Consider the following 47660-nt stretch of genomic DNA (forward strand, 5'->3'; position numbering starts at 1 on the left):
CACGGTCTGAGTGAGGCGGAGGCCCTGGCGGGGGAGTACCGGCACGGCATGGTGCCCCTCACGGCGGGGGAGACGCAGGCCGGTGCGGACCGGTTCGGCGGCGGCGCCGGTCGGCACGGTTCCTTCGACGACTGAACGGCGGGCCGCATCACGCGACAGCGGGGAACCGCACGGGCGGCGAGCCGCGCACGGGGCCCGGTCCGGCGCGCGGCCCGACATTGCGGTGGCGACGGTCGCCGTCGGCGGACCGCGTCCGAGCGCGGCTGCCGGGCAGGTACGTGATTCCGGCAACCTTTGGTCCGACCATACGTGATGTGTGACATAGTTGAAGATCGGCGGCAGACGAGACGACACCGGACGATTCCGGCCGAGGCAGGGGGTGACGGGATGCCCGTCGAGTGGCAACCCGTACGGCAGTCCCGTACGCATGAACTCGTGCTCCGGAGCATCGAGGAGCGGGTGTTCGCCGGGGAGCTCAGGGCCGGTGACCGGCTGCCGCCCGAGCGGGAGCTCGCTCCGGTGCTCGGGGTGAGCCGGTCCGCACTGCGCGAGGCGCTGCGCGTGCTGGAGACCATCGGTGTGCTGGTCGCCCAGCCCGGCCGGGGGCCGGATGCCGGGGCGCGGATCGTGCGGAACCCAGACGACGCCCTCGGGCGGCTGCTTCGTCTGCACTTCGCTCTGGGAAGCTACAGCCTCCAGGACGTCCTGGAGGCGCGTGTGGTGCTGGAGAGGTCCAGCTTCGAGGCGGCCGCACGGTACGCCTCGGAGGAGGACCTCGACGAGGCGGAGACCCTGGTCGTGCGCATGGGGGAGCCGGATGTCGCGGTGTCCGAGTTCAATGACCTGGACACCCGTTTCCACGTGCATGTCGCGCGCGGTTCCGGCAACGCGCTGACCTCCACGCTCACCTCCGCCGTACGCGAGTCGGTGCGTCCCTTGATCCTGCGCGCCCTGGAGCGGGCCGAGGACTGGCCGGCCACGGCCGCCGCGCTCAACGCGGAACACGCCGAACTCCTGCGGCTGGTGCGCGCGGGCCAGGGCGAGAAGGCCGCCGACCTGGTCGAGCGGCACATCCGCAGCCTCCACGGCACGCTGGTCGACGAGAACGCGGAGCGTCTTTGAGAGTGGGGCGTGCGCATCATCAACGCCTCTTCGGCCCCGGATTTGTCATGTATATGACCGACATGGCGCGCCGCCCCGAGCGCCGCATCCTTCATGTTTCGGACCGAGGCTAGTATGGTCGGACCATATAAATGGAGAGAAGATCGGAGAGACCCATGCGCATCGGACTCTTCGCCACCTGTCTGGGAGACACGCTCTTCCCCGAGGCGGTGAAATCGACCGCGGTCCTGCTCGCCCGACTGGGCCATGACGTGGTGTTCCCGCCGGGGCAGACCTGCTGCGGCCAGATGCACGTCAACACCGGATACCAGCGCGAACCCGTCCCCCTGGTAAGGAACTTCGCCGAGCAGTTCGGTGACGCGGCGATCGACGCCGTCGTCATGCCGTCCGGATCGTGTGCGGGTTCGGTCCGGCACCAGCACGAGATCGTCGCCGCGCGGTACGGGGACGCGGCGCTGCGCGCGGGCGTCGCCACCGTCAAGGCCAAGACGTACGAGTTGTCGGAGCTGCTCGTCGACGTCCTGGACGTCACCGACGTCGGTGCCTACTTCCCGCACCGGGTGACCTACCACCCCACCTGCCACTCCCTGCGCATGCTCCGCGTCGGCGACAAGCCGCTGAAGCTGCTCCGCGCCGTCGACTCCATCGACCTCGTCGAGCTCCCCGAAGCCGACTCCTGCTGCGGATTCGGCGGCACCTTCGCCGTCAAGAACGCCGAGACGTCGACGGCCATGCTCCAGGACAAGATGCGCAACATCGCCACCACCGGGGCCGATGTCTGCACCGCGGGGGACTCCTCCTGCCTGATGCACATCGGCGGCGGGCTCTCCCGTATCGCCTCGGGCACCCGCACCCTGCACCTCGCGCAGATCCTCTCCGCCACCCGCACCTCGCCGTACGTCCCGACGGAGGCCGTCCGATGAGCAGCACCTTCCTCGGCATGCCCGCGACCCCGCCCCGTTCCCCGTACGGAACGGGCAATCTGCGCGGCGACCGGAAGTTCCCCGCCGCCGCCCACGACGAACTGCGCAACGAACAACTGCGCCGCAACCTCGGCCGGGCCACCCGTACGATCCGCGCCAAGCGCCTGAACGTCACCGGCGAACTGCCCGACTGGGAAGAACTGCGAGACGCCGGCTCGGCCATCAAGACCGACACCATGAACCGGCTCCCCGAACTCCTGGAACAACTGGAGCACAAGGTCACCGAGCGTGGCGGCACCGTCCACTGGGCGCGGGACGGAGTCGAGGCCAACGAGATCGTCGCCCGGCTGGTCCAGGCGACGGGCAGCCGCGACGTCATCAAGGTCAAGTCGATGGCCACCCAGGAGATCGGCCTCAACGAGCACCTCGAATCCGTCGGCATCACCCCGTACGAGACGGACCTCGCCGAACTGATCGTCCAGCTCGCGCACGACAAGCCGTCGCACATCCTGGTCCCCGCCATCCACCGCAACCGCGATGAGATCCGGCAGATCTTCCTCAAGGAGATCCCGGGCGTCGATCCGGGCCTCGACAACGTACCCGCGCATCTCGCCGCCGCGGCCCGCGCCTATCTGCGCGAGAAGTTCATGACGACCAAGGTGGCCGTCTCCGGGGCCAACTTCGGTATCGCCGAGACCGGAACCCTCTCCGTCGTGGAGTCCGAGGGCAACGGCCGTATGTGTCTGACCATGCCCGACACCCTGATCACCGTCATGGGCATCGAGAAGGTGCTGCCGCGCTACCAGGACCTCGAAGTGTTCCTGCAGTTGCTGCCACGCTCCTCGACCGGGGAGCGCATGAACCCGTACACATCGATGTGGACCGGGGTGACACCCGGCGACGGACCGCAGGACTTCCATCTGGTCCTGCTCGACAACGGACGCACCGCGGCGCTCGCCGACCGGATCGGGCGCGAGGCGCTCAACTGCATCCGCTGCTCGGCCTGTCTCAACGTCTGCCCGGTGTACGAACGGGCCGGCGGCCATGCGTACGGATCCACGTACCCCGGGCCGATCGGCGCCGTCCTCACCCCGCAGCTCGCCGGCATGCACGCCGCCAAGGACGACCCCAACAGCTCGCTGCCGTACGCCTCCAGCCTCTGCGGCGCCTGCTTCGACGCCTGCCCGGTCAAGATCGACATCCCGTCACTGCTGGTCGAGCTGCGCCACCAGCACACCGAGCAGGCCGGTACGACGGCGGAGAAACTGGCCATGAAGGCCGCGGCCGCCGTCATGAAGCAGCCGAAGCTGTTCACCGCCGCGCAGAAGGGGGCGGGCCTCGGCCGGGTCATCGCCGGGCGGGACGGGAAGATCTCCCGTCTCCCGCCGCCGTTCAACGGCTGGAGCGACAGCCGCGACACGGCCGCCCCGCCGAAGCAGACCTTCCGCTCCTGGCTGGCATCGGCCGAGGGCGCCTCGGCGATGCGGGCCGCCAGCGACGAGTACGGGAAGAACCGGAAGGACGGGGAGAAGTGACGACCGCTCGTGAAACGGTGCTGGGCAGGATCAAGGACGCCCTGGCCCTCGCCCCCACCCCGGACACCACCGTTCCCCGCGCCTACCGCACCGGCCGCACCCTCCCCGACGACGAGCGGCTGGCACTCTTCACCGACCGGCTCGCCGATTACAAGGCACACGTACGCACCTGTACCGCCGACCGCACGGCGGACGCCGTCGCCGAGGCACTGCGGGAGCGCGAGGCCCGACGGATCGGTGTGCCGGCCGGACTCGACCCGGCCTGGCTCGGCAGCTACGAGGGCGAGGTCGAGCAGGACTCCGCCGCCGTCCCGGCGCCCCGTCTCGACGCGCTGGACGGGGTCGTCACCGCCTCGGCCGTCAGCTGCGCCGAGACGGGCACGATCTTCCTGGACGGCTCGCCCGACCAGGGGCGGCGGGCGTTGTCCCTCGTCCCCGACCTGCATGTGTGCGTCGTCGATCTGTCGACCGTCGAGGTCGGCGTGCCGGAGGCGGTGGCCCGACTGGTGCCGGAACGGCCGACGACGCTGATCAGCGGCCCCTCGGCCACGTCCGACATCGAGCTGGAGCGGGTCGAGGGCGTGCACGGACCACGCACGCTGGTGGTGGTGATCCGGACCGACACGTAGGGGTGAAGGGGTCGCGCGACCACGCGCCGCGCGACCCCTCCGCTCAGCCGTGCGTGACGCTCAGCGGCTCGAAACCGATCCGGGTCGTCGTACCGTCCTCGGCCCAGCGGACCTCCACCGTGTCCCCGTTCACCCGGACCCCGTTCACCACCGTGTCCAGCGGTCCGGGGTCGGGCTCCGCGGTCAGCGAGGCGAGCGCGACCAGCACCGTCGTGCCCTCCGCGTCCGCGGACAGCCGGGGCACCACCGCCCAGCGCGTGTACGCCGTGCCCTGCGGGGCCCGTACCCCGTCCCGGGTCCCCCAGCCGTGCAGTCCGTGCAGCGTGGAGGTCAGTGTGTCGTCGGGGCCGGTCGCCCAGCCCGTCTGCTCCACCCGGGCCCCGGCGGGCGCGCCGAGCACCCGATGCACCCTCAGCTCGTAGCGGGCGCGTGCCACGGTGACACTCTCCACGCGCATCCCCGGCACCATCGGCGCGCCGGAGGAGAACACCGGTCGGTGCCACGAGGCGGCCCAGCCCCAGTCGTCACCGCCGCCGGCGCCCAGCGGGCGGATGGAGCGACGGCCGCTGCGCGTTCCGGCGACGACCACGGCCAGGTGGTTGTCCGCCTGGTTGCCCTTCGCCGTGGGGCCCGTCACCGTGGAGTACGACTGACGGCTGTACAGCGGGTCGTCCGCCACCCCCGACTCGCCTTCGTGCGGGCGGACATGGTCGCTGCCGTGATTGTGCAGCCGTACGATTCCGTCCGCCCGGGTGGACTGGACGAGCAGTCCGGGAGCGGGCAGCGCGAGCACCCGGTCGGGGCCCTCGCTCGGCGCGGGCTCCTCGGTCGCGGTCCACAGCGGATGGTTGTCCGGGGCGAGCAGGGAGACGAAGGCCTTGGACGCCCAGTACGGCGAGGCGGGTGCCGAGTAGTTCTGCAGTGACGCCTCGTGCGGGCCGTGCCAGCCCAGGCTCAGCAGCCCGTCCGTACCGGTGGCGCCGCGGTCCAGGAAGTAGCGCAGCGATCCGTTGATCACCCGCCGCGAGGCGCCGGGCGTGAGCGGTGTGTGCCCGGTGACGGCGCCGAGCGCGACCGACGAGGCAGCCGCGAACCGGTAGGTCAGCGACCGGCCGAAGTGGATCGGCGCACCGTCGCCGCCGAACAGCAGGGAGAAGCCCTCCAGGTGTTCGCGCAGCCGGGAACCGTAGTGCTCGGACAGCTCGGAGTCGCCCGACAGATGTGCGTCGAGTACGGGGTAGAGATGCAGGGCCCAGCCGTTGTAGTGGTCGAAGGCGCGGCCGTCGCCGTCCGCGTACCAGCCGTCGCCGCGGTACCAGCCCTCCAGCAGGCCGAGGGCGCGCTCCTTCGCGCGGGCCGTCTCCGCGTCCCCACGGCCCACGGATTCCAGGAACGCGGCCACGGAGTAGGGGAACAGGTACCAGTTGTTGGGCGCGGGGGTGTGGCGCAGCGCGCCGCGCAGCCACTCCTCGGCACGGTCCCGGACCCCGGACTCCAGCCGGTCCCAGAGCCATGGCCGGGTCAGCCGCAGACCGATGGCGACCGAGGCCGACTCGACCATGGGCTGGCCGAAGACGGTGTGGTCACGGATCAGCGGCCAGGACTCGGCGTCGTCGCGGCCGGGGGTGAGGGTTCCGGCCGCGAGTCCGTCGGCGTACCGGTCGAGCCAGCCGTGCGGGTCCTTGCCGTCCGCGCCCGCGACCCGGAAGGCGGCGGCGAGGAACGTACGCGCGTATCCCTCCAGCCCGTCGGAGCGCACCCCGGAGGCGGACGGCCGGCCCGGCAGGTCCAGCAGCGCGCCGCCGGGTGTGGCCCACTGCCAGGCCGCCTTGAGCAGTCCGTCCGCAGCGGCCTCCCAGTGCGCGCGGGTGTAGCCGGTGTGCGGGCTCGACGCCCGGTCCTCGGCGGGAAGTTCGAGGGGGGAATCCGGATGGGGTGCGGTCATGCGAGGAAGGCCAGCCTTTCGCGTCGTACGGGATGGGCGAATCCGTCGCCCGCGGCCCAGCGGCCGGCCTCACCGACCGCCAGATCGACCAGTCGCCGCCACTCGTTGCCCTGTGAGCCTGCGAGGTGCGGGGTGATGGTGACGTTGTCGCACTCCCAGAGGGGGTGTGCGGGGGGCAGCGAGTCGGGCACGGTGACGTCGAGGATCGCCCGGATCCGGTCCTGCCGGAGTACGTCGACGAGCGCGTCCTGGTCGATCACGGCGCCCCGTGCGGTGTTGATGAGCACGGCGTCCCTGCGCATCGAGGTGAGCAGCTCACGGCTCACGAGCCCGTGGGTGGCCGGCAGCAGGGGAGTGTGCACGCTCACCACGTCGCTGTGCGCGAACAGTTCACCGAGACCGACGGACCGGACGCCGAGCGCGGCGGCCTCCGCCTCGGAGACGAACGGGTCGTGGAGCAGGACCGGCAGGTCGTACGGTCGCAGCAGTTCGATGACGCGTCGGCCGATCATCGAGGCGGACAGGATGCCGACGGTACGGCCGTAGTTGCCCACCTCGGTCGCGGTGGCGAGCCAGTTGTCGCGGCGGCGTTCCGTCCGGTAGTCACGGGCCCGCTCCAGGGCCCGCTTGCCGGAGAGGAGGATCATCGCGACGGTGTACTCCGCCACCGGCAGCGCGTTGGCGGCGGCTGCCGACGACACCTCGATGCCGCGGTCCCAGCAGGCCTCGGTGATGTGCCCGCGGACACTGCCCGCGGTGTGGGCGACGGCGCGCAGCCGCGGTGCCGCAGCCAGGGCCGCCTCGTCGAGCGGCGGGCAGCCCCAGCCCGTGACCAGGATCTCCACATCCGCCAGAGTGGCGCGGGCCCGGTCGGTGGTGAAGTCGTCGAGGACGGGTGGCGGAGCGAGATCGCACACCTCGCCGAGCGCGGCCAGGGACCGGGCGTCGAGGAGGGCGGTCGCGGCGTCCGGCTTCATGGCGACGGCGGCGCGCGGTCGGTTCCGGCCGGTGGGTGGGGTGGCGTAGGTGCCGTGCATCTCTCTCCTGGTCGGCCTGGTCGGGGATGAGGACGGTGGCGCGGCTACTCGACCGCGCCCGCGGTGAGCCCCGACTTCCAGAACCACCCGCGGCGAGCACCGGACCGAAGAGCTTCTCCTCGTGCGCGAATCGGTACTTGTCGAAGGCGTACCCGCAGGCGATGCTCACCGGCGCGCCTGTCAGCGGCAGGGCGGCGATCGTGGCGAGCACGGATCGACGGCTCTGTCGACCGGGCATGTGCGCCTCCCGCGGCTCCTGATTCGGGTCACGGGGAATCCTGATCGGCTGATCGGTACTGGTCAAGAGATCGCTCAGAAGAAAATCAAAGCGGTCAAACGCTCATCTCGCGGAAGGGATCCTCTCCTGCGCGGATCCGCGCACCTTGAGCGTGGGCAGCAACTCCGTCCGGCGTACGGGTCCATTCGCGCCGACCGCCCCGGACAGCCTGTGGAGCAGCAGTTCGGCGGCGACGCGTCCGATCGCCGTCTTCGGCGGCGCCACCGCGGTCAGGGGCGTGCTGCCGAGGGCAGCGACCACATCGTCGTACGCCACCACGGAGCAGTCGCGCGGCACTTCGATACCGCTCTCCGCCAGCCGCTGCACCAGCATCAACGCGTCGACGTCGCCGTGCAGCACGGCCGCCGTGGTCCCCCGCTCCCGCAGCAACGCCGCGAGGTCGAGGCCGGCACGGCCATCGGCTCCGGGGCCCGGCGGCGCGACGGCTCCCGAGGCGGCGGAGTCGGGACCGGGGCCGGGCACCGCCGCCGGGGAACTCAGCACCACCGACCAGTCCTCCACCTCCGCACGGGCCGCTGCGATCTCGGCGAACGCCGCACGGATGCTGCGCGCCGTCGGGCTGTCGTCACGGGCGGCCAGCACGATGCGGCGATGCCCCAGCGACACCAGGTGCTCGACGGCGAGGTGCGTCCCGTACCAGTGGTCGGAACAGACGGAGTCGAGGGCGTGCAGCGCGCTGCCCGGCCGGGGCCGCCGCTCCATGAGCACGGTCGGCACCCCCACGTCCGCGAGCCATGCGTAGTCCAGTTCCTCCGAGCGCGCGTTGCGCCAGCGCGGCGCGATCAGCAGCCCGCGCGCCCCGTCCGCCAGCGCCCGCTCCACCAGTGGCCGTTCGGCTCCGGCCGCCTGGGGGGCGATGTGCAGGGCGATGCGCATGCCGGACTCCTCCAGAACGCTCCGGGCGCCGTGCAGGGTCTCGTACAGGTACGAATGCCGTTCGGGTACGACCAGGGCCACCGCCCCGCCCTCCCCGGCAGGTTCCTCGCCCCGCGACGCGGGCACCGCGGCGGGCGGCTGCGCCTCCCCGACCGGCCGGGCCACCCCGTGCCCGCGCCGCAGCCGCCCGGCCTGGGCGAGCTCCTCGACGTCCCGCCTGATCGTGACCACCGAGACATCCAGCTCGGCCGCGAGCACGCTGACCTTGACGGCGCCGCGCGACTCCACCACCGACAGGATTCGTTGTCGCCTGAGTTCGACCGGCTCCCGCATGCTGTTGGCCCCCTCGCCGTACCACCATGTGTTGTTCGTTTGAGCGCTTCAGGTGAGCGTTCGGGTCGCAGCATAGCGATCGCCCCGGCTCCGTCCACGCGCGTGGATCGTCCCGTGGGCCTCACCCGTCCCAGGTTGGTCCTGCGGCCTTGGTTCAACGGCATCTGGGGTCCTTCGTTCGAGTCGGGCCTGATCGGTGAGAGGGTTCGGCGTCGAGGATCGCGAGCCGGAGGAGGGGGCCGTGGCGGAGTCATGGCGACCGACGGGAACGCGGCGGGCGTGGCACCGGGGCACGTGAGATCGGTTCGAGCAGCTGGTCATCGGCGCGACCGTCCTCGGCGGACTCCAGCTGCTCCTGCGCTGAGCGCACCCGACGTTCTGAACCCGCCGCCGCACACACGCCTCAGCCCTCCCCGACAGCTGCTCGCTGCGATTGGGGAGGGCTGAGAAGAAGGCGTGGGCGGGGCCGGGTCAGACGATGCCTTCCTCGATCTCCGCCTGCTCGCGTGCGTTCCCGTACGCGGACGGCGTGCTGTACGAACGACGCGCGACGAACCACCAGATGGTGGCCAGAACCAGCACGGCGACCAGCGCGATCGACGCGTAGTTCATCGAGTCGACCGTCACCGGGGACGACTGGGGGAGCAGGAACAGCACGGTCACGATGGCGACCCACACCACGGCGATCCAGCCGATCGGCTTGCTCCAGCGGCCCAGGTGCCACGGCCCGCGCTCGAACCGGCCACCGGAGCGCAGCTTCAGGAAGATCGGGATCGCGTAGGCGGGCGTGATGCCGATGACGTTGATCGCGGTCACCGCACCGTACGCCGTGGCGGAGTACAGCGACGGCAGCGCCAGCACTCCGGCGACGACGACCGACAGCCACACCGCGTTGACGGGCGTCTGGGTGCTCGCGCTCACCTTGCGCCACAGGGCCGAGCCCGGCAGGGCGTTGTCCCGGCTGAACGCGAACACCATCCGGCTGGCGGCGGCGACCTCGGCGTTGCCGCAGAACAGCTGGGCCGCGATCACGATCAGCAGCAGGGCCGTGGCTCCGGAGGTGCCCAGCGCGTCGATCATGATCTGGGCCGGGGGCACCCCGGTCGCGCTGTTCTGGGTGCCCGCGTAGTCCTGGATCGCGAAGGTCAGCCCGGCGAGCAGCACGAAACCGGCGACCCAGGAGACCCAGATCGCGCGGACGATGCCCTTGGCGGCCGTCACCGAGGCGTTCGAGGTCTCCTCCGACAGATGGGCGGACGCGTCGTAGCCGCAGAAGGTGTACTGGGCGAGGAGCAGACCGATCGCCGCCACGTACAACGGATTGTGCCAGCCCGTGTCGTTGACGAACTCGGTGAAGACGAACGAGGGCGACTGGTGGTGCGAGGGCACGACCGCCAGCACCACGACGATCACCGCGACACCGGCGAGATGCCACCACACGCTGATGGAGTTGAGCACACTGACGAGGCGGACACCGAAGAGGTTCAGCACGGCGTGCAGCAGCAGGATGCAGAGGAAGATGATCATCGTCTTGCCCGGTGTGGGGGTGAATCCCCACTGCAGATTCATCAGCGCACCGGTGAACAGCGCGGCACCGTAGTCGATACCTGCGATCGCACCGAGCAGACCGAGCAGATTCAGCCAGCCGGTGTACCAGCCCCACTTGCGGCCACCGAGCCGGTCCGCCATGTAGTAGAGCGCTCCCGAGGTCGGGTAGGCGCTGGTGACCTCGGCGAGTGCCATGCCGACACAGAGCACGAAGAGCCCGACACCGGCCCAGCCCCAGAGCATCACCGCCGGACCACCGGTGGACATGCCGAAGCCGTACAGGGTCATGCAGCCGGACAGGATGGAGATGACGGAGAAGCTGATGGCGAAGTTACCGAAGCCGCCCATGCGCCGGGCGAGCACGGGCTGATAGCCGAGTTCACGCAGCCGCTCCTCCTCGTCCTTCGGCAAATTGGCCTCCGCACCCGACTGGGTCGGGGTGGATATGGACATGGGAAAACCTCCATGAGGAGTGATGGGGACGGGAAGGAAAGCGGTCGGTCCGGAACGGGGATGGGGCTCGGCGCGCGGCGCCATGGCTCAGCCGTGCGGCCCCCGTCCGGGGTCGCGGGACACCGCGAGGCAGCGGCTGCGGGCACGCAGGAAGACTTCCTCGGCGCCACCGGGGACCTTGGGGTCCCGTGTGCGATACACCCAGGGAACGGAGGTGAAATAGGGCCCGAGTTCCCGGAACACCGGTGCGGCGTCGGCGAACTGGAGGGCACCCCACAGGGCGTGGGCCAGATGGTTCAGGTCGAGCAGGGAGTGGGAAATCGGAGGCGTGCGACGGAACCAGAGCTCCAGCGCCCGAGCCGCGTCCCGTTCCGCGTCCTCGGTGACCCAGTGGAGATCCAGGGCCTTCTCGTGCCCGTGCTCGCGCCGGTAGCGCTCGACCCGCACATACAGGGGAAGCGCGTGCAGCGCGGATCCGTCGGGAGCGGAAGAGGCCGCCCACTGAACGAAGTTGACCGCCTCCGAGAGCGATCCGCCGGCCTTCCGCGCGTACACGAACTGAAGCATCCGGTGGTAGGCCTCGCGGTTGTACGGATCCCGTTTGTCGGCCTCCGCCAGCAGCCCCCACGGGCCGGGGAAGAGCATCGGCCCCGGTGGATGCAGCCGGTGCTCCTCCAGTCGCTGGTGCTCGTCCAGCTGCGACAGGGCCAGCAGGCACACCCAGGGCACAGGGTCGGCGGGCGAGGTGTGTGCGGCTGTCCGGCAGGCTCCCCAGGCTTCCTGCCACAGTTCCTGCGCACGGTGATGGCCCTCGCGATGGGCCCGCACGGCGCGCTCCACGACGACCCGTGCGTGCATCACCGAGGCGGCGACACTTCGCGGCTCCTCGGCCAGCCAGGCCTGTACCGCGTCCGAACCGGCGGCGATGGCTCCGAGCACCTGGGTGCGTTGCGTCCACAGGGTCCAGTCCGGCGTACGTTCCAGCAGGTCGCGCATGGAAAGCCAGCGCCCGGTGCGCAGATCCTGTAACGCGACACGCAATTCGTTGTCATGGCCGGCCGGGTGATAGACCGGCCGGAATTCACTGTTGGCCATGGACACGCCCTGCCCATGTGCGGCCGGACGGGGTGCGACGGTCGGGAGATTTCCTCAGCACGTCACGCAGCCCGGCGGTGGCACGGAACCCGTGCGGAAGCGGAAAGCCCGGGGTTCGAGGTCTCGGAGCTCGGAAGGGAATGTCGGTGTCATCAATCCTCAAGGGCGTGGGGGGTGCAGCAGCTGTTGAACGACGAACTGCTCGAAAGCGTCCGGTTGTTGCTCGGCGGTGAGTGTAAGGCCAGTTGCCCCGAACTCCGGACCGATTCGCGGATCTTACTCAAGTCGACTGACCCGTACGGACGTTGATCAGCAGCCGGTTGTTCCGGACGTGCACCCGGACGGCCCTTGACGTACGCGGTGGTCTGCACCACTCTGGGCGGCGGAGACCAATGATCACGATTCCGTTCAAGCCGTAGGGCTTTCGCACGACTGGAGTGTCGATGACAGGCCCGGTACTCGCCGTGGACCAGGGCACGTCGGGAACGAAGGCGCTGGTGGTCTGCCCGGAGCGTGGCGTGATCGGTTCCGGTTCGGCTCCCGTGCGGCCGCGTCACGGCGCCGGAGGGGCGGTCGAGGTCGACCCCGCCGAACTGCTCGGCTCGCTCGTCGAGGCCGGACGTCGGGCGCTGCGCGAAGCGGGCGAACCGGTGGCCGCCGTCGGCCTCGCCAACCAGGGCGAGACGGTGCTCGCCTGGGATCCGGACACCGGGCGCCCGCTCACCGAGGCGATCGTCTGGCAGGACCGGCGCTCCGCACCCGTCTGCGCGGAACTCGCGTCGCACGAGGAGGAGTTGACCCGCCTCACGGGGCTGCCGCTCGATCCGTACTTCGCCGCCCCCAAGATGGCCTGGATCCGGCGCGAGCTGACCCGCGAGGGCGTGGTCACCACCAGCGACTCCTGGCTCGTCCATCAGCTGACCGGTGCGTTCGTCACGGACGCGGCGACCGCGGGACGCACCCAGCTGCTCGACCTCGACCGGGTCCGCTGGTCACCCGAGGCCCTGGACGTCTTCGGCCTCGGCGACGAGCGCCTCCCGGCCGTCGTCGACTCCGACGGCGTCGTCGGTACCACGACCGCCTTCGGCGGCGAACTCCCGCTGACCGGACTCCTCGTCGACCAGCAGGCGGCCCTGCTCGCCCAGAACGCCCTCGACCCCGGCAACGCCAAGTGCACCTACGGAACCGGCGCCTTCCTGCTCGCCCAGACCGGTCCGGCGCCCCGCCGCGGGTCCACCGGACTGGTCAGCTGCGTCGCCTGGCGGCTCGGCGGCCGCACCAGCTACTGCCTCGACGGACAGGTCTACACCGCCGCGTCCGCCGTCGACTGGCTCACCGGCCTGGGAGTGATCTCGGGTGCGGCGGACCTCGACGCGGTCGGCGCCGGCGTCCCCGACTCCGGCGGTGTCACGTTCGTACCGGCGCTCGCCGGTCTCGCCGCCCCCTGGTGGCGCGGTGACCTGCGCGGATCGGTGACCGGCCTCGGTCTCGACACCACCGCGGGCCATCTGGTGCGTGCGCTGTGCGAAGGCATCGCCGCACAGGTCGTCGAACTCGCCGAGGCGGTCGCGACCGACCTGGGCTCCCCGCTGACCTCACTCCGGGTCGACGGAGGACTGACCCGCTCGGCACTGCTCATGCAGACCCAGGCCGACCTGCTGCAACGTCCCGTCGAGGTGTCCGCGCTGCCCGATGTCACCGCACTCGGCGTCGGAGCCGTCGCCCGCCTCGGCCTCGACCCCCGGCTCCCGCTCCGGCAGGCCGTACCCGAGTGGAAGCCCGCCGCCGTGTACGAACCCCGGATCGGCGCCGACGAGGCGGCCGAACGCCTGGCCGGATTCCGGGCCGCGGTGCAGACTCTGCTGGACCATGCCTGATGTGTGCGAGAGTCACGCGATGAACCGCGCGATCAGCACCGCCGGAGCACTGCGCGACGACCTGCCCGGGATCCCGTCGGCGGGCCCGGCCGATCCGCCCGCCGACGACGTGACCGTCGTCGGCGCGGGGCGGCAACGGCTGCTGCTGCCCGCCGTGCCGGGCCGCCCGCTCCATCTGCGCGCCGTCTGGCTCGACCGGTTCGGTCCGCACGGCTCGACCGTGCGGACCGCATGGTCCTGACCGCGCGTCAGGGAATGAGCAGCCAGTCCGAACCGATCGCCGCCAGCAGCCCGACGGCCAACAGCCAACTGCCCAGCCGGGTGCGGCCGTTCCTGCTGAGCTCGATCACGATCCCGCACAGGATCAGCGCGAGCCCGTAGACCCCGACCACCAGCACGGACGACCGGCTGGCGATCCGCAGTCCGAGCACGACCGCCATCGCCGCCATGCCGATCGACGAGAGGACGATGCGCAGCCGCCTCGCCTGACGCGGTGTCAACCGGCGCTCTCCCGTATCGGCAGCGGTCTCCGGATCGGCTGCGGGAGCCACCTCGGGGGCGGTCTCCGCAGCGGTCTTCGCCGAGGCCTCGGGAGCCGGGTGCGCCGACGTCCGCGAAGCAGATTCCGCAACGGTCTCGGGAGCCGTCGTGGGAACGGCCTCCGGAACAGTTGCGGGGGCCGTCTTCGACGCGGCCTCCGGAACAGTTGCGGGGGCCGTCTTCGACGCGGCCTCCGGATCGGCTATCGGGCTGTCCACGGCCTGGTCCTGGTCAGAAGTGCTCATGACGCCGGATCGTAGTGGCTGCGGGCAGCCCTGTTCGCCGCTCCGGGCGGCGGGCGGCCGAAGTGACGTAGGTTCGGTGCATGCCCGGCCACATTCTCATCCTCGGCGGTACGACCGAAGCCCGGCAGCTCGCCGCCGAGCTGACCGGGCACGGCGGCGAGGCGACCGCGCGCGTCACCACCTCGCTGGCCGGCCGGGTCGCCCGGCCCCGGATGCCCGCGGGGGACGTACGCATCGGCGGCTTCGGCGGCCCCCTGGGCCTCGCCGACTGGTTGCGAACCCACGCCGTGGACACCGTCGTCGACGCCACCCATCCGTTCGCCGACACCATCAGTGCCAACGCCGCCGAAGCCGCGAAGGCCACCGGCACCGCACTGTTCGCACTGCGCCGCCCCGGCTGGACGGCGGGCCCCGACGACCAATGGCATCAGGCCGACGACCTCGCCGACGCCGCTGCCCGACTGCCCGGCCTGGGCCGCCGGATCCTCCTCACCACCGGCCGTCTCGGCCTGGCCGCCTTCGCCACCGCCCCCGGCGCGGACCGGCTCCACTTCGTCGTACGGTCCGTGGATCCGCCCGAGCCGCCGCTGCCCCGCCACACCGCGGTGGTCCTCGACCGCGGTCCGTACACCGTCGACGGCGAGACGGCGCTGCTGCGCCACCACACCATCGACGTCCTCGTCACCAAGGACAGCGGCGGCCCCGCCACCGCGGCGAAGCTCACCGCTGCCAGGAACCTCGGGCTGCCCGTGGTCGTGGTCCGCCGACCGCCGCCGCCCGACGGCGTGCGCGTCGTGCACGATGTCGCCGAGGCGCTCCGGCTGCTGTGCCGGGAAGGCGGATTCAGTCGCGACGCAGCAGATAGGTATCCATGATCCAGCCCTTGCGGGCCCGCGCCTCGGCCCGCAGTTCCTCGATCCGGTCCGACACCTCGGCGAGACGTCCGGAGACCAGGATCTCGTCGGCGGTCCCCACGTACGCCCCCCAGTAGATGTGCAGATCCTGGTCCAGGTGGCGAGTGAACGCCTGCCGGGCATCGAGCATCACCACGACGTCGTCCACCCCCTCGGGCCAGCCCTCTGCCAGCCGTCGGCCCGTCGTGATCTGCACCGGACGCGCCACCCGGTTCAGCCCCGTCCGATGTCTGGCGAGCAGCGCGGAGACGCTGCTGATCCCGGGGACCACCTCGTGGTCGAAGGCGACCGCACCCCGGTCGAGGATCTCTTCGAGGATGCCGAGCGTGGAGTCGTACAGCGCGGGATCGCCCCACACCAGGAACGCCCCGCACTCGTCCTCGCCGAGTTCCTCCGCGATGAACCGTTCGTACAGATCCGCACGGCGCCTGCGCCAGTCGTCCACCGCGGGCGAGTAGTCCGATGTCCTGCGATCCCGCTCCGGATCCCGTGCCTCGATCAACCGGTACGCGTTCTTCACATGTACGTCGAGGATGTCCCGCCGCAGCCCGGTCAGATCGGACTTCTCCTCGCCCTTGTCGAGGATGAAGAAGGCGTCCGCCCTGTTCAGTGCCTTGATGGCCTGCAGGGTCAGATGGTCGGGGTCGCCCGCGCCGATACCGATGACATAGATCTTTCTCACCGCACCGAGTCTGCCCCATGCCCCACCGCCCGCGCCGTCCGGGCCGTCGGCCGTGCGCCACCGCCCCCGGTCTTCCGGGCCAAGGACTGTCCCACAACCCCTGGCGGGCGCACGAGGACAGCCACGACGCCTCGCCGCGTTGTCGGAACGTCCACATACATCCGGTACATGGACGCCCCACCGCCTTGCGATGCACCGCATCCGACGCCGCGCGCTGACCCACCAGGGATTACGGGACAACCCTCAGGGCTCCAGCCGCCGCAGACGGGGCGCCTCGACCGCCGCGTCCACGGGTTCGGCACGCGCCCCCCGCACGTCGGTCGCGTCGCCGCCCGGTTCCATCCGCCCCGCCAGCTCCCCGGCCCAGCCGATCAGTTCCTCGACCCCGATTCCGTGGGGCCGGGTGGTCCCGTACTCCGCGAGCGCCGCCGCGCCGCGCCGCAACAGCCGGGCCCCGCCGGTCGTGTTGCCCCGCGCCGCGTGGGTCAGCCCCACGGCCAGCTGCGCGAGCCCGCGCCACAACTCCCGCTCCGCCACCGGCCGCGACTTCCACGCGTCCTCGAACACCTCGTGCGCATGGAACGGCAGCCCCGCGTCCAGCAGCCGCTGTGCCTCGCGCAGGGTCTCCTCGGGCGTACGTACGATCCCCTCCGGCTGCCGCTCCACTCCCGGAGTCCCGTACGGCAGCGGGCGTCCCAGCCCGTCACGGGGGCGCGCATTGCGCGCCCGGCCTTCGGCATCGCGGTCGCGGTGAGTCTCATCCACCCCTCGATTGTGCCCCGCACCTGCGGCGAACTGTCCGAACCACTGTCCGTGGACCCCCGCGCACGACTAGTGTCGACAGTCATCCGCACCACTTTGGGGAGGGTAGGGATGAAGCAGTCCCGGCCGCTGTACGAGCGCGAACCGGAACTCGCCGCTGCCGCACAAGCCGTGGATGCCCTGTGCGGCGCCCAGGCGGCCGGCGGGCTGCTGATCTTCAGCGGTGAGGCAGGCATCGGCAAGACAGCACTGCTCGCCGAGATCCAGGCGATGGCCGCCGACCGCTGCACGGTCTGGTCCGCACGCGGCGGTGAAACCGTCACGTCCGTGCCGTTCCACGTCGTACGCCAACTGCTGCAACCCGCCCTCGACCAATTCCCGCCCGACGAGGTGCGGACCCTGTTCGGGGCCTGGTACGAGATCACCGCGCCCGCACTCGGGCTCGCTCAGCCGACCGGCCCGCAGGCGGATCCGCAAGGGGTACGGGACGGCCTCGACTTCGTCGTCTCCCGCCTCGCGTCCCGGCTCAGCCACCGTCCGCTGCTGCTCGTCATCGACGACGCGCACTGGGCGGACGGCGAATCCCTCGCCTGGCTGGCCTCGTTCACCGCCCGCCTCGGTGAACTGCCCGTCCTGGTCGTCCAGGCCCACCGGCCGGAGGAACTGGCGGCGCGGCAGAAGGAGAGCGGAGTGGGCAGCTCGCATCCTTCCCAGGTCCGGGTGGCGCTGCGCGCCCTCACCCCGGACGCCACCGCGGAACTGGCCCGTGCGGCCCTCGGGGAACACGCCGACGACCCCTTCTGCCGCGAGGTGTGGGCCGTCACCGGCGGCAACCCCTACGAGGCGGTCGAACTCGTCGCCAAGGTCCAGGACCGCGAGCTGGCGCCGCTGGAGGAATCGGCCGGGCTGCTGCGCGAACTCGGCGCGTCGGCCCGTGGCAGCGGCCTCGTCGCGCGGCTCGAACGGCTCGGCACCAACGCCACCCGGTTCGCCTGGGCCGCCGCGGTCCTCGGTACGGACATCTCGCAGGATCTCGCCGCCACCCTCGCCGGAATGAGTCCCGCCGAGGCGGCCGACTGCACGGCGCGGCTGCGCGAGGCCCGTATCGTCACGGGCTTCGACCCGCTGGAGTTCGTCCATCCGCTGATCGCCACCGCGGTGTACCGCTCGATCCCGCCGGCCACTCGTACCGCCATGCACGGCCGGGCGGCCTGGGCCATCACCCGGGCCGGCCTCGGCGCCGCGGCGGCTTCCCGGCACCTGCTCGAAGTGCACCCGGACGACGACCAGGAACTGGTCGAACAGCTCCGCGACGCGGCCAAACAGCATCTCGCGGTCGGTGCTCCGGAGGCGGCCCGCCGCTGCCTCGAACGCGCCCTGGAGGAACCGCCGCGTCAACGCGTGAAGGCAACCCTGCTGTACGAACTGGGCTGCGCCACGCTGCTCAGCTCCCCGGCCACCACCGTCCGGCATCTGCGGGCCGCGCTCGACATGCCCGGACTCGACGACGACCAGCGGGTCGACGCCACCTACCGGCTGGCGGCCGCGCATTCCCACAACAACCAGCTGAAGGAGGCGGCCACCGCCCTCGCCGCCGAGGCCGCCCGCACCGAGCCCGGCCCCGGACTGATGCGGCTTCAGGCCGCCCACTTCCTCTGGGAGGGCATGCAGTCCACCGAGGACGACGGACCCGCCCGCTCCAGCAGGCTCGCCCGGAACGCCGACCACCTCTCCGGCCGCGACAACGCCGAGCGCGCCCTGCTCACGCTCCGCGCCTTCGACGCCATGATGCGCGGCGAGAACTCCCAGCTCATCGTCGACCTCTGCGAACGTGCCCTGGTCGACGGCCACCCCGCCCGCGGGCTCGGCTGGACCGACACGGAATGGGGCTTCGAACTTCCGACCCTCGTCGGCATCACCTACGCCTTCACCGACCAGCTCGACCGTGCCGAGGGACTCTTCGGCGAGGCCGTCAGGGCCTTCGAGATCTCCGGCTGGAGCGGTGCCCACCTCGCGTTCGCGCACACCCTGCTCGGCCTGGTACACCGTCGCCGCGGACGACTCGCGGAGGCGGAGGGCTTCCTGCGTGAAGGGCTGCGCCTCGCCGACCGCGTCGGCAGCGGACTCCCCGTCCACTGGGACGCGGCCTGCCTTCTGATCGACACGCTGACCGCCCGCGGCCGTGTCGCGGAGGCCCGCGAGATCGCCGACCGCTACGACTTCGGTCCGCCCTATCCCAGCGCGATGGTGCTGCCCGACGCCCCGTGCCTGCGCGGTCGGCTGCTGCTGGCCGAAGGCCGTACGGAGGAGGCGGTCGCCGAACTGGAAACGGCCGGCCGCGCCCTCGAAGCACGAGGCAGGTTCAACGGCGTATGGGCTCCCTGGGCCGGCGATCTCGCCCGCGCCCTGGCCGAGGAGGACCCGGGCCGCGCCGCCCAGATCGCCGGCGCCGCCCGGGTGCACGCCGAGCGCTTCGGCACGGACACCGCGATCGGTGAGGCCCTGCGGTGTGTCGCGCTCTTCGCACGTCCGGAGGAAGCCGTCCATCTGCTGGCCGAGTCGGTCCGTCATCTGGAGGCCTCCCCGTCCGCGTACGAACACGCCCTGGCTCTCGTCGACTACGGCATCGCGATCCGCTCCCCGCGCGAACTCGCCAGGGCCCACAAACTGGCCACGGCGTGCGGCGCCGAATCCCTGGCCGACCGCGCCCACCAGGCACGGGCGTCGATCCAGCCCTCGGAGTGAGGTAATGTTTGTCCTGCGCAGCCGCCCGGGAAGACCGGGGGGAATCGCATCGGGACGTGGCGCAGCTTGGTAGCGCACTTGACTGGGGGTCAAGGGGTCGCAGGTTCAAATCCTGTCGTCCCGACAGTGATGTCGGAAATTTCCGTAAGTCAGGGGCTCTCTTCGGAGGGCCCCTGATGCGTTGGAGAGAGCGGGCTGGGAGCCCTCTTCTGCTCCCTGTGCTCCCCTCGCTCCCAGCCGTGGTCGCCGGCGTCAATTGGCGTTGACCGCCTGTCGCCCGATCCGGTCGAGTTGGCTGTGCTCCCATGGCGGTGGGCCTGCTGCTCCCGGCTTCTACTGGTCAAGGGGTCGGTTTGCCCCCAGTCCTTCAAAGGGGGGGCGTGTGTATGGGCGACCCCCGACCCCTTGTTTGATTTCGGCGTCCCCTTGACTGCGAAAGCTCCATGTCCGGGTGAGTAGTACATGAAGACCTTGAACACGACGGCCGGGGTTTGCACAGGTCAAAGGGGGCATGGCTGGGGTCGGCCCGGCGTTGTCGGTGAGGGGTTGGCAGTACGCGGCGGTAGCGGGCGGTAAGGAGCGACTGCTCGGCCGGACGCCTGTGCGTGCGCGGCGCGCACTCCACGTGGCCGTGCCGCGCCCTGCTCGGCGCCGGTCCCTTTGGGTCGCTGGTGATGACGACCGACCGTTTCATGCTGGTCAGCCAGGCTTCGTGCCTTCGCCGACCAGGCACGCGAGATCGTGCCCGGCGCGACGATCACCGTCGCCGCGACACCCCAGGAGGCCATGGCAGCGCATCGCCCGGTGTCCCTGGCCACGACCGCGTCCACCCCGCACCTCGACCTCGCCGCCGCGCGCCCCGGCACCACCGTGCTGCATGTGCCGCTTCGCGACCTGACCGTCGACGCCGTCCTGGGTGCGCAGAACATCGTGGACGACGCCGACCATGTGTGCCGCGAGCGCACCTCGCTTCACCTCGCCGAACAGAACACCGGCGGCCGGGACTTCACCGACAAGCCCATCGGTGCGCTGCTGTGCGACCCAGGCGCTTTGCGGCGCGACCCCGACCGCGTCCTTGTCTGCTCACTGCTCGGTCCCGGGGTGCTCGACCTGGCGTTGGCCACTGGGTGTGGCAGCGTGCCGAGGAGTCCGGCGCCGGGGCACGGACAGACGGGTTCCTTCCCGTCCCCGCAACCCGACCCGCGCCCGTGACCTCAGGTTCCCCCTGACCCCCTGCGTCGTCATTCCTCAGCGGCGGCCCCGCTTCGGCGGTGCCGCCGCGCCGTTGTTCGGTGCCGGGCGGCCCGGTCTTCTCAGCTCGGCTCCGGCGGATGAAATCGATCCAAAATCGCGCGCGCATAGCGTGCGGAGAAGGTGGGCGGCGTCCGTGTGGCCCCCCTTGGCCACAGCATCCCTGACGAAAGACAGAGGCGTATGAGCAACGACGCAGTCCGGCTCACGGCGGTGAGCAAGACCTATGGAACAGGCGACCATGCGGTCACAGCCCTCCAGGAGGTCTCGCTCGTTCTGCCCCGTGGCTCCTTCACCGCCATCATGGGCCCGTCAGGCTCCGGCAAATCCACCCTCCTCCAGTGCGCAGCGGGGCTGGACCGGGCTGACTCCGGCAGTGTGACGCTGGGCGACACCGAATTGACCGGGCTTTCCGAGCAGGCGCTGACCCTGCTGCGCCGGGACCGGATCGGCTTTGTATTTCAGGCATTCAACCTGCTGCCGACGCTCACCGCCGAACAGAACGTGATGCTGCCACTGCGGCTCGCGGGACGTCGGCCCGGCCGCGACGAGGTGCGCAAGGCGCTGGCCCAGGTCGGGCTCGGCGACCGCGCCCGGCACCGGCCGGCGGAGCTGTCCGGCGGCCAGCAGCAGCGGGTCGCGCTTGCCCGCGCACTGATCACCCGCCCCGAGGTGCTCTTCGGTGACGAGCCGACCGGTGCCCTGGACTCCGCCACCAGTCGCGATGTCCTCGCCCTGCTGCGAGAGCTGACCGACAGTGAGCAGCAGACCGTGGTCATGGTCACCCACGACCCGGTGGCCGCGTCGTACGCGGACCGCGTGGTGTTCCTCGCCGACGGCCGGCTCATCGGGGAACTGGTCTCCCCGACCGCCCAGGACGTCGCCGAGCGGATGACCAAGCTGGAGGAGGTGCCATGCTGACCATCAGCCTGAGCACGGTACGGACCAGATGGACGCACTTCGTCGGGGTCTTCCTCGCAGTCGCGCTCGGCGTCGGGCTGACCGCTTCCATGGGGCTCGCCCTCGCTGCGACTCTCGACGCCCCGCAGCGCCTCAAGGAACAGGACTCGGACGCGGTCTTCACGGTCAACGCCATGCTGGCCACGGCGGCCACCGTCACGACCTTCACCTCGGTGTTCATCGTCGCCTCCACCTTCGCCTTTGCGGTGGCGCAGCGACAGCGCGAGTTCGGGCTGTTGCGTACCGCCGGGGCCACACCACGTCAGATCCGTACTGATGTGGTCGTTGAAGCGCTGCTGGTCGGCGCAGTGGCGGCGCTGGCAGGCTGCCTGCTGGGACGGCTGGGCGGCCCGAAACTGGTGGCCTGGATGGTCGACGAGCACCTGGCGCCTTCGTGGTTGAGCGTCGACGACCAGTTGTGGCCGTACCAACTCGCTTTCTGGTCAGGACTGTTGGTGGCGCTCATCGGGGCACTCGCCGCCTCTCGCCGCGCCTCGCGTACCAGCGCCGTGGAGGTGCTGCGCGAATCCGACGTGGACCGGCGCATCATGACCGGCGGCCGTTGGGTGTTCGGTGGGCTGCTGCTCGCCGTCGGTGTGGTGCTGCTCGTCCAGAAAATGGCCGCTGACCCGGCCGACCTGCTGAAGCGCAAGACATACACCACCCAGCCGTTGCTGCTGATCGGTGCCTTTGCGCTGCTCGCGCCCGTCGCTGTGCGCCCGTTGGTACAGCTGGTTGCCTGGCTGCCTTCTCGGTTGCCTGGAGCCATCGGAATGCTGGTCCGGGAGAGCGCCTCCGCAGGACTGCGGCGTACGGCGGCCGTGGCTGCGCCGGTCCTCGTCTCCGTCGGCCTTGTCGGCTCGCTGCTCGGCGCCTCCGGCACGGTCGGCGCAGGCCGCGCCGACGAGATCCGCAACCGCACGACGGCCGACTGCGTCATCACCGCGAGCAGCGGGGGGCGGGGGCTGTCCGACGAAGTGGTGAAGGCGGTCCGCGCGGTTCCCGGCACCCGTTCTGCGATCTCCGCCTCGACCACGGTCGAGTACCTGATGGAAGGCGTCGTACGCGTCCCCGACTCGGGGCGCGTCGTCGACCCCGCTTCCTACGCAGAACTGGCAAGGCTGCCAGTGGTGGAGGGCTCCTTGGAGAAGCTGGACGACCGTTCCGTCATTGTCAACGAGGAGTGGCCTGCCACGGCCGTCGGACAGCGGGTCGACGTCTGGCGAAAGGACGGTTCCAAGGTCCGGCTGACCGTCGCCGGTGTTCTGCGCACCGGTACCGGCTCCAACGGCGTGTACGTCACGGCCGCCAATGCGCCCGGCGCCGTACCGGACCGCATCGAGGTGCGGCTCGAACCGGGCGCGGATCGCGCCGCCGTCGCCGCCGGCCTGCGAGAGGCCGTGCGCGGCTCCGGTGCCACCCTCGCCACCATCGAGCAGTGGATCGCCGCCTCGCAGCCGGACACGAAGCGGGAGAACCGGCTGGCTGTGACGGTGGTGATGGGTCTGGTGGTGCTGTACGCGCTGATCGCCCTGGCCGGAACGATGGTGATGGCCACCGCTGACCGGACGCGCGACCTGTCCGTTCTCCGCCTCACTGGTGCCACCGGTGGCCAGGTGCTCCAGGTTGTCGCGTGGGAGGCCCTGACCGTCGTCGTGACAGGTGCGGTGCTGGGAGCCGTTGTCAGCGGCGTCAACATGCTGGGCGTCTGGTCCGCCCTCTCCATCCTGGTGGGGGGCGCCGCGCCGCTGTCGGTGCCATGGGGTGCCATGGGTCTCGCCGCCGCCGCGTGCACGGTGGTCGCGGTGTCGGCGGCGGTGCTGTCCGCCACGGTGGTGGTACGGCGCGCAGCTCAGGCACCACGGGTGGTGTGACCGGGCACCCGCCTGCGTGGCGATCCACCGAGTAGCCCCAGGGGTGCTGTCCGTGGAGCGTGGCGATGGGGATCACCGCGTTGCGACCGTGAGATGAGCAAGGGCCTTACGGCACGGTGCGGATTGCGGCATCCGCACCGGTGACCGGTGAGGCCCGGAGGCCTCACCGCGAGCGCTGTAGTCGACGAGGGGTCAGATCGCACAGCGCCACGTCAACAGCGGTACGGCAGACCACGGGACACGGTGGGCGCCCTGAACGTTCTACGGGCCGGGCCGGGTCGGGCCGGCCCGTCGCGAAGCCGCATCGGCATGGCGAGAAACCCCCGGCTTCAACCGGGGGAGGAGTCGCCAGCAACACGAGGCCACCAGCGGGCTCCCTCAGCTTTCCATCAGCGCCACCAGGTCCCCGGGCGATGTCATCGGCCGGGGACCTGACGCGTTCGGGTCCCGATCTGCGTCCACAGCGTCCAGGATGCGAACCATCCGCCGCCGCCAGGTCTGCGCCTCCAGCTCCTCGAACGCCGCGAGCGCCGACCGCAGCAGTCCCACAGCAGTCGGCCGCGCCCCGCTCATCAGCCGTGCGCACCCGAGGTCAGCCTGGATTCGCGCCCGGAGAAAGCGGTCTGCGACCTCCTCGGCCACCTCCAGCGCCTGCTGGAGCACCGGGACCGCTGCCTCCGGATCGCCCTGCCTCCAGCACGCCTCCCCGATGCCCCGCAGCGCATGCCCCTGCCCCAGCCGGTCGCCCACCTCTCTGGTCAGCGCCAGCACCTCTACGCAGGCCTGCTGCGCAGCCGCCGGGTCGCCCTGCCGCATCAGAGCCTCGGCGAGCCGGTAGGTGTTCTGCGTCTCGCCCCGCATCGAACCGGCTTCGTGGCTCTTGGCCATGGCCTCCCGGCACAGTGAGATCCCGCCCGGTACATTGCCGAGCTCCAGCTCGATCTGGGCGAGCAGGCCCAGCACATGCGACTCGCCCGCGAGATCCTCGGCCTTCCGGAAGTCCTCCAGGGACTGCCCGGCTTCCCGCCGCGCGGCCTCCAGATCCCCGGCGAACCGGGAGCACAGCGCGAGATTGCGCAGCACCACCGCGCGACCGTGCACCTCCCCGCACTCCTCGAACAGCTGCAGCGCGGGCAATAGGGAGGACTGTGCCTCCCGGTACTTCCGCTGGTAGATGGCGAGGGTGCCGAGCGAGCGCAGCATGGTCGCCTCGCCGAGCCGGTCCCCGACCCGCCGCGCCGCCGCCAGGGCACTCGTGGCGCACGAGTGCCAGTCCTCCAGGTAGTTATGAGCTTCGAACAGGACGGTGCCGTTGAAGGTCAGCCCCCACGCGTACGCCGCGTGGTTGCTCTCGGCCGCCTGGTGGATGACATCAGCGATGGCGGTCCGCTCCGACTCAAGCCACGCCATCGGGTCTTCCAAAAGCTCGTCGACCAGCTCCTCGGGCAGCGGGAACCGCCGCACCGGCCCATACGCCACCGAGTGGCTTCCCCCATAGGCCCGTTGCCGGGCCGCGTCCGCCAGCATCAGCCAGCCGCTGTACGCGCGTTCTGTCGTGGCGGCACGCTCCTCCTCGCTCTCCTCCGCCTGCGCGCACTCCCAGGCGAAAAGCCGCAACAGATCCTGGAAGCGGTAGCGGGTGGCCGGCCCCGATCCCCAGGCCACCTCCAGCAGATGGGCGTCGACCAGCCGCTCGAGCAGGTTCTCCGCCTCCACCGGATCGGGGATGTCCAGCAAGGCCGCTCCCACCCAGGCCGCGAAATCGGGCACCGTCAGCAGGCCCAGCCGCCGGTAGAGCCGCTGGGCGGCAGGCAGCAGATCGCGGTAGCTGAGGCGGAAGCCCGCCCGTACCCCACCCTCCCCGAGGCTGAGCTCATCGAGCCTGCGCCGCTGGTTCTCCAGTCGGGACACCAGGCTCCGCACCGACCAGTGCGGCTTGGCGGCCAGTCGGGCACCGGCGATGCGCAAGGCCAGCGGAAGCCGGTCGCACAGCGTGCCCAGCCGGGCCGTGGCCGCCGGATCCGCGCCGATCCTGGCCTCGCCCGCGACCTCTGCCAGCAGCGCGGCCGCCTCGTTGGGAGCCAGGACGGTGAGCCCGATCTGGAGCACGGCGTAGTCACCGATCAGATCGTCCATCACATCCCGTCCGGTGATCAGCACACAGCAGCGTCCACTGCCCGGCAGCAATGGCCGGATCTGCTGGAAGGAGCGGGCGTTGTCCAGGACGATCAGCACGCGCTTGCCGCCGAGCACGCTGCGGTAGAGCGCGGCCCGGTCGCCCAAGTCGGCGGGGATCTGCGCCCCCGGCACTCCGAGGGCGCGTAGAAACCGGTCGAGGACGGCTGCGGGCGGAGCCGGGGCGTCCTTCTCGTCGTACCCGCGCAGATCCGTGAACAGCTGCCCATCCGGGAAGCGGCCGGCGACCTGGTTGGCCCAGTGGATGGCCAGCGCGGTCTTGCCGACCCCACCCACCCCGCTGATCGCCGCCACGGGCAGCGGCGACTGGCCCAGCCGCTCGTCCAGCATCCGGTCCAGCGCCCGCAGCTCGCCCGCCCGTCCGGTGAACGAGGCGGAGTCGACCGGCAGCTGCGCCGGAACGTTGGTGGCAGGGGCCGACACCGGGTCGGCGGGCGGTTGTGTCAGCTCGGGTGAGTCCTGCAGCACCAGGTCGTGCAGCCCCCGGAGGACCGGACCGGGTTCTATACCCAGTTCCTCCACAAGGAGATCACGCCCCTCCCGGAAGACTGCGAGCGCCTTGGCCCGCCGCCCCGAGCGGTAGTGCACCAGCATGAGATGCGCCCTGCTCTGTTCCCGCAGCGGATGCTCCTTCACCAGCGTCGACAACTCGGACAGCAGCGCATGGTGGCGCCCCAACCGGATCTGCAGGCCCGCGTGTTGCTCATACGCATCGAGCCGCACCTCCTCCAGCCGTGCGGCTTCCTCCTCGATCCGATCTCCGGTCACCCCGTCCAGGGCTCGGCCCCGCCACAGGCTGAGTGCCTGGGCGAACAGATCGCACGCCTCGGTGGTCCGGCCGCCGCGTGCCGCGTCCTGTGCCTGGGCCACCCGCTCCTCGAAGTCGACAACATCGATACCGTGTTCAAGTGAATTGAGGATGTAGCCCGGATGCGAGGTGACGATCAGATCGGCCGCCCCGACGGCCTCCTTGAAGACCTTGCGAAGACCGGCCACGCAGATGGCTATCTGGTTGCGCGCGGTGGTGGGAGGCCCCTGCGGCCAGACGGCCTCGATCAGGCTGTCGACAGAAACGACCCGGTTCGGCGCCAGCAGCAGCATGGTCAGAACGGTCCGCTGACGAGGGCCACCCAGCTTGAGCGCTTTCCCGTGCGCCCGTACCTCCAAGGGCCCCAAGAGCCGGAACGCGACCTGACTCATCGATGTTTCCCCCGATCCGGCTGGTCCCCGACTCCAGCTCTGTTCCTACATTGTGATCTATTTGTCGACCGTAGGTTCCATCGTCCGGCGGCCGGGCAGGCTGCTGCCTGCCGAGGATCAGCAGTACGGCGTCGGTGAGCGAACGTCGTGTGCCGACCCTTCCGGGCACCACACTGTTGGTGCTGCCAATTCCCCAAACCCGCGGCTTGGGCTTCTCGCGGGCCAGCGGCACCAATCAGTGCTATGCGTCGCGTCGGGTGAGGGTGAGCGCGGCCAGGCTCAGCGTGAGGGGAGGCATCCGGCAAGCGTCATGAAGCATCCTGCCGCGCCGAGCCGTTCATCGGTGCCCGCCGAGGCGACCGTCGTTCCCAGGCCTTCGAAGACGCTTTGCAGGCCGAACTTGGTTACGCCGTCGCCGAAGGGCGCGAGCAACATCGATGACAGGAAGGGCAGGTCGAACAGGGCTGCGACCGCACCGGCCGGGTCACCGCACTGGAGGCCCGGTTCATCGCTCCACCCCAATCGAGCACTTCGATATTGGCCGACCGGACAGATCCCACCGCGGCGCAGCTCGCGATGCTGGGCAGATGCGTCGACTGGAGGTGTCCGCCGTGACAGAACACCGCGCCGTGGTGAATCGAACCACTGAGCAGGAGGACGGTGTCCGGCCGGAGAGCCGGGGACGAGAGCGTGCGGCCGCGATGATCGCAGACGTCGAGCGGCTGGTGCGCTGCGAGTCCCCCTCGGACGACCTGGCCGCAGTCGCCCGCAGCGCCGAGCTGGTGGCCCGGATCGGCGCCGGTCACCTCGGGGCCGAGGCGGAGCGGATAGTCATCGACGGATGCACGCATGTGCGGTGGCGCTTCGGCCGGACCCCGCGCGTGCTGCTCATCGGGCATCACGACACGGTGTGGCCGGTCGGGTCGTTGAAGAGTCATCCGTTCGAGGTTCGCGACGGAGTGCTGCGCGGGCCCGGTTGCTTCGACATGAAGGCCGGCCTGGTGATGGCGTTCCACGCCTTGGCGGACCTGATCGGCACGGGGACACGGACGAGTGTGTCCGGACCCGGGGCCGCGCATCCGCTGGACGGTGTCACCCTCCTCATCACCGGTGACGAGGAGCCGGGTTCGCCCTCGTCCCGGGAGCTCATCGAGGGCGAGGCCCGCTCCTGCGATGCCGCCCTCGTACTGGAGGCCGCCGGACCGGGTGGGGCCCTGAAGACGGAACGCAAAGGGGTGTCGCGCTATGAGGTGCTGGTTCGAGGACGCGCCGCCCACTCCGGCCTTGAGCCGGATCGTGGCGTGAACGCGACGGTCGAGGCCGCCCACCAGATCCTGGCCGTGGCCGCACTGGGCGATGCGGCACACGGTACGACTGTCACGCCGACCCGCCTGGAGGCGGGCACCACGAGCAACACCGTCCCCGCCTCGGCGCGCTTCGACGTCGACGTCCGCATACGGGACGCGGCAGAGCAGCACCGTGTGGACCGAGCGATGCGCGACCTGCGGGCCCGGCTGGCCGGCGCAGTCGTGGAGGTCACAGGTGGTCCGAACCGGCCGCCTTTGCAGGCCACCGCATCGAAGGATCTTTTTGCGCGGGCGAGCCGGCTCGCGACGGACCTCGGGATCGGCCCGCTCACGCAGGTGGCCGTCGGCGGCGCCTCCGACGGAAATCTCGCCGCGGGAGTCGGCACCCCCACCCTCGACGGACTGGGAGCGGTGGGCGGCGGCGCGCATGCGAACGACGAACATCTGCTCGTCGCGGAGATGCCGCGGCGGACCCGACTGCTCACCGCGTTGGTGGCCGACCTCCTGGCCCCGCAGGACGACTGTCCGCCCGGACGAAGCGGGAGCACGCATCCTGTGCCCTCGAACCAGCTGCGCGGAGAACGGGGTTGAAACCATGACCTGCGTGACCGATCTCCTGCGCGACCGCACCGAATCCCCGCCCGTCGACGCGGCGTACGCCGCGGCTGAGACCGCCGCGCGCGTCGCGGGCATCGACATCCGTTCCCTGGACAGTGTCAGTGAGCTTGAGGCCGCTCGGCGCCTGTACGAGCAGATCTGGCGCACCGGCGAGAACAGTCCGGTGGTGACCGCCGACCTGCTGCGCGCACTGGCGAAGGCGGGAAGTTACGTCAGTGGCGCCTTCGTGGAGGACGAACTGGTCGGCTCCTGCTTCGGGTTCTTCTCCCCGCCGACGCGCGCGACCCTGCACAGCCACATCGCAGGAGTGCTGCCCCACGTGCGGCGGCGCAACGTCGGATTCGCCCTGAAACTGCATCAGCGGGCCTGGACGCTGGCGCGGGGTGTGGGCGAGATCTGCTGGACGTACGACCCCTTGGTGCGCCGCAACGCGTACTTCAACATCGCCAAGCTGGCCGCCGAGCCTGCCGAGTACCTGCCGGACTTCTACGGCCCCATCGACGACGGGATCAACCGCAGCGACGACAGCGACCGGATTCTGGTGCGGTGGCGTCTGGCGTCTTCGGACGCCGAGTCGGTCTGCGCTGGGCGGCCCAGACCGGCCGACGCGGAGGTCGCCCGGTCGCGCGGAGCGACCGTCGCCCTCGGGGTCTCCGCCACGGGTGCGCCGTCGGTGGGGCGTGCCGACGGCAACGCACGCACCGTGCTGGTGGCCGTACCCGAAGACATCGAGGCACTGCGCGAGAGCGACCCGGCGTGCGCCGTGAGCTGGCGCACGGCGGTACGGGACGTGCTGGGCGGACTGCTCGCCGACGGCGCGCGGGTGCGTGGCTTCGACCCGGCGGGCTGGTACGTCGTGGACCGCGGAAGCCCGACGCAGGTCGTCGACGGCACGCGCCGGCACGGAGCACGCCACAACGAAGCGCCACAGGAGACAGCGTGAAGGTCACCGGAGTCGAACTGCGCACCATCAAGGCACCCCTCATATCCCCGTTCCGTACCTCGTTCGGCACCGAGACCGTGCGGGAGGCCCTCCTGGTGCGCGTTGTCACCGACGAGGCCGAGGGCTGGGGCGAGTGCGGCGCGGGCACCGCTCCTCAGTACTCGTCGCAGTACACGCACGCCGCCGCGGACGTCCTCAGCCGCTTCCTGGTCCCGGCGCTCGCCAGGGTGGCGGATCTCGATGCCTACCAGGTCGCCCCGGCTCTGGCCGCGTTCAAGGGGCACCGCATGGCCAAGGCCGCCCTGGAGACGGCGGTGCTGGACGCGGACCTCCGAGCCCGGGGGGTACCCCTCGCACACGCCCTCGGCGCGGTCCGCGACAGAGTGCCGTGCGGGGTGTCGGTGGGGATCACGGAGTCGATCCCCACGCTCCTCGACGCCGTCGCCGGATATCTGGACGCCGGCTATCTGCGGATCAAGCTGAAGATCGAACCCGGCTGGGACATCGAGCCGGTGCGCGCCGTCCGCGAACGGTTCGGCGACATCCTGCTGCAGGTGGACGCCAACGCCGCCTATCGCCGCGGCGACGCCCGCCATCTGGCCCGGCTCGACCCGTTCGCCCTCCTGATGCTGGAGCAGCCTCTCGCGGAGGACGACCTCCTCGGCCACGCGGAACTCGCGAAGCGCATCACCACCCCGATCTGCCTCGACGAGTCGATCGTCTCCGCCCGCGCCGCCGCCGCCGCGCTCGCGCTCGGTGCCTGCCACGTGGTCAACATCAAGCCGGGCCGCGTCGGCGGCTACCTGGAGGCGCGGCGGATCCACGACGTCTGCGCGGCGCACGGCGTCCCCGTCTGGTGCGGCGGCATGCTGGAGACGGGACTGGGCCGCGCCGCCAACGTGGCGCTTGCCGCACTGCCCGGGTTCGTGCTGCCCGGCGACACCTCGGCCTCCGACCGCTACTACCGGACCGACATCACCGCACCGTTCCACCTCGTGGACGGACATCTCGCCGTGCCGACCGGGCCGGGCCTCGGCGTCACCCTCGTCCCGGAGATTCTGGACGAGGTGACGGATTCGACGACCTGGATGCCCGTCCCCTGAGGCCTCACCGTGCCGGCCCGTTCGTCCGTGTGGACGAACGGGCTGGCATCATTACGTCATGCGCGACCAACTCCGACGCCGGTGGGCCGGGCTAGTTTCGGCCCCGTGCTCATTCCCGTGACCAGCCTTCCGCGAGCGAGCCTCGCGCGCGTCCTGGAGGAACTCGGTTCCACCCTGCTCGACGTGGTCTGCGGTGACGTAGAACGCGCCGACGGCATCGGCGGCATCGTCATCCACGACCCACTCGACGAGCCGGAACTCCCCGACAACGCACTGGTACTGGGCGTAGCCCTGCACGACCTCTCCGACATCGCCCGAGTCGTCACCCGCCTCGGACAGCGCGGCGCCGCGGCCCTGGTGGTACGCGCGCCCCTCACCGCAGACAAGGCGCTGATCGATGCGGCCGAGGCATCGGGCGTGGCCGTGCTCTCCTTCGCCCGCGGCGCCTCCTGGACGCACCTGGCGGGGATGCTCCGGACGCTGACGACCGACAGCAACCGGCATGACATGGATGGTCACACGACCCGGATCGAGTCCGGCGACCTCTTCGCGGTCGCCAACGCGATTGCCGCGCTGCTGGACGCGCCCGTCACCATCGAGGACCGCAACTCGCGCCTGCTGGCTTTCTCCAGCCGGCAGGAGGACACCGACCCCTCGCGGGTCCAGACGATCCTGGGCCGGCAGGTCCCCGAGCACTACACGCGCATCCTTGAGGAACGCGGAGTGTTCCAGGCGATCTACCGCAGCGACCGCCCCGTCTTCGTCGCGTCTCTCCCCGAGTCGGGCGACACCACACAGCCGCCCGAACTGCCGCGCGCGGCGATCGCCGTGCGCGCCGGGGACGAGATCCTCGGCGCGATCTGGGTGGTCGTCGCCGAGCCACTGAGCGAGGACCGCAGCGAAGCGCTCTACGAGGCGTCCAAGCTGGTCGCGATGCACATGGTGTGGCAGCGGGCGGACGCGGACATGGAAAGGCGGCAGCGCGCGGAGCTGCTGGCCACCGCACTGGAGAGCGGCCCTGGATCACCCGAGGCGATCGGCCGCCTCGGCCTGAAGGACGAGCCCGCCGTCGTTCTCGCACTCACCGTCGTCGACAGGGCGAATGAACACCGACTGCCCGCCCGTACCGCCACCGAACGCAAACGCCTCGCAGACGCGTTCGCCATGCATCTGGCCGCGGTGCACCCGCGCGCCACCGCGGCGCTGATCGGCGACATCGCGTACGGCATCCTTCCCCTGCTTCCGCAGAACCGGCACGACGCCGAGGAACGGGCGGCCCGCATCGCCACCGAGTTCCTGGCCCGCGTGGGCTCCCGGCTGCGCCCCGTGATCGGCGTAGGGACGTACGCCGAGGACAGTGCGGCGCTGGCCCGGTCGCGTACCGGAGCCGAACGGGCGTTGCGCGTCCTGCGGTCGGGAACCGCCGGGCAGCCGGTCGCCCGCCTGGACGACGTCCACGTCGAGGCAATGCTGCTGGAGCTCGCCGACCTCGTCCCGCGCGGGGACCTGCCCAGCGGCGTCGTCGCACGCGTCATCGCCTACGACGAGATCCACGAGACCAACCTGGCCGAGACGCTGCGGAGTTGGCTCGACGCCTTCGGCGATGTCGCCACGGCCGCCGCCTCGATGTTCGTGCACCCCAACACGTTCCGCTACCGGCTTCGGCGCGCGGCGGAGGTCGGCCGGATCGACCTCAATGATCCGTCCGCACGTCTCGCGGCCATGCTGCAGCTGCACCTGATGTCGCTCAGGTCCACCCCGGACGGCGGATGAGCGGACAGGCCGTCCCGCCCGCTCATCCGGAAGCTTCCTGACGGCCCAGACCGAGTGTCCTGATCAGAAAGGCCAGCCACTCGGCGTCCTGCGCGGCCGCGACCTCGTACGACGTCGCCGCGCCGTGCCCGGCGTTGTCGAAGACGTGCAGGAGGATCGGCGCGTCCCCTTCCTGCGCCGCCTGCAGGCGGGCGGCGAACTTGCGCGCATGCCAGGGAGGACACCGCGGATCGGTCGCCCCGGCCTGAAGATAGATCGCCGGGAAGACGCCGGGTCCCACCAACTGGTAGGGCGAGAGCCGCAGCAGCCGCCGTACTTCCGCAGGATCGTCCGGATCCGCCCACGCCTTGCGGATGACGAAGTCCAGATAGGGATCGCGGGTGCCCCCGATGAGGTCGAGGAGCGGCGCCATCGGCAGCACGGCACACCACAGCTCGGGGCGCGTCGTGAGGGCGACCCCGCACATGAGACCGCCGTCGGAGCCACCGGTCAGCGCGAGCCGTTCGGGTGCGGTGAGCCCTGTGGCGACGAGGTGCTCGGCGACGGCGATGAGGTCGCGGTCGCGCACGTGCTTGCGCTCCCGGTGCGCGGCCAGGTACCAGTCGCGGCCGAACTCGCCGCCCCCGCGCAGATGCGCCCGTACGAGCACGCCGCCGGCCGCGACGAAGGCGGCCATCTCGGGCTGGTACTGCGGCAGCAGAGGCACGTTGGCCGCTCCGTACGCGGAGATCAGCGTGGGCGCGGGCTGTGTCGGATCGCTGCCCGCCGGTCGCACCACGTGGTAAGGGATCTCCACGCCGTCGAGTGCGACGGCCCGCTCGAACGTCACGTCGGCGTCGAGGGTGACCGCCGGGGCCGACAGCGTCTCGATGTCCGCCTCTCCCGGACGGTGCCGATAGACGCCCCAGGAGCTGGTCGGAGTGGAGAAGGCGAAGACGAAGTCGTCCGGGGGAGAGCCCACGGCCAGGCCGGTCAGGGCGAAGAACGGTGCGGAGAGCGCCCCCTGCCCGGGCAGCGGAACCTCCCCCGTGACCGCGCCGGAGTGGTCGAGGATCCGTACCCGGGCGCACGTCTGGTCGAACTCACTGAGGTACAGATGGTCACCGACCGGAGACAAGGACCGCAGCACCGTCTCGCCCTGTGGCACCAACTCCGTCCACGAGGCGGGGTCGTTGGGGTCGGCGGCGTCCAGCGGGAGCGCAACCACGCGCCCGCGTGGTGCCGCTACATCGGTCACCGCGATGTAGCGGTCGCCGACGATGTGTCCGGCGACGGTCCCGGCGCAGTCGGTGACGAAGGGACGCCAGGGGGTGGCGGGCCGGGACAGATCGCGTACGGCGACCGGAACAGGACTGCCCACCCGGTGACTTGCGACGGCCCAGCGGCCGTCGGCCGAGAACTGCACGAGTGTGTACTCCCGGGAGCCCTCACCGACCGGGATCGGTTCCACCACGGTGCTGCCCGCGCTGTCCCGCGTGGCGAGCCGGTGACGGTACACGGCCTGCCGGAACTGATGCGGCGAACCGGTCAGGGCGAGGAAGAAGAAGCCGCTGCTGTCGGGCAGCCACGACACGCCACCGGCCCACGCGCTGTGCAGGACCTGCCGCGGCGCGCCGTCCAGTACACGCCCCGAGTCCACCTCGATGAGCCGGACCGTGTTGTGCTCGCTGCCGTCGGTGCAGACGCCCAGGGCCAGGACGCGACCGTTCGGCGACGGCGCGAACCACGACAGGAACGCGGGGCTCTGCCCGTCGCCGAACGCGGTCAGGTCGACCACCGGTCGGCCCGCGCCGAACGGCCGGTCGGCGACGACCACGCTGGGCGCCGCCACACCGGGTGCGTTCACGGCGCGGAACCAGCGGCCCGCCGCGAACCTCGGCAGTGCCGGGCGGGACCCGGCGTCGTAGGTCTCGATCAGCTTCCGTACGTCCGCAGGGTCCTGCCCGTCGTAGGCGATCGAAGTGGCGAGTTCGGCCTGTCGGCGCTGCCACCGCTGTACCTCGTCGGTCTCCGGCTCCAGCCATCGGTACGGGTCCGGCACCCGGACGCCCGCGACGTCCTCGAAGGCGTCGACGGTCCGCGCGGGCGGATACGACGGAGGGCTGCTGTTCACTGTGACTCCGACTCCTCGGTGTCCGGGAGACCGTCAAGGTTCCCGGGACGCATGGACTGATCTGCTGGTGCATCTGCATCCGGGGCCGCCTCGAAGCCCGCTCGCGCAGCCGCGGCGAACTCGGCATGCAGCCGCTCGAACGCCCCCGGGATCCGGTTCACCTGCCGGACGTGGAGCAGTGCGTCGTAGGCGGCCGGGAAGTCGTCGACGGGGTCGAGCCCCCCACCGGCGAGCGTCCCCTCGACGCCGTCGAAGAACCCGGCGGGCGCGCGGCGCGGATCGAGGAGGGTCACCTCCGGGCCGAGACGGTCGAGCCGCGACTCGACGGACTCCGGCGTCAGGGTCCGCGCCCCGAGCGTGACGTCGCAGTCGAACGGACGCGACGACCGTTGGGTGAAGGTGACTTCGGGCCCGGAGCCGTACGTCATCCCGATGACGACGAGGTCCGCTCCCAGCTCGGAGGAGAGCAGGCCGCCCAGGGTCGGCCGACCGTGCAGCGGTGTCCGGCGGACGTGTGCGTTGTGGGCGCTCACCACGATGCGCCGCTCCCGGCGCAGGATCCACTCCACGCTGCGCGCCATGAATGCCTCCCGCGGATAGGGACCCTCCGAGGAGGTCCCGTCCTCGTCGGCCTCGGCGACGAAGGCTTCGAGCGAGGCCGCGCACCACAGGGCGATCTCGGCGTCCTCGTCGTCCGGGCCGCTGTGCCGGCGGGAGCGGAGTGCGCGCTCGGCCAGTCCACGAAGGCCGTCGAGCAGCCGGGCACGGTCCGAGGAGGACATCGCCGCGTAACGGACCGCCGCCTGCGACCGGTTGCCCAGATCGCTCAGCCGCAGCAACTCCTCGTCGCCCGGGCGTGCGGGCAGCCGGTCGAGGCAGGCACGGACCGCCGGGCCGGGGGAGGTGGACGAGCCCGGCAGGTCCATTCCGTAGAAGGCGACCTTCGCCGACCCGCCGGAGTTGCGCCGACGCATCCAGCGCAGTTGCCTCCACATGGGCTCGCACTCGCCGAAGCGGTAGGTGACGCCGTCCCGGGCGACGGTCTCGACCCGTCCCGGCCCGCCGTCGATCCACTCGTCGACGGCCAACCCCTCGGCGAAGCCGGACTCCAGGACCAGCCCGGTGAACCCGCACTCCCGGACCAGGAACCGGAACAGCAGGTCCCTGAACCCGTAGAACTCCGTGATGTTGTGCGCGCCCTCGCCGAGCGCCACCACCCTTGCTCCACCGATCAGTTGACGCAGCGCAGCCATGTCGGCAGACATGTCGTGGAACGTATCCATGACGGCTCACCACCTTCCCGCGCGCGGCATTCAGTTGTGGAAGTACCAGAATTCCGGCGTGTACAGGAAGCTGAGCAGCGAGCTGAACGACGACGGCGGCCCGGAGAGGCTGTTCTTCCACACGACGAGGGTGTGCGGAGTCGGGAAGTAGAGCACCGGCAGATCCTTGCCGAGGTGGGTCACCTCGGCCGACAGGGCCTTGGAATCCGCTCCGAACGTCGACGCGTCGATCAGCTTGTCCGCCTCGGCGTCGCGGTACCCGCCGAGATTGAAGCTGCCTCCCGTGTTGAACACGGTGTTGCTGCTCGGGTATCCGGCCGCCAGGTACAGCGGTCCGTAGTCCTGTGCCGCCCACTTGTTCTTGTTGGCCGGTGCGAAGGAGTTGCCGTAGTTGGTGTACAGGTAGTTGAGCGACTTGCTCACGAGTGTGACCTTGAGGCCCAGCTTCTTGGCCTCCGACGCGAAGGCGGTGTCCCGGGCGCCGACGTGCGCCGGGGTGTTCGCGGAGGCGAGGGAGAAGTCGACCGTCTGCCCGCGCGGGATGCCCGCCCCGCACTCGCCGGCCCCGGTGCCCGGGCGTCGGCAGGTGGTGGTGCCGCCCGGCTCGACCTTCCAGCCGTGGTCGGTGAGCAGGTTCTTGGCGGCGGCCGGGTCGTACGGGTAGGGCGCCTCGGCACCGAACGCGGGCGGGTATGGGGAGTCGTTGCCCGCGGTGGTGTAGTTGGGGGAGGCGGCACCGTTGTACACGCCCCGGCTTCCGATGTACCCCTGCTGGTCGATCAGGTGTTGCAGGGCCTGGCGGAAGTACGGCTGCGCGATCACCTTGTCGAAGTGGTGGGTGGTGTTTTCGAAGTTCAGGACCAGCGGGTCGAGCCGGGCGGGCGCCGGGGCGCCGTAGACGTGGTAGCCCTTCTTCTTCAGCGCGTCGATCTGCATGATGAAGCTGGAGTCCAGGGTTCCGACGGTCAGGTTGCCGGCCTTGAACTGGTTGAGGACCGCCGGGGCGGAGGTGAACGACTTGAAGTCGACGCGGTCGAGCCGTGAGCCGCCCGGGCCGCTGTAGGACGTGTTGGGGACCAGGGAGAACGAGCCGGTCGTGGGGTCGAAGCTCTTGAGACGGTACGGGCCGTTGACCACCTGCCAGAGCGGGTTGTCGGCGAATGTGGCCTGGGACTCCGACTGCTCGGTGAGGTAGGTGTAGATGGCCTTGGCGTTCTTCGGCTGCGTGTAGTCGAGGTGCGGCCCCGAGGTGCGGGCGATGTTCCACTCCTTGGCGGGCATCACGTACAGCAGGGTCAGCATCGACATCAGGTAGGACGGGTTGTACGCGGTCGTGGACCTGAGGGTGAGCTCGTCCGACGCGGTGGCCTTCGCGGTGACGCCGTCGGGGAACTGCCCCGGGGTGTAGAAGCTCCAGTTGGCCGGGCTTTCCTTGAGTGCGGCCTTCAGCAGGGCCAGGGAGAAGACGACGTCGTCGGCGGTGACCGGCCTGCCGTTGGACCATGAGTAGTGCTTCATCTTGATGCTCACGGTCTTGCGGTCGGTGCTGTAGCGGGGCGCCTCGGCCAGGCTCAGTGCGGCGTCCGCGATCTGGTCGCCCTCACCACTGGGGCGGTAGAGGGAGCGCCACATGAGTCCCCGGGCGATGACGGTGCCGTTGGCGGACGCCGGCGGATACGGATAGATGTAGTTGGGGCTGAGCCCCGGAGTCAGCGCGACCGTGGCCGTGCCGCCGTCCTTGGGCTTCCCGGATTCCTTCGGCAGGGTCTTGTAACGGCCCTGCAGATCCTTGACGGGGTCGACGCCGGTGCACGCCGTGGCCAGTACGGCGAGCACGGCGGCGAGCACCGCGAAGCGGCGGCCTCGCGCCTTGCCGGGCACATGTGTCATGGATGGCTCCCTGCGAGGTGTGGTGGAAGAGGGTGAAGAGGCGACGGTTGTGGCGAGCGGCCTCAGCCGGCGCGGTGACCGACCGCGTCGCGGAGCGCGTCCGCCAGCAGGTTGAGCCCCAGCACCGTGACGACGACGCAGATGCCGACGGGATACACCAGCCACCAGTAGTCGGCGGAGATGAACGTCGCGCCATTGGCGAGCTGGCTGCCCCAGTCCGCGGTCGGGTATGTCAGGCCGAAGCCCAGGAAGCCCAGAGCGGCGACGACGAGGATCGCGTCGGCCACCTGGAAGGTGATGACGACGATGATCACGCTGAGTGCGTTCGGAATCAGATGGGTGAGGATGAGCCGTGGGCGGGAGGCCCCCATCACCCGGGCCGCCAGCACGAACTCCCGTACCCGCAGGGTCAGGACCTCGCCGCGGACGAGCCGGGCGGAGACCAGCCAGGAGAACCCGCCGATGACCAGGCTCAGCGACACGGCGTTCGGGTGGAAGCGCACCGAGAGGATCAGGACGAAGAAGAGGAAGGGGACCGACAGCAGGGTGTCGACCACCCGCATCAGGAAGCCGTCGACGACCCCGCCGGCGAGTCCGGCGACGGCGCCGTAGACCGTACCGATCGTGGTGGCGAACAGCGCGGCGAGCAGCCCGATCTGCAAGGACACCCTGCCGCCCGCCATGAGGCGGCCGAGCACGTCGAACCCGTTGAGATCCGTTCCGAGCGGATGCTCGGTGCTGGGCGGCAGGGCCGCGTTCACCAGATCCACGTCGGTCTGGTTGGTCCGGTAGAGCAGGGGGCCGAGGAAGCAGAACCCGACGACGAGTATCAGAAGGAGCCCGCCGGCGAGGCCGAGCGGGTGGTGCCGCAGTTCGCGCAGCACCGGCTTCAGAGTGAACCGCTCACGCGTGTCGTTCAGTTCGGCCGGGTCGGCTGCTGACGGCGCCGTGGCGCCCGCCTCCAGGGCCCCCGCTGTGTCCGTGTGTCGTGAGGTCATTTGTTCAACTCGATTCGTCTGTCGGCGGCGGCGACCGCGATGTCGGCGGCGAAGTTGCCGGCCACGGTGAGGACGCCGCCGATCAGGGTGTAGGCGAGGAGCACCGGGTAGTCCTCGTGCTGCAGGCTGTTGAGGAACAGCAGGCCGAGGCCGGGGTAGTTGAAGAGCGACTCGACGATCAGGTTGCCCGCCAGGAGGCTGGGGATGAGCGTGCCGACCAGCGTGATCAACGGCAGACAGGCGTTGCGCAGCAAGTGGCGCGTCAGGATGCTCCGCTCCGGGAGCCCTTTGGCCCGGGCGACCCGGATGTAGTCCTGGCCGAGCTGGTCGAGAGCCGACGAGCGCTGATACTGGGAGAAGATCGCGACGCTGGTGACGGCGAGCGTGATGACGGGCAGGGCCATGGCGCGGGGATCGGTGAGGACCACCCACGAGGAGTGTGACTGGGACGCCTCGGCAGGGAAGAACGGCAGGGACTGGCTGAACACGGCGATCAGGATCAGGCCGAGCAGGAACGACGGAGTCGCGTAGAGGACATAGGAGGCCGCCGTGGTGGCGCGGTCGACGAGACTGTTGCGGCGCACCGCCTGGAGGATGCCGAGCGGGACGGCGATCAGCAGCGCGAGGACCAGGCCGGCGATCGACAGCATCGCGCTGCGGCCGGCGTTCTGCTGCAGTACCTCCCCCACGTTCTCGTTGAGCTTGTAGGACCTGCCCAGGTCACCGTGGGCGAGTTGGCCCAGATAGCTGAGGTACTGCACGACGAGCGGCCGGTCGAACCCGTGCTCCCGGTTGAAGTCGGCCACGGCCTGGGGGGACGCGCGCTGTCCCAGGACCACGCGGCCCGGGTCGTCCGAGACCACGTGCAGCAGGAAGAACACCACCGCGGAGATGCCCAGCACGACGACGAAGGAGATCGCCAGCCGTCGGACCACGTACCAGCTCATGCGTGACCATTTCCTCTCCGGGAGATCCGTGGGGTCCCTGACGTGCAGGGGAGTGGTGAGTGACGGTTCATCGTGCGGAGAGCTCCTCGGGCTGTGCGGCCGGCGAGCGCAGGGGGTGGTGGCAGGCGACCTTGTGCGTGCCGGAGAGGGTCGCGAAGGCGGGCTCCGTCGCCGCGCACACCTCGGTCGCCAGCGGACATCGGGTGCGGAACCGGCAGCCGCTGGGCGGATCGATGGGACTGGGCAGCTCGCCGCGCACACGCGTGCCCGACCGGGGGCGCGGCGCGGCCGGGTCCGCCTCGGGAACCGCCGCGAGCAACCCCGCGGTGTACGGGTGCGCGGTGGACCCGTACACCTCGTCGGTGGTGCCGGTCTCCATCAACTTGCCCAGGTACATGACTCCGACACGGTCGGCCAGGTACCGCACGACCGCGAGATCGTGGGAGATCACGACACTGCTCAGTCCACGTTCACGTTGGACGCGGTGCATCAGATTGAGGACCTGGGAACGGATGGAGACGTCCAGCGCGCTGACCGGCTCGTCGGCGACCAGCACCTTCGGGTCCAGGGCCAGCGCGCGGGCCAGCCCCACCCGTTGGCGCTGTCCCCCGGAGAGTTCGTGGGGGTAGCGCTCCAGGACGCCCGACGGCAGCCCCACGTCCCCAAGGAGCTCGCGGGCCCGGGCGGTCCGGGAGGCGCGCCTGCCGATGCCCTGGATCGCGAGGGGCTCGCGCAGGATCGCGCCGATGCGCATGCGGGGGTCGAGCGAGGAGTTCGAGTCCTGGAACATCATCTGCAACTGGGCCCGGCGCGGAGCGAGTTCACGGGCACTCATACCGGTCACCGACGCGCCGTCGAAGATCACCTCGCCCGACGTGGGCCGGTTCAGGGCCACGAGCATGCGGCCCAGCGAGGACTTGCCGCACCCTGACTCCCCGACCAGACCGAACGTCTCACCCGGCGCCACGTCGAAGCTCACTCCGGAGACCGCCTTGACAGTGCGGCGCCGCCCGAGGAGGCTCCGTCCGCCCACCGGGTACTCAAGTCCGAGATCGACGATCCGCAGCCGCGGCGTCGTCTCGCGTGCGGCAGCGGCCTCGGGGGAGACGACGGGCCGTGCGACGGCCGATGCCCTTGAGCCGGTACGGACTGCTGCCGTGGCGACCGGATGCCAGCACGCGTGGGTGTGCCCGTCATCCTCCATCGAGAGCGGCGGCCGTTCCTCGTGGCAGCGGTCCGTCGCGGCCGCGCAGCGCGGCGCGAAAGGACAGCCCGCGGAGGAGGCGGCCAGATCCGGCGGTGTGCCGGGAATGCTGAAGAGCTGTTCGCGCCGGTCCTGGGTGAGCGAGGGGATGGAGGAGAGCAGCGCATGGGTGTAGCGATGCCGGGTATGGCTGAAAAGAGCTGGTGTCGGCCCGGTCTCGGCCACGCGCCCGGCGTACATCACGCCCACCCGGTCGGCGTGCCGGGCGATCACTCCCATGTCGTGGGTGATGAGGATCATCGACATGCCCAGCCGGGACCTGAGGTCGTCCAGGAGATCGAGGATCTCTGCCTGGATGGAGGCGTCGAGCGCGGTGGTCGGCTCGTCCGCGATGACGACCCGCGGCTCGCACGCCAGGGCCATCGCGATCATCACGCGTTGCCGCATGCCGCCCGAGAGCTGGTGCGGATAGTCGTCCAACCGCTCCAGGGGCTTCGGTATCCCGACCAGGTCGAGCAGGTCCGCGGCACGTGCGCGCGCGGTCTGCTTCGACGCGCCCTGGTGCAACCGCACCGGTTCGGCGACCTGTTCACCGATGCGGCGGGTGGGGTTCAAGGCCGTCATCGAATCCTGGAACACCATCGCGATGTCGTTGCCGCGGAGGGTCCGGTACCGGTCCGCGGGGAGTCCGACGAGCTCCGTACCGCCGAAGTCGATCGAGCCGCCGGTCACCCGGCCGCCGGCCGGCAGCATGCCCATCACGGCCAGGCCGGTCATGGACTTGCCGGATCCGGTCTCCCCGACGATCCCCAGGGTCTCCCCGCGATCGAGCGCCAGGCTGACGCCCGAGACGGGGTGGACGATCCGGTCGCCCCGGCGGATCTCGACCGACAGATTGCGGATCGTCAGCACTCGGTTGCCGTCCGCGGGCTCACGTGCGTTCTCAAAACCATCGCTCGCGCGCACGATATGGCTCTCCATCTCCTCGATCATCCGACGATTTTGAGACACGTACTTCAGGCGTCGTTCGTCGGGTTCACTGAACATTCAGGTGTGCGTCGTTCCGATCGCACGAAGGGAATCTCCTGCCGCGCACGGCTCTCGGAGCCTGTCGGGCGACCTCTGATCGGGCAGCCACGGCGTGGCGCGTACTCCCCCAAGACCTTGAGGGCCAGGGGACCCCCTCCGGCGTTGCCGAAATGCCCTGGTAGCTCCTTCCCCGAGCTCTCAAGGAGCAGGGGAGACTCCGCCCGAGGCCATCGCGGCGCCTTGGAATCGCACCCGCCACGCCGTGTCCGCTCTCCGATCGAAGGTCACCCGACAGGCTCTCAGCCGGCGGACGCGGGCCGGCCCAGTTCGTTCCGCAACAGGCGCCGTACGTTCTCCCCCAGGACCGCGACGATGTCGCGCTCCGGCCACCCTCGTTGTTGCAGTGCATCGGTGACCAGCGGCAGCCCGGCCGGACCCGCAAGCCCGGGCAGACAGGCGTCGGCCGGCACACCCTCGACGAAGACCGGCTCGCAGCACCGAGGGGTGGTGTCGGCAAGTACTTCCTTGATGAAGTCGGGACCCAGCCCGACGTGCTCGACGCCGGCCACCCCTGCAATGTGCTCGATGTGGTCGATCAGTCGGCCGATCGAGTAGTCGCTCTCGTGCAGGTACGGAGCGAAGAAGTTCACGCACACCACTCCGCCGCCCGCGGCGACGCCCCGGATCTGCTCATCCGTGAGGTTGCGGTGGTGGTCGAAGAGCGCTCGTGCGCTGGAGTGCGTGGCGATCAACGGCCGTGAGGACAGCTCCAGGACGTGCTCGACCCCGGACGCGCCGAGATGACTGATGTCGTAGAGCATGCCGAGGCGCTCCATCTCGGCCAGCGCCGCGACCCCGGAGCGGGTCAGCCGGCTGCCCGTCGCGTCCTCGCCGCTGCCGTCGGCCAGGGCGGTGCGACCGAAGTGGGCCAGGGACGCGATCCTGACCCCCAGCCGGAACAGGGTCTCCAGCAGCTCCACGTCCTCGCCCACGCCGGGCGCGCTCTCCAGCGCCAGCACCAGGGCGATCCGGCCCTCGGCCAGCGTCTGGTCGATCTGGGCGCCGTCCGTGCACAGCGTGACGGCATCGGCATTGCCGGCCGCGAGTCGGTGCGCCGCCTCGATCATGCGCAGCGTGCGGCGAAGCGCCCCCTCCGGCCGGTACGGATCTTCGACGAACACCGGCAGCGCCTGAAGGTTCACCCCGCCGGCCCGCAATTGCGGCAGCCAGCGCTCGCGGAAGAACTCCGCCCAGTGGTCCACCGGCCGGGCGACCACCGCACACAGCAGGTCGTTGTGCAGGTCTGCCACGACCGCGCGCCGGTGCATCTCGTTCATCGCTGTTCCCGCCGCTCGGCCCGGCCGGTGTGCAGATACAGCGCGTGTCCCTGCCCGTCGTCACCGAGGAAGGCGAGCGGCGCGTGGACCCCGCGCTCCGGCTCGACCGGGATCAAGGTGTCACCGCGCCTGCCGACCAGCTCCGTGCGATACGGCGCCTCGTCCAGCTCGGCGATGGCTCCCCGGGGAGTGCGCTCCAGCCACAGCCGCCCGGCGGTGTCCCGGATCACCGTGGTCTCGGCGGTGCTGGACGTGTACGTACCGACGTACCGGGACGTCTCCGCAACGGGAGCGCCCACGTCCGGCACCGGCGAGGCGGGCAGACCGACCCCCGCGAGTTCACTGAGGACCCGGCCCGCGATCTCCGTGTACACGCGCCGTGACAGGCCGCCGTTGGTAACAATCGCCACGGCGACATCCCGCTCCGGCACCAGGCGCAGGAACGCCGACTGACCGATGGTGTTCCCGTCGTGTCCGATGACCGTGCCGCCCGACAGGTCGAAGAGTTCCCAGCCGAGCCCCCAGGCGGTGCCCTGGTCGATGTCGGGCAGCGTGACCTGCGGCCGCTGCATTGCCTGGACGGTCTCCGGGCCGAGCACGGTCACCCCGTCGGGGCCCCGGCCTCCGGCGAGGTGCATCCGGGCGAAGGCCAGCAGATCGCGCGCACGCATCGCCAGCATCGATCCGGCCGGTGCGTTCGAGCGCGCCAGGGCCCACACCGGCGTCGGCTCGAGCGGCGCCCCCGGCACCGTCTCGATGTGACCCACTGCCGTGCGGTGGACGATCGCCTCGTAGGGGTCACTCGCGGTGTGACTCATACCCAGCGGAGTGAACAGGTGCTGCCGCGCGCAGACGTCGAACGGCTCCTCGCGCAGCACCTCGACGATCCGCCCGAGCACGCAGTATCCGGCGTTGTTGTACGAGAACATCGCACCCGGCTCGAAGAGCTGGGGCACGTCGCGCAGGACGCCCAGGTACTTTTCCAGGCAGTCGTCACCCTTGCCGGTGTCGGTGAAGATGTCCCCCTCGAAACCCGCGACGTGACTCAGCAAATGCCGCGTGGTGATTCCTCGCGCCGCTTCCTCGTCGGCGATCCGGAACTCCGGCAGGACGGCCCGTACGGGAGCGTCCAGATCCAATCGTCCCTCGTCGGCCAATTGCATGACCAACGTCGCGGTCATCACCTTGGTGATCGACCCGATCTGGAAGAGTGAGTCCACCGTGGCGTCGACCCCTGTGGCTGTACTCAGCACACCGGCCGCGGATTCGACCCATTCATCACCGGATTGGACCGCCACGGCTGCCCCGGGCACCTGGCTCTCGACGAGCAGATCCGGCAACCTGCGGCGCAACCAGGCACCGACCTCCTCCAGCTTGTTCAGCTGATCCGCCCCGTCCAGCTTCTGCACGGCATCCCTCCCTGCTCGACTGCGCAGGAGCTTAGGACTTGCGGAAACCGCCCTCTTCGTCCACTCCCACCACATGCGGCCCCAGCGTTGGTGCGACTGGCCGAACCGGTGGGGAAGCAGGCTTGTGACGAAGCGGCCTCCCAGAGGGCGGTTCGCAAGTTGATGTCCGTTTCGAAGCGAGGTCGGGGCAGGGCTGCGGTGAGGACCAGTTGGGAACCACACGGCAGGCGCGATAGCGCGTGACGGAGCCTCGGACGCACAACTCACGCCCCAATTGAGTCTGTTACGTTCCGAGAACTGGAGATCAAGGGGTCGCAGGTTCGGATCCTGTTGTCCCGACTCGTATGAGTCGCAGGTCAGAGGTCGTTTGCGGAGTGATCCGGAACGGCCTCTTGATCGTTTGTCGGGTCGGACCGGGGATCAGTTCTCGACGGGTGGCAGCCCACCCCGACCTGGTCGAAATACGTTGTCGGCGGTGGGGCGTTCGGGGACCGTCCGTGAGGGTGTTCCCGCCTTCCCCGACTCCGGATCGTGACCCGGCGTCTCGGTAGAGTGCGCCGGGTGAGCGACGTGTATGAACTGGTGGTCACGGTCGATCTGCGGGACGAGATCACCGAGCAGGAACTCGCCGAGCTGCGCTGGCATCTGGGAATCGGGCCGCAGCCCGAGCGCCTGTCCATCGTGACCCGGTTCCCCTTCGTGGTCGTGGACGACTCGGGGGATCCGGTGGTCGTGGACGAGCCGCATCCCCTGCTGGCGGAGAGTGGCGCCGCCTCGCGTGTGGGCGGAGCGCTCTGCTCTGCGCTGGCCGGTCGCGTGGACCTGCCCGGGAAGGGCTGGTCGCTGACCTCTCGGCAGGAGATTCACCCCGACGCATTCGACATCGTCGGCGAACTGCTCAGCTGGCTGGCCGCCCGAGCGCACAGCACCCACCTGATCGCGGATCACGCCGCGGTCCGGATCGGCTGCATCAGGTTCCACGAAGCCCTGACGCCACATGTGCTCAAGGTGGAGAACGGGCAGGTCGACTGGCCGGCCTAGGGCCAATACCGGTGATTTAGGTGTTTTTCTGGTGCTTGCTGGTTGGTTTGGTGGGTGGGACCAGTGTGATTGCTGCTGTGGGTGGTCGGGGTGGGTTGCGGTGGTGGGTGTGTTTGAGGCGCCAGTTGGCCATCTTGCGTTTGATGACACGGGGGTTGGAGCGTTGCCTGCGGGGTGGCAGGAGTCGTTCCAGCAGCTCACGGATGGTGTGAGTCAGGGCTCGACTGAGTCGTGAGGGGGGAAAGTGCCGCCTGGTCGGTGACGTGGCGGCGAGCGATGCGAAGGGTGCGGGTGAAGGACAGCCTGTCGGGGTCGAGGCCTGCTTGGTGAGCGGTGTGGTGCATGACGTCCCGAAGTGCGTGGTGGACAAGAAGGAAGCCGTAGATTTCCTGCTCGACGCCATCGGGGTACTGCGAGCGGAGGACGAGGCCGTGTCCGCCCTGATGGGTCTTGATCTCGTCCAGGGTGTTCTCGATCTCCCAGCGCTGATGGTAGAGGCCCGCCAGGTCGGCCGCAGCAGCCTCCTGCGGGTTGCAGATGGTCGTGATCAGCCGGTAGACCGTGTTGTCGTCACGGCCGAGGGTGTACTCGATGACGCGGACCCGGACCGGATCCCGGCGCTTGCGGTCGCCTGCCGCAACGATCTCGGACAGGTAGGAGCCGTCGTCGAAGGCTTCGAGGACCGGGAGCACGATGTTCTTGCGGACGCGCCACAACAGGTCCGCGCCCGTGTCAGAGGCGGCCCGCCACAGCTCGAAGCCAGTGATGCCGCGATCGGCCATCAGCAGCATTCCCGGCTCGAGCCGGCCCAGCAGGGCGGGAATCAACTGCTGTTCATGAACCGACAGCGGGCCGGTCGCCGCGGCGAACACCGCGTGTGTCCCGCACTCCACCAGCGCAGCAACCCTCACCTGCGGGTAGGCACTGCGCTGCTGTCCCCGGCCCGATCCGGGACGGCCGAAGAAAGCGCTATTCGCCCCGGTGTCCGGCACATCGAAGACCGTGCCGTCCACCGCAACCAGACGCCACCGCCGAAACCAGGCACCAGCGGTGTCCTCCACGGCCACCGGCCGGCACACTCGCGCGAACAGCACCTTCAACGGCTCCGGCCCCAACCGCCGGCGGGCCCGGCCGATCGCCGCTGTCGTCGGCACCCGCCACGGCTTCTCCCACCGCCGCACCCGCTCCAGCCCCTGCGTCAGCAGCCGGGCCACCTCCTCATAGCCCTGCCCGGAGAACAGACACATCGCGAGCACGAAATAGACCACCACCCGGGCCGGCAACAGCCGCGACCGCTGTTCCAGACGCCCACATCCAACAACCACCTCATCCACCAACTCGGGCGGAAACACCCGCGTCAGCACACCCAGAGCGATCCGGTCCGACAACCGCTCACCCGACGACTTCACCTGTCCAGGCCTTGGCACACCACACCCAACGACCCACCACCAACAAAGTCACCGGTATTGGGCCTAGTGTCCTGCGCCGGAGATTCGTTGGCAGAAACGCGCGAGGGAGTCGAGGATCTCGTCGGCCGTCTTGGTCCAGGTGAACGGTGTTGGGTTTTCGTTCCACTCCTTGACCCAGGCTCGGATGTCGGCCTCCAGGGAACGCACGCTTTTGTG

36 protein-coding genes, 1 tRNA gene and 2 pseudogenes (1 of these 39 cut by a window edge) are annotated in these 47660 nt (G+C 70.4%); 18 read left to right on the top strand and 21 right to left on the bottom strand.

The features are described from left to right. The 5 genes from ACIQCZ_RS33905 to ACIQCZ_RS33925 form a co-directional block, all read left to right on the top strand. Positions 1–135, top strand: partial view of a crotonase/enoyl-CoA hydratase family protein gene (locus tag ACIQCZ_RS33905; protein WP_402288281.1) — the final stretch only. It extends 645 nt beyond the left edge of the window; the window shows 135 of its 780 coding nt (coding positions 646–780); its start codon lies beyond the left edge, outside the window; it ends in the stop codon at positions 133–135. Between the two features lie 252 nt (positions 136–387). Then, positions 388–1122: a FadR/GntR family transcriptional regulator gene (locus ACIQCZ_RS33910; protein WP_402288283.1), complete on the top strand. Its 735-nt coding sequence runs from the start codon at positions 388–390 to the stop codon at positions 1120–1122. Between the two features lie 155 nt (positions 1123–1277). Then, a complete protein-coding gene (locus ACIQCZ_RS33915) occupies positions 1278–2045 on the top strand; it encodes a (Fe-S)-binding protein (RefSeq protein ID WP_402288286.1) in 768 nt (255 codons plus the stop codon). After that, positions 2042–3580 carry a LutB/LldF family L-lactate oxidation iron-sulfur protein gene (locus ACIQCZ_RS33920; RefSeq protein ID WP_402288289.1) on the top strand — a complete coding sequence of 513 codons (1539 nt, stop codon included), beginning with the start codon at positions 2042–2044 and terminating at the stop codon, positions 3578–3580. The genes ACIQCZ_RS33915 and ACIQCZ_RS33920 overlap by 4 nt, the downstream gene beginning before the upstream one ends. Continuing rightward, positions 3577–4209, top strand: a complete 633-nt coding sequence (locus tag ACIQCZ_RS33925; RefSeq protein WP_402288292.1) for a lactate utilization protein C — start codon at positions 3577–3579, stop codon at positions 4207–4209. The genes ACIQCZ_RS33920 and ACIQCZ_RS33925 overlap by 4 nt, the downstream gene beginning before the upstream one ends. A 43-nt stretch (positions 4210–4252) precedes the next feature. Here the strand turns inward: ACIQCZ_RS33925 and ACIQCZ_RS33930 are convergent, their stop codons facing one another. The 6 genes and pseudogenes from ACIQCZ_RS33930 to ACIQCZ_RS33955 form a co-directional block, all read right to left on the bottom strand. Next, positions 4253–6154 carry a DUF2264 domain-containing protein gene (locus tag ACIQCZ_RS33930; protein ID WP_402288294.1) on the bottom strand — a complete coding sequence of 634 codons (1902 nt, stop codon included), beginning with the start codon at positions 6152–6154 and terminating at the stop codon, positions 4253–4255. Continuing rightward, the gene (locus tag ACIQCZ_RS33935) at positions 6151–7191 is read right to left on the bottom strand and encodes a hydroxyacid dehydrogenase (protein ID WP_402288297.1); all 1041 of its coding nucleotides are present in this window, start codon (positions 7189–7191) and stop codon (positions 6151–6153) included. Before ACIQCZ_RS33935 ends, ACIQCZ_RS33930 begins: the two co-directional genes overlap by 4 nt. A gap of 88 nt (positions 7192–7279) precedes the next feature. After that, positions 7280–7369: pseudogene (locus ACIQCZ_RS33940) on the bottom strand (carbohydrate ABC transporter permease); the annotation flags it as partial. A 162-nt stretch (positions 7370–7531) separates the two neighbouring features. Further along, positions 7532–8698, bottom strand: coding sequence for a substrate-binding domain-containing protein (locus tag ACIQCZ_RS33945; RefSeq protein ID WP_402288300.1), 1167 nt, complete (start codon positions 8696–8698; stop codon positions 7532–7534). A 471-nt stretch (positions 8699–9169) separates the two neighbouring features. Beyond that, positions 9170–10699 carry an amino acid permease gene (locus tag ACIQCZ_RS33950; RefSeq protein WP_402288303.1) on the bottom strand — a complete coding sequence of 510 codons (1530 nt, stop codon included), beginning with the start codon at positions 10697–10699 and terminating at the stop codon, positions 9170–9172. Positions 10700–10786: 87 nt separating this feature from the next. Then, a complete protein-coding gene (locus ACIQCZ_RS33955; protein WP_402288306.1) occupies positions 10787–11794 on the bottom strand; it encodes a hypothetical protein in 1008 nt (335 codons plus the stop codon). A gap of 443 nt (positions 11795–12237) precedes the next feature. Here ACIQCZ_RS33955 and ACIQCZ_RS33960 point away from each other — a divergent pair, with 443 nt between their 5' ends. Both ACIQCZ_RS33960 and ACIQCZ_RS33965 read left to right on the top strand, forming a co-directional pair. Next, complete coding sequence (locus tag ACIQCZ_RS33960) at positions 12238–13671, top strand: FGGY family carbohydrate kinase (RefSeq protein ID WP_402288308.1); 1434 nt, start codon at positions 12238–12240, stop codon at positions 13669–13671. Positions 13672–13690: 19 nt separating this feature from the next. After that, complete coding sequence (locus ACIQCZ_RS33965) at positions 13691–13912, top strand: hypothetical protein (protein WP_402288311.1); 222 nt, start codon at positions 13691–13693, stop codon at positions 13910–13912. Positions 13913–13919: 7 nt separating this feature from the next. Here ACIQCZ_RS33965 and ACIQCZ_RS33970 read toward each other — a convergent pair whose 3' ends face one another. Then, positions 13920–14456, bottom strand: a complete 537-nt coding sequence (locus tag ACIQCZ_RS33970) for a hypothetical protein (RefSeq protein WP_402288314.1) — start codon at positions 14454–14456, stop codon at positions 13920–13922. Positions 14457–14536: 80 nt separating this feature from the next. Between ACIQCZ_RS33970 and ACIQCZ_RS33975 the strand changes: the two genes are divergently transcribed. Then, positions 14537–15331 (top strand): cobalt-precorrin-6A reductase, encoded by a 795-nt coding sequence (locus ACIQCZ_RS33975; protein ID WP_402288317.1) that lies wholly within the window; start codon positions 14537–14539, stop codon positions 15329–15331. Here the strand turns inward: ACIQCZ_RS33975 and cobF are convergent. After that, positions 15300–16052, bottom strand: a complete 753-nt coding sequence (gene cobF / locus ACIQCZ_RS33980) for a precorrin-6A synthase (deacetylating) (protein ID WP_402288320.1) — start codon at positions 16050–16052, stop codon at positions 15300–15302. The two genes, ACIQCZ_RS33975 and cobF, sit on opposite strands and share 32 nt — an antisense overlap. 243 nt (positions 16053–16295) lie before the next feature. Next, complete coding sequence (locus ACIQCZ_RS33985; protein WP_402288322.1) at positions 16296–16817, bottom strand: DUF309 domain-containing protein; 522 nt, start codon at positions 16815–16817, stop codon at positions 16296–16298. A gap of 108 nt (positions 16818–16925) precedes the next feature. Between ACIQCZ_RS33985 and ACIQCZ_RS33990 the strand changes: the two genes are divergently transcribed. The 5 genes from ACIQCZ_RS33990 (at position 16926) to ACIQCZ_RS34010 (ending at position 23644) form a co-directional block, all read left to right on the top strand. Then, entirely contained in the window at positions 16926–19559 is a 2634-nt protein-coding gene (locus tag ACIQCZ_RS33990) for an ATP-binding protein (RefSeq protein WP_402288324.1), read from the top strand. A 50-nt stretch (positions 19560–19609) separates the two neighbouring features. Then, a tRNA-Pro gene (locus tag ACIQCZ_RS33995) sits at positions 19610–19683 on the top strand. 662 nt (positions 19684–20345) lie between these two features. Continuing rightward, positions 20346–20771: a hypothetical protein gene (locus ACIQCZ_RS34000; protein ID WP_402288326.1), complete on the top strand. Its 426-nt coding sequence runs from the start codon at positions 20346–20348 to the stop codon at positions 20769–20771. 222 nt (positions 20772–20993) lie between these two features. Continuing rightward, a complete protein-coding gene (locus ACIQCZ_RS34005) occupies positions 20994–21731 on the top strand; it encodes an ABC transporter ATP-binding protein (protein WP_402288328.1) in 738 nt (245 codons plus the stop codon). Beyond that, complete coding sequence (locus tag ACIQCZ_RS34010; RefSeq protein ID WP_402288331.1) at positions 21725–23644, top strand: FtsX-like permease family protein; 1920 nt, start codon at positions 21725–21727, stop codon at positions 23642–23644. Before ACIQCZ_RS34005 ends, ACIQCZ_RS34010 begins: the two co-directional genes overlap by 7 nt. Before the next feature lie 378 nt (positions 23645–24022). Here the strand turns inward: ACIQCZ_RS34010 and ACIQCZ_RS34015 are convergent, their stop codons facing one another. Both ACIQCZ_RS34015 and ACIQCZ_RS34020 read right to left on the bottom strand, forming a co-directional pair. Next, positions 24023–27040, bottom strand: coding sequence for a BTAD domain-containing putative transcriptional regulator (locus ACIQCZ_RS34015; RefSeq protein ID WP_402288333.1), 3018 nt, complete (start codon positions 27038–27040; stop codon positions 24023–24025). A 279-nt stretch (positions 27041–27319) separates the two neighbouring features. After that, complete coding sequence (locus ACIQCZ_RS34020) at positions 27320–27475, bottom strand: hypothetical protein (protein WP_402288335.1); 156 nt, start codon at positions 27473–27475, stop codon at positions 27320–27322. Positions 27476–27741: 266 nt separating this feature from the next. Here ACIQCZ_RS34020 and ACIQCZ_RS34025 point away from each other — a divergent pair, with 266 nt between their 5' ends. From ACIQCZ_RS34025 to ACIQCZ_RS34040, 4 genes are all read left to right on the top strand, one after another. Further along, positions 27742–28938 carry a M20 family metallopeptidase gene (locus ACIQCZ_RS34025; protein WP_402288378.1) on the top strand — a complete coding sequence of 399 codons (1197 nt, stop codon included), beginning with the start codon at positions 27742–27744 and terminating at the stop codon, positions 28936–28938. A gap of 13 nt (positions 28939–28951) precedes the next feature. Further along, positions 28952–29908 carry a GNAT family N-acetyltransferase gene (locus ACIQCZ_RS34030; RefSeq protein WP_402288338.1) on the top strand — a complete coding sequence of 319 codons (957 nt, stop codon included), beginning with the start codon at positions 28952–28954 and terminating at the stop codon, positions 29906–29908. Continuing rightward, positions 29905–31011: an o-succinylbenzoate synthase gene (gene menC / locus ACIQCZ_RS34035; protein ID WP_402288340.1), complete on the top strand. Its 1107-nt coding sequence runs from the start codon at positions 29905–29907 to the stop codon at positions 31009–31011. Before ACIQCZ_RS34030 ends, menC begins: the two co-directional genes overlap by 4 nt. A gap of 105 nt (positions 31012–31116) precedes the next feature. Then, a complete protein-coding gene (locus ACIQCZ_RS34040; RefSeq protein ID WP_402288342.1) occupies positions 31117–32784 on the top strand; it encodes a PucR family transcriptional regulator in 1668 nt (555 codons plus the stop codon). Between the two features lie 22 nt (positions 32785–32806). On the opposite strand, the gene ACIQCZ_RS34045 is transcribed toward ACIQCZ_RS34040, so the two are convergent. The 8 genes from ACIQCZ_RS34045 to ACIQCZ_RS34080 all read right to left on the bottom strand — a co-directional run bounded on the left by ACIQCZ_RS34045 (position 32807) and on the right by ACIQCZ_RS34080 (position 44994). Continuing rightward, the gene (locus ACIQCZ_RS34045; protein WP_402288344.1) at positions 32807–34897 is read right to left on the bottom strand and encodes a prolyl oligopeptidase family serine peptidase; all 2091 of its coding nucleotides are present in this window, start codon (positions 34895–34897) and stop codon (positions 32807–32809) included. Next, a complete protein-coding gene (locus ACIQCZ_RS34050; protein ID WP_402288347.1) occupies positions 34894–36162 on the bottom strand; it encodes an erythromycin esterase family protein in 1269 nt (422 codons plus the stop codon). The genes ACIQCZ_RS34045 and ACIQCZ_RS34050 overlap by 4 nt, the downstream gene beginning before the upstream one ends. Before the next feature lie 48 nt (positions 36163–36210). Continuing rightward, a complete protein-coding gene (locus ACIQCZ_RS34055; RefSeq protein WP_402288349.1) occupies positions 36211–38070 on the bottom strand; it encodes an ABC transporter substrate-binding protein in 1860 nt (619 codons plus the stop codon). A gap of 62 nt (positions 38071–38132) precedes the next feature. Next, positions 38133–39068 (bottom strand): ABC transporter permease, encoded by a 936-nt coding sequence (locus ACIQCZ_RS34060; protein ID WP_402288351.1) that lies wholly within the window; start codon positions 39066–39068, stop codon positions 38133–38135. After that, positions 39065–40015 (bottom strand): ABC transporter permease, encoded by a 951-nt coding sequence (locus ACIQCZ_RS34065; protein ID WP_402288353.1) that lies wholly within the window; start codon positions 40013–40015, stop codon positions 39065–39067. The genes ACIQCZ_RS34060 and ACIQCZ_RS34065 overlap by 4 nt, the downstream gene beginning before the upstream one ends. A gap of 67 nt (positions 40016–40082) precedes the next feature. Beyond that, positions 40083–42200, bottom strand: coding sequence for a dipeptide ABC transporter ATP-binding protein (locus tag ACIQCZ_RS34070; RefSeq protein ID WP_402288355.1), 2118 nt, complete (start codon positions 42198–42200; stop codon positions 40083–40085). A gap of 347 nt (positions 42201–42547) precedes the next feature. After that, positions 42548–43585, bottom strand: coding sequence for a dipeptidase (locus ACIQCZ_RS34075; RefSeq protein WP_402288357.1), 1038 nt, complete (start codon positions 43583–43585; stop codon positions 42548–42550). Further along, positions 43582–44994, bottom strand: a complete 1413-nt coding sequence (locus ACIQCZ_RS34080) for a serine hydrolase domain-containing protein (protein WP_402288359.1) — start codon at positions 44992–44994, stop codon at positions 43582–43584. The genes ACIQCZ_RS34075 and ACIQCZ_RS34080 overlap by 4 nt, the downstream gene beginning before the upstream one ends. A gap of 561 nt (positions 44995–45555) precedes the next feature. Between ACIQCZ_RS34080 and ACIQCZ_RS34085 the strand changes: the two genes are divergently transcribed. After that, complete coding sequence (locus ACIQCZ_RS34085) at positions 45556–46035, top strand: hypothetical protein (RefSeq protein WP_402288362.1); 480 nt, start codon at positions 45556–45558, stop codon at positions 46033–46035. 197 nt (positions 46036–46232) lie between these two features. On the opposite strand, the gene ACIQCZ_RS34090 is transcribed toward ACIQCZ_RS34085, so the two are convergent. Together ACIQCZ_RS34090 and ACIQCZ_RS34095 are read right to left on the bottom strand one after the other, a co-directional pair. Continuing rightward, positions 46233–47462, bottom strand: coding sequence for an IS4 family transposase (locus ACIQCZ_RS34090; protein WP_402288364.1), 1230 nt, complete (start codon positions 47460–47462; stop codon positions 46233–46235). 45 nt (positions 47463–47507) lie between these two features. Next, positions 47508–47660 (bottom strand): annotated as a pseudogene (locus ACIQCZ_RS34095) (IS630 family transposase); the annotation flags it as partial.

This window comes from Streptomyces sp. NPDC093149, from assembly GCF_044754145.1.
Taxonomy (GTDB): Bacteria; Actinomycetota; Actinomycetes; order Streptomycetales; family Streptomycetaceae; genus Streptomyces.

Excerpts from the sequence above, each read along its gene's own strand:
- ACIQCZ_RS34060 (WP_402288351.1), bottom strand. The coding sequence starts at position 39,068 with ATGACCTCACGACACACGGACACAGCGGGGGCCCTGGAGGCGGGCGCC.
- ACIQCZ_RS34005 (WP_402288328.1), top strand. The coding sequence starts at position 20,994 with ATGAGCAACGACGCAGTCCGGCTCACGGCGGTGAGCAAGACCTATGGA.
- ACIQCZ_RS33910 (WP_402288283.1), top strand. The coding sequence starts at position 388 with ATGCCCGTCGAGTGGCAACCCGTACGGCAGTCCCGTACGCATGAACTC.
- ACIQCZ_RS34070 (WP_402288355.1), bottom strand. The coding sequence starts at position 42,200 with ATGGAGAGCCATATCGTGCGCGCGAGCGATGGTTTTGAGAACGCACGT.
- ACIQCZ_RS33935 (WP_402288297.1), bottom strand. The coding sequence starts at position 7,191 with ATGCACGGCACCTACGCCACCCCACCCACCGGCCGGAACCGACCGCGC.
- ACIQCZ_RS33920 (WP_402288289.1), top strand. The coding sequence starts at position 2,042 with ATGAGCAGCACCTTCCTCGGCATGCCCGCGACCCCGCCCCGTTCCCCG.
- ACIQCZ_RS33915 (WP_402288286.1), top strand. The coding sequence starts at position 1,278 with ATGCGCATCGGACTCTTCGCCACCTGTCTGGGAGACACGCTCTTCCCC.
- ACIQCZ_RS34075 (WP_402288357.1), bottom strand. The coding sequence starts at position 43,585 with ATGAACGAGATGCACCGGCGCGCGGTCGTGGCAGACCTGCACAACGAC.
- ACIQCZ_RS33965 (WP_402288311.1), top strand. The coding sequence starts at position 13,691 with ATGAACCGCGCGATCAGCACCGCCGGAGCACTGCGCGACGACCTGCCC.
- ACIQCZ_RS34000 (WP_402288326.1), top strand. The coding sequence starts at position 20,346 with ATGGCAGCGCATCGCCCGGTGTCCCTGGCCACGACCGCGTCCACCCCG.
- ACIQCZ_RS34025 (WP_402288378.1), top strand. The coding sequence starts at position 27,742 with ATGATCGCAGACGTCGAGCGGCTGGTGCGCTGCGAGTCCCCCTCGGAC.
- ACIQCZ_RS34065 (WP_402288353.1), bottom strand. The coding sequence starts at position 40,015 with ATGAGCTGGTACGTGGTCCGACGGCTGGCGATCTCCTTCGTCGTCGTG.
- ACIQCZ_RS34010 (WP_402288331.1), top strand. The coding sequence starts at position 21,725 with ATGCTGACCATCAGCCTGAGCACGGTACGGACCAGATGGACGCACTTC.
- ACIQCZ_RS33990 (WP_402288324.1), top strand. The coding sequence starts at position 16,926 with ATGAAGCAGTCCCGGCCGCTGTACGAGCGCGAACCGGAACTCGCCGCT.
- ACIQCZ_RS33945 (WP_402288300.1), bottom strand. The coding sequence starts at position 8,698 with ATGCGGGAGCCGGTCGAACTCAGGCGACAACGAATCCTGTCGGTGGTG.
- ACIQCZ_RS34055 (WP_402288349.1), bottom strand. The coding sequence starts at position 38,070 with ATGACACATGTGCCCGGCAAGGCGCGAGGCCGCCGCTTCGCGGTGCTC.
- ACIQCZ_RS34020 (WP_402288335.1), bottom strand. The coding sequence starts at position 27,475 with ATGTTGCTCGCGCCCTTCGGCGACGGCGTAACCAAGTTCGGCCTGCAA.
- ACIQCZ_RS33960 (WP_402288308.1), top strand. The coding sequence starts at position 12,238 with ATGACAGGCCCGGTACTCGCCGTGGACCAGGGCACGTCGGGAACGAAG.
- ACIQCZ_RS34015 (WP_402288333.1), bottom strand. The coding sequence starts at position 27,040 with ATGAGTCAGGTCGCGTTCCGGCTCTTGGGGCCCTTGGAGGTACGGGCG.
- ACIQCZ_RS33955 (WP_402288306.1), bottom strand. The coding sequence starts at position 11,794 with ATGGCCAACAGTGAATTCCGGCCGGTCTATCACCCGGCCGGCCATGAC.
- ACIQCZ_RS33950 (WP_402288303.1), bottom strand. The coding sequence starts at position 10,699 with ATGTCCATATCCACCCCGACCCAGTCGGGTGCGGAGGCCAATTTGCCG.
- ACIQCZ_RS33970 (WP_402288314.1), bottom strand. The coding sequence starts at position 14,456 with ATGAGCACTTCTGACCAGGACCAGGCCGTGGACAGCCCGATAGCCGAT.
- ACIQCZ_RS34050 (WP_402288347.1), bottom strand. The coding sequence starts at position 36,162 with ATGTCTGCCGACATGGCTGCGCTGCGTCAACTGATCGGTGGAGCAAGG.
- ACIQCZ_RS33975 (WP_402288317.1), top strand. The coding sequence starts at position 14,537 with ATGCCCGGCCACATTCTCATCCTCGGCGGTACGACCGAAGCCCGGCAG.
- ACIQCZ_RS33930 (WP_402288294.1), bottom strand. The coding sequence starts at position 6,154 with ATGACCGCACCCCATCCGGATTCCCCCCTCGAACTTCCCGCCGAGGAC.